Source organism: Flavobacterium sp. (assembly GCF_031422135.1).
In the GTDB taxonomy this organism is placed as follows: domain Bacteria; phylum Bacteroidota; class Bacteroidia; order Flavobacteriales; family Flavobacteriaceae; genus Flavobacterium.
Genome location: NZ_JANOQD010000096.1, coordinates 1 through 56992 on the forward strand (window position 1 = coordinate 1; position 56992 = coordinate 56992).

Consider the following 56992-nt stretch of genomic DNA (forward strand, 5'->3'; position numbering starts at 1 on the left):
ATCAAGTCCTGTAAATGAACTTGATAGAGCATTTTTGGCGTGAGTTCTTTTCTTCGTTGCATAGAATAAAAATACAATTTTATATGCTTTTTTGCAAGTTTTTTTTGATATATTTGATGTTGTGCAACAAGCACAGCGGTTACACGAGATTTGGGTTTTAGTCATTAACTGAAAGTCGGTTTTGTGTTTGAAAGCTCAGTCATTAATCGACAGTTAAGGTGTGCTTTTTCCCAAACCTCGTGTAGCTGCGAAACGTTAGCGGTAATGCCCTTGAAGCAATAATTAAATTTAAATGATTGCCAGAGGGTCACAACATATTGCAAAGGATTTTGAAGCGCCACAATAACAATTCATAAATTTGATATTTTTTACGATTATAAGTCTTTGATTTGAATTGCGAAAATTATACTAACTTTGCACAAAAATAAGAATATTATATTATCATGAAATCACTAGAAAAAAAAGGTTTATTTACAGGAATTATTGAGCAAGACGACAAAGGAAACTTCTTTTGCGGAGAATACTTATTAGATTATAAAACGGTAACTTCCAACTTTAAAATTGGGGACAAAATTACCTTAAAAACAGCTATTGAAAACCCAAGTGATATTTCGTATGATGCGTATCCTAAAAAATCAAAGAATTTTGCTATGTTTAATTTGAAGCCGGATCATAATTAGTCCAGAGTTTCAAAGTCAAAAATTTTCATACTTTGAAACTCTGAAACTAAAAGTTACAATTTCCCAATATAACTTCCATAAATATCTTTAAATTGGTAGCCATTCTCAAAACGGTCTTTACTCAATTTGTCATATTCAACAAGAGCCCAAAGGATAAATTCCTTCATAAAATAGCTATCGTCTTTAGGTAGATCGGATTGGTATTTTTGAATTAAATTCTCAAGAGGTTTTATATCATCCAAAACCGCTTTGTATTCTTCATCTGAACAATCATCCAATAATTTAAAACCACTTTCGGTAAAAAACCACTCAACTAATTCAGAATATTCTGTTATAGCATCTGCACGTTCTAACTTCTCAATTTTAGGAAAATAGGCTGGAAAAAAAGTATGAATGGCATCGCCAATTAAATGTTGTGCTACGATGGCTGCTCCCTCCTGCTCTCCTTCGTAAACCAATTCAACTTTTCCTGTGATAGAAGGAATAATTCCCATAAAATCTGACAATCGCAACACGGTTTTATCAACGCCAGATTTTAAAGCACGACGCTCAGCGGTGCTTAATAAATTTTCGTAAGCCGTAATGCTTAATCGAGCAGAAACACCACTTTTGTTGTCAATGTATTCGCTTTCACGAGCCTCAAAACTAATTTGTTCTAATAAATCTTTGGCTAGATTAGGTACATAAACCAAATCTGATTGGGCTTTGTCTAGTTTTGATTCTTGGTGTGTTATCGTTCTTGCAATTTCAATTGTATCTGGATAATGCGTTAAAATTTGAGATCCAATTCTGTCTTTTAACGGAGTTACAATACTTCCACGATTGGTATAATCTTCTGGATTTGCTGTAAACACAAATTGCATATCAAGTGGCATTCTCAATTTGAAACCACGAATTTGAATATCGCCTTCTTGCAAAATATTGAATAATGATACTTGAATTCTTGCTTGTAAATCAGGTAATTCATTAATCACAAATATGCAACGATTGGCACGTGGAATCATTCCGAAGTGAATTACACGTTCGTCCGCATAAGATAATTTTAGGTTCGATGCTTTTATAGGATCAACATCACCAATCAAATCGGCAACCGTAACATCTGGCGTGGCTAGTTTTTCAAAAAAACGTTCGCTTCTGTGCATCCAAGAAATTGGTGTGGCATCGGCTTTTTCGGCAATTAAATCTTTGGCAAAACGAGAAATCGGATTCAGTGGATCATCATTTATTTCTGAACCTGCTACAACTGGGATATATTCATCTAACAATTCAATCATTTTGCGCGCCAACCTTGTTTTGGCTTGACCACGAAGTCCTAACAAATTGATATTGTGACGCGAAAGAATCGCGCGTTCCAATTCAGGAATAACGGTATTTTCAAACCCGTGAACACCTTCAAAAACTGGTTGTCCCGATTTTATTTTTTCACGCAAATTATTTCGTAATTCATCTTTAATGGGTTGGCTTTTATATCCTGATGCTTTTAATTCGCCTAATGTTTTTATGTTATTCATTTTTTTTAATCTATTATCTATTTGTCAATTATCTATTTTATCTTTTTCTTTCTATTGGTTTCATAATCTTCAAAAATCATTTCACCTAAACCTTTCAATCCAGTATAAAATGCTTTTCCTTGATTGGCTTCGGTAAACCGATTGACAAATTTCTGCAAATAAGGATCGTTGGCAATCATAAAAGTGGTAATCGGAATATGCAATTTTCGAGCCTGTTGCGCTTGGTTGTAGCATTTATCCACAATATATTCGTCGAGACCATTGCTATTCATATAATAATCACCATTTTTCTCACGAACGCAACTTGGTTTCCCATCGGTAATCATAAAAATTTGCTTGTTGGTATTGCGTTTTCTGCGAAGTAAGTCCATCGCCAATTGTAAACCAGCAACAGTATTCGTGTGATACGGACCCACTTTTAAATAAGGCAGATCTCGAATGGGAATGGTCCAAGCATCGTTACCAAAAACCAAAATATCTAGAGTGTCTTTCGGATAACGAGTGGTAATTAATTCTGCCAATGCCATCGCTACTTTTTTGGCAGGCGTAATGCGGTCTTCTCCATAAAGAATCATACTATGAGAAATATCAATCATTAAAACGGTACTCATTTGTGCTTTGAACTGGGTTTCTTCGACCACTAAATCTTGTTCGGTAAGCATAAAATCATCAACTCCATTATTAATTTGGGCATTTTTAAGACTTTCGGTTAATGAAATTCTTTCCAAACCATCACCAAACTGAAATTCACGAAGTTCACCAGTATGCTCGTCTCCATTTCCAGCGTGTTTGGTTTTGTGATTTCCAGTGGCTGATTTTTTGATATTACCAAAAATTTGATCTAAAGCACTCTGCCGAATGGCTCTTTCGGTTTTGGCTGTAATTCCAATACCGCCAGAAGTGCCATCTTCTTTAAATTCTTCTCGGATATATCCTTTTTTCTTTAAATCTTCAATAAAATCATCAATGGTGTATTCTGGAGTGGTCAATTTATATTCTACATCCAGCTCGCGCAACCAGCTAATCGCTTCATCAAAATCGCCTGAGGTATGTGTGATTAACTCTTTAAAAATGCCAAAAAGTTTCTCAAAAGGCGATTGAAATGGTGCTTCATATTGCTTAAAATAAAATCCTTTTTTGTGTTCGTTATTCATAAAAATAAAAGTACTATTATTTCATCTTTAAAAATAAAAACGATTATTAATTTTTAGTTAAAAGAATTACTCGTCTTTAGACTCGTTGTGCTTTTTTATAATAGCTTTAAGTTGAGAAGCTCTTTCAATTTTGGCTTGTTTCACTTTGTCTTGCGCTTTGTGTAGCTTGTCGTTGTGTTTTTTGATGTTTTTTTCTGTATTTCTACTCATTAGATGTATTCTTTTTTAATTTCTTCCAATGTTTTATTGGTTGAGATTAGTTGATTGATAATTTTAAATCGTAAATCGTCTATATCACTATCAAAATATTTTGCCCAATTGGTCAATTCAAATAAATTTCTAATTTGTTTAATTCTTTTTGTAGTTTCTATTGATGTTCTCACAATAGTTTCAGTATTAAAATTAGGATTATTTTTGTGTTGGTACGTTACCGTTTTATCCTCAAAATTTGCTTCTATATAATACAACATATCAAAATTATTATCGGGATAAAAACTGTCCCATTTTGCAAAGCCTAATTTATATTTGCTACTAGTTTCTGGTTTCATTGCAATTAATCTCCATTTGCTATTGGCTAGTCGTCCCCAATGATTTGACAATCGATACATTCCCATTTCTGTATAATAATATTGACTTCCCGATTCGCTTTTATAACTTAATGTTAGGTTTTCTATTTCTTTTACGTCAAGTTCATTAAAAACACAAAACGTGTTTTTAAATGATTTGGCACTAGGCTTAAATTGATTTATTTTCAAATTCATTAGTAATATGATACAAATTTAGTTTAAAATAACATTTTTATACTTTTAATTAGTTACAAATTTATGATATAATTATAATCTAATGACTTTGAATAACTGATAAAAAAAACTAAGTTTGCAAAAAATAATTAATTTTAAAAAATGAAAAAAATAATTTTAATTGCTCTTACTGGATTGTTTATTTCTTGTAATAGCACATCTTACGAAGTAACAGGAGAAATAAAAGGAATTGCAGATGGAACAAAAGTTTTTCTTGAAAAACAAGATCCAAAAACAGGTGTCGTTGCTATTGATACAGTAAAAGTACTTAAAGGTAAATTTACTTTTGAAGGAGAAAGCAAAGAACCTGAAATTCACTTGATTCAAGTAGAAAACACTCAAGGTAAAATCCCTTTTGTACTTGAAAACGGTAACATTACTGTTGTAATTAATAAAGATAGTATCACTAAAGCTAAATTATCTGGAACTTACAACAACGATGAGTTGAATGTTTACAATACTGGAATGATGAAAATTCAAAAGAAAATGATGGCTTTTCAAAATGCTAATATGGCAGTAATGCAAGCAGCTAGTCAAAAGCAAGATACAGTAACTATGAATAAGCTTAGAAAAGAATATTCTAAGTTTCAAGAAGAATTTTCAGAAGGAAATTACAAGTATATTGAGAAAAGTCCAAAATCATTTATTTCTGTTTTATTAATTCAAGCTATGTTTGGAGAAATGGAACCTAAATTTGATAAAATCAAAAAGTATTATGATGCTTTAGATTCTAGTGTAAAAGAAACTAAGCCAGGAAAAGAGATTAAAACAAATCTTGACAAAATAAATACAGTAGCTGTTGGACAAAAAGCTCCAGAATTTTCAGCTAAAAATCCAGAAGGAAAAATGGTTTCGCTTAAAGAGTCTTTAGGCAAAGTAACTATTATTGACTTTTGGGCATCTTGGTGTGCTCCATGTAGAAAAGAAAACCCAAATGTAGTTGCTTTATACAACGAGTTTCACGCTAAAGGTTTAAACATTATTGGTGTTTCACTTGACAGAGCTGGTGAAGAAGCAAAATGGAAAGAGGCCATTGCTAAAGACCAATTAACTTGGACACAAGTTTCCAACTTAAAATTTTGGGAAGAGCCTATTGCTATACAATATAGTGTAAAAAGTATTCCTGCATTATTTGTTCTTGATGCTTCAGGAAAAATTGTAGCAAAAGACCTTCGTGGTGCAGAATTAAAAGCTAAAATAGCGGAGTTATTAGCTAAATAGTTGCTTTAAAAGTACTTTAAAAAAATCTCCTATAAATAGGGAGATTTTTTTATTTAGTTAAAGAACAAAGACTTACAAAAAATAGCTAAATATTCTTTATTTTTTGTTTGAAAACAGAAAAAACAATTTTATATTTGCAACCGCTTTCGGGGAGATACTCAAGCGGCCAACGAGGGCAGACTGTAAATCTGCTGTGTAAACTTCGCAGGTTCGAATCCTGCTCTCCCCACAAAAAAAACCATTCTATAAAAAGAATGGTTTTTTTTTGAATATACTATTTTGGTTTTAGTCTAAAGAAAAACTAACAGTAACATTTGCCACAATAGCAATTTCTCCTACGGCTAGGGTTTCTCTTGGGGCACTTTCTGCCATATCCATCGATTTCATTTGTGCATACATAGGTTGTGGATAAAATGTTTGAGAATTATCTGAAATCAGAATCGCTTTTCCCACTTTTTGACCTAAAACCGAAACATAATCCTCGGCTTTAAGTTTGGCTTCTTTCATAGCTAGTTTTCTTGCTTCAGACTGTAACGCAACCATTTTACTAGATTTAAATTCTACAGAATTAATTTGATTGACTCCTGCATTGACCATTCCTTCCATAAGTGCATCATATTTAGACAGATCTTTAAGATTTATTTCAATAGATTGCGTTGCAATAAAACTATGTTTTTTAGTTTCATAATCGTATTGTGTATTCAAGGATACACGATGGGTTTTGAAATCGGTAGTTGGAATCTTAGATTTTTTGATAAAATTTAAAACAGCTTCGATTTTTTCATCGTTTAACTTTTTTACTTCAGTAGAATTTTTACCTTTAGTTTCTACAGAAACAGTAATACACGATAAATCAGGTGCTGTAAAAACTTTTCCCTCACCTGATACATTAATCATAGGTGTAACTACTTTACTTTCTTGAGCTTCTGACATCATTGTGATTAAACTGATTAAAATTAATACTAGATTTTTCATATTTTTAGATTTAATATTTAAATACATATTACAAATGATATGCCAATTATAATTTTCCAGTTTTAGCTAATCCAAACAACAATACAATAGGAATGGCAAGCAAAACGACCATAAGGGTATTTTCGGTTAACATTTCAGGTTCTTTAATTAATGTGATTAAATAACCTCCTATTGCGCCACCAAAATGAGCGGTATGACCAATGTTGTCACTCTTGGATTTCATTCCATAAATGGAATACAACAAATAACCTATACCGAAAACATAAGCAGGAATTGGGATTGGAATAAAATAAAGATACAAACTCATATCAGGATCTAATAATATTGCCGCATATAAAATACCTGTTACTGCTCCAGATGCTCCAATGGCTCGATAATTATAATCGTCTTTATGAAAAATTAATGTGAGCAAACTACCGCAAACTAAACTCCCAAAATAGATTAATAAAAATGATACGTCTCCTAAATATGAAAGTACAACTGGAGCAAATGCAAAAAGTGTAAACATATTAAAAAACAAATGTCCAATATCAGCATGCAAAAAACCTGAAGTAAGCATTCGCAATTGTTCACCTGCACGAATACTGCCAATATGAAATTCGTATTTTCTAAAAAAAGAAGTGTCGTTAAACCCCGTAAAACTAAAAATTACATTGGCAGCAATAATGGAAATCAGAAAAGTATTCATAAATAATAATTAAAAAAGTAAATATACTAAAATCAACTTGATTAAAAATGGCAAAATAAAGTATATTTGTTCAAAATTTAGTAAATGCAGTTTCTAATATATCTTATCATCTATCCTATTCTCTGGATAATTTCTATACTTCCATTCCGAGTATTGTATGTTTTTTCAGATTTTGTTTATTTTATGACATACCATATTATCAGGTATCGTAAAAAAACGGTTCGTGAAAATCTAAAATTAGCATTACCAAATCTTTCCGAAAAAGAACATCTTGTTATAGAAAAAAAATTCTATAGTCATATGTGTGATATGTTTTTAGAAATGATTAAAACAATGAGCATTTCTGAAGAAGAAATGGACAAACGATTTGAATTTACCAATCTAGGATTATTCAAAGAATTAGAATCGCAACAGAAAAGCATTTCCATAATGTGTGGTCACTACGCCAGTTATGAATGGGTTCTTTCCTTAAACAAGTACATTAATTTTGAAGGATTTGCCATATACAAAAGATTGGCAAATCCCTATTTTGACAAATTAGTTCGGGACATTAGATCCAAATTTAAAGCTACATTAATTACCACCAAAGAAACCATTCCTACTATTGAATCTAATTACAAAATTGGGAAATTAGGCGCCTTTGGTTTTGCTAGCGATCAATCACCAAAAGTTTTCCCAAGTACCTATTGGAGTAAATTTATGGGAATTGAAACGCCAATTCATACAGGTGCAGAAAGTTTAGCAAAGAAATTTGATATGAATATAATATTCCTGCGAACCAAAAAGATAAAAAGAGGGTATTATCAAGCTAGTTTTGAATTACTAGCTGAAGACCCAAAAAATGTTCCAGATTTTGAAATTACAGAAACGTTTTTAAGACTTTTAGAAAAACAAATTTACGAGCAACCAGAATATTATTTGTGGACACACAAACGGTGGAAACACAAAAAATAAGCATCACATTTTTTCAATCCAAAATATATAATGGCACGATTTAAAGAAAATGATTTACCAAAATCAAAAATAAATACCAGTACACTCCGAAAATCAATTTTAATATTCAAATATGCTGGGCATCACAAATGGAAATTTTATGTAGGATTGCTATTTCTTTTACTTACAGGTGGAACTGCGCTTGCTTTTCCTAAATTAATGGGAATGCTCATAGATTGTGTCAAAAACAATAATGCAACTGATGCAAATACTATAGCATTGGGTTTGGGAGCAATTCTATTTTTGCAATCTATATTCTCGTTTTTTAGAATATCCTTGTTTGTAAATTATACCGAAAACACTTTGGCTAATTTACGATTGTCGTTGTATACGAATTTAATCAAATTACCAATGGATTTTTTTGCACAAAAAAGCGTTGGAGAACTCAACAGTAGAATAAGTACTGATATTACACAAATTCAAGACACTCTAACAACGACCATTGCTGAATTTCTACGTCAATTTATCCTGATAATAGGGAGTTTCATATTGCTAGCAATGATCAATATAAAACTAACTTTAATGATGCTTGCCGTTGTACCACTAGTTGGAGTTGCAGCAGTAGTTTTTGGTAAATTTATCAGAAAATATGCCAAAAAAGTTCAAGATCAAGTGGCTGAAAGTCAAAGCGTTGTAGTGGAGTCTATTCAAGGAATAAGCAATGTAAAAGCTTTTGCTAACGAATGGTACGAAATTGCTCGATATAAAAACAAAATCCAAGAAGTGGCAAAAGTGGCTATCAAAGGCGGAAATTTTCGAGGTTATTTTGCCTCCTTCATTATTTTTTGTTTGTTTGGCACCATCGTTTTAGTAGTTTGGTATGGAGTAACATTGAGTATTGCTGGTGAAATGACCGTTGGAGACTTAATTTCCTTTGTTTTATACTCGACTTATGTAGGTGCTTCATCAGGCGGAATTGCCGAATTATATACTCAAATTCAAAAAGCTGTGGGTGCCACAGAACGTGTTTTTGAATTGCTTCGGGAAACACCAGAAAAAATAAGCGACCATCAAAATACTACTATTGAAAAAGTACAAGGTATTGTCGAATTCAATAATGTAGCATTTACTTACCCATCTCGAAAGGAAATTCAAGTTTTAAAAAATGTGAATTTTAAAGCTAATTTTGGTCAAAAAATAGCTATTGTGGGACCAAGTGGTGCAGGAAAATCGACAATATCCTCTTTACTACTTCGTTTTTATGATATTGAAAGTGGCACCATTCTTATTGACAATAAAAACATTTACGACTATGATTTAGAAAAACTTCGGGGCAATATGAGTATTGTGCCACAAGATGTCATTCTGTTTGGTGGAAGTATCAGAGAAAACATCGCTTACGGAAAACCTGATGCGACATTTGAGGAAATTTTTAACGCTGCTAAGCAAGCTAATGCTTTTAACTTTATTGATGGTTTTCCAGAAAAATTTGAAACAATGGTTGGAGAGCGAGGCATCAAATTATCAGGTGGTCAACGACAACGAATTGCTATTGCTAGAGCATTACTCAAAAACCCAAGTATTTTGATTCTTGACGAGGCAACCTCATCCTTAGATAGCGAAAGCGAAAAACTAGTTCAAGAAGCTTTAGAAACACTTATGGAAGGCAGAACGAGTATTATTATAGCCCACAGATTATCGACTATTAGAAATGCAGATCAAATATTGGTTCTTGACAAGGGCATAATTGCAGAACAAGGAACCCATCAAGAATTACTTGAAGTTGACAACGGAATTTATAAAAATTTAAGTAATTTACAGTTTGTAGATTTTTAGAAACTACTATTTGAGTGAGAAGTACAATGATAAAATAAAGTTCTTTTTAGAATACATTCTTAAAAATACAATTTATGAAACTACCTAAAAACAAATAACTCCAGATTTCTCTGGAGTTATTTGTTTTAAATATAAAATAATCTTATCTATTTTATATATTCTATTTTTTGAGCTTCTTCAGCATTAATACTATCAAAAAAACCTTGTGCATTCATCCATTCGTCACTAAAAACTTTACTCATATAACGAGAACCGTGATCTGGAAAAATAGCAATTACATTACTGTTTTCATCAAACTCTCCTTCTTCCGCATATTGTTTTATGGCTTGCATTACAGCTCCAGAGGTATATCCTACGAAAAGACCTTCCGTTTTAGCAATACTTCTAGTCATGTGTGCGCTTTCCTCATCGGTTACTTTCACATACTTGTCAATCAAATCAAAATCAGTTGCTGATGGAATTAAGTTCTTACCTAAACCTTCTATTCTGTATGGATAAATTTCATTATTGTCAAATTCTTTGGTTTCATGGTATTTTTTTAATACCGAACCATAAGCATCCACCGCTAAAATTCTAATATTTGGATTTTTCTCTTTTAAAAATTTTGCAGTACCTGATAATGTTCCACCCGTTCCAGTACAAGCCACTAAATGTGTAATTTTTCCTGAAGTTTGCTCCCATATTTCAGGACCTGTGGTTTTGTAATGCGCTTCGATATTCAAATAATTGAAATATTGATTGATATATACTGAACCTTTGGTTTCTTCGTGCAAGCGTTTGGCTACGTTATAATAGGAACGTTCATCATCCGCAGAAACGTGGGCTGGACAAACATATACTTTGGCACCCATTGTGCGTAACATATCAATTTTATCAGCTGATGATTTAGAACTAACGGCGAGTATGCAATCGTATCCTTTAATAATACTAACCATTGCTAAACTAAATCCTGTATTTCCAGATGTAGTTTCAATAATGGTATCGCCAGGCTTTAAAATCCCACGCTTTTCTGCTTCTTCAATAATGTATAATGCAATTCTGTCTTTGGTAGAATGTCCTGGATTGAACGCTTCTACTTTTGCATAAAAATTACCGACTAAATCTTCGGTAATTTTATTGATTTTAATAAGTGGTGTATTACCTATTAACTCTAAAACATTATTGTAAGCTTTTATATCTTCTTTCATATAATTTTTTAATCGAGGCGTTGTATTTAATCTATGCAATCAAAAACCTTGCAAATCTATAAAAAATTTTTTAATTATTTTTTGATTCCTTCTAAATCTAGTAAAAAAGAAAATTCCTTAGCTACTTCTTTTAGTGCTTCAAATCGCCCTGAAGCCCCGCCGTGTCCAGCGTCCATATTAGTATGAAGGTATAATAAATTAGTGTCTTTTTTTAACGTTCTTAGTTTGGCAACCCATTTTGCAGGCTCCCAATATTGCACTTGTGAATCGTGAAGCCCAGTGGTTACTAGCATATTTGGATATTTTTGAGCTACAACATTATCATAAGGCGAATACGATTTCATATAATCATACGATTCTTTTTCATTAGGATTCCCCCATTCGTCGTATTCTCCTGTGGTTAACGGAATAGAATCGTCAAGCATTGTTGTAATCACATCTACAAAAGGCACTTGTGCAATTACACCATGGTATAATTCTGGTGCCATATTTATAATAGCACCCATTAGCAATCCGCCAGCAGAACCACCTTCAGCATACAAATGTTTGGCTGATGTATATTTCTCTGCTATTAAAAACTTGGAACAATCTACAAAATCGGTAAATGTATTTTTCTTTTTTAATAATTTTCCATTTTCATACCAAGGTCTTCCTAAATCTTCGCCTCCACGAATGTGAGCAATTGCGAAGATAAATCCACGATCCAACAAACTCAATCGAGTGGATGAAAACGTACAATCCATAGAATAACCATAGGAACCATAAGCATATTGCAATAATGGGTTTTCCCCATCAAGCTTTACTCCTATTTTATATACTAGTGAAATTGGTACTTTTGTTCCGTCTTGAGCCGTTGCCCAAATTCTTTTTTCTTGATAATTTTTTTTATCAAATTTCCCACCTAGAACCTGTTGTTCTTTTTTGACTTCTTTGGTTTTGGTTTTCATATTAAAATCAATTACCGAAGAAGGCGTTGTAAGAGACTGATAACCATAACGAAGAACATCAGTGTCAAAATCAACATTAGTAGATGTAAAGGCAGAGTAGGTTTCGCTCTCGAATGGCAAATAATATTCGTCCGTTCCAGACCAAGGCATAATACGAAGTTTTGTCAAACCGTTTTCACGTTCTTCTATTACCAAAAAATCTTTAAAAATCTCGATATCTTCTAACAAAACGGCTTCGCGATGTGCAATTACATCTTTCCAGTTTTCTTTTAATGTCGCTGTTTCAGAAGTTTTCATTAATTTGAAATTGGTTGCTTTGTCTATATTAGTCATCACATAAAAGCTATCGCCAAAATGTGAAATACTATACTCCAAACCACGAACACGAGGCTGAAAAATTTTAAAATCTTCGTCAGGAGTATCCGCATTTAGTATTTGATATTCTGTAGTTAAAGTACTTCCTGAACCAATAACCAAATATTTTTTTGATTTTTCTTTATAAACCGATGTGTTGAAAGTATCGTCTTTTTCGTGATAAACCAAAACATCTTTGGAAGCATCCGAGCCTAGTTTGTGTTTGTATATTTTATCAGAACGCAATGTTTTAGCATCTTGGTGTGTGTAAAAAATAGTTTTATTATCGTTGGCCCAAGTGGAACCACCACTTGTATTTTCAATTTTATCAGAAAGAATTTCTCCAGTTTCTAAATTTTTAATTTGAATAGTATAAATTCTTCTACTTACTAGATCTACAGCGAAAGTGACATATTTATTATCTGGACTTACACTCAAACCAGTCAATTGAAAATAAGAATGTCCTTTTGCCATTTCATTGCAATTAAACATTATTTCTTCTTTTGCTTCCAAGGTCCCTTTTTTTCGAGAATAAATAGGGTAATCCTGTCCTTTTTCAAAACGTGTGATGTAGTAATATCCATTATACAAATAAGGAACTGACTGATCGTCTTCTTTAATTCTGGATTTCATTTCTTCAAACAATGACTTTTGAAAATCTTTAGTTTCAGACGTCATTTCATTATAATATGTATTCTCTTTGTTTAGATAATCAATAACTTCAGGATTTTCACGATCATTCAACCAGTAGTAATTATCAGTTCGAATGTCTTTATGTTTTTCTAATGTATGCGGTTTTATAGTTGCCACAGGAGGCATAATTTTGTTAACCATTTTTTGAGCTTGAATTTTGTTGTTAGGAAGTGCAAAAATAACACAAACAATAAGTATTTTAAAAAAATATTTCATTTTAATTGATAATGATTTATAAATGGCAATTTAGTAATTTTGCAACTTAAATAAAATATAAATTATGGATTTAATGGCAATGATGGGTAAAATGAAAGAAACCCAACAAAAAATAGAAGATACAAAAAAACGTTTAGAAACTGTTTTAATTGATGAACAAAGCGCTGATGGATTATTTAAAGTTACCATAACGGCAAACAATACTTTTAAAAATATTACTGTTGATAATGCCTTACTAGAAGATAAAGAACAACTCGAAGATTATATTGTTACAATTATAAACAAAGCAATCGAAAAAGCTACTAGAGTGAACCAAACCGAATTAGATGCTGTCGCAAAAGTAGATATGCCTATGATTCCTGGTATGGAAGATATGTTTAAGTAAAAAATTACGAATTACGAATTATTGTTTTTATAATTCGTAATTTAAATTTGTAATTTCAAAAGTGCCTCCAAAACATAATCGTGCATTACTTCACGATAATCCAAATGAGTTACAATACGAAGTTTTCCGTGTCCCATATTACTGATAGAAATTCCTTTTTCGCTTAGTTTGTCAGTGATACTTTTTTCGTTTAAATACGGTTGTACCGAAAATATCAAAATATTAGTTTCCACAGGTTCTACAGAAGCAATCCAAGGTAAATTTTGTAAAACTTGACCTAGTTCTTTAGCGCGACGATGGTCGTCACCCAAACGAACCATATGATTGTCTAATGCATAAATTCCTGCGGCAGCAAGATAACCTGCTTGTCGCATTCCACCACCAAAAATCTTACGGATGCGTAAAGCTCTGTGAATCGTTTTTGCATCAGAAACTAAAACGGAACCTATTGGCGCTCCTAATCCTTTGGACAAACAAACCGAAATGGTATCAAACAATTCTCCAAATTGTGTTGGAGATTGCTTTTTTGCAACCAAAGCATTCCATAATCTAGCGCCATCAAGATGGTATTTTAAATTATTCTGGAGACACACTTGCTTTATTTCCTTCAAAGGTTCGATATCATAACAAGCACCACCGCCCTTGTTAGTTGTATTCTCGATACTAACCAAGCTGGTAAGTGGTGCGTGGTAAAATTCGGGGTCATTAATCGCATTTTTAACCAAATCGGCAGTTATCATACCACGAGTTCCATCGACCAAATTGCAAGAAACACCACTGTTGAATGATGCTCCACCACCTTCATAATGATAGATGTGTGAATATTTATCGCAAATTATTTGTTCTCCCGGATTGGTATGCAACTTGATTGCGGTTTGATTTGCCATAGTTCCCGATGGAAAAAACAAGGCGGATTCCATACCAAACATTAAAGCTATTTTCTGCTCCAAGGCATTAACCGTTGGGTCTTGTTTGTATACATCATCGCCTACTTTGGCATCAAACATTGCACTCAACATTTCTTGTGTTGGCTTAGTTACGGTGTCACTTATTAAATTGATTTGCATATATCGTATATAATTCTTACTTTTGATTTCTAATTTTACATTATTATTATTATTTCTAGCCCTGATAGAAGTGGAAATCCTTTAATTTTTTTCTTTAGAAAATTAAAGATTGAAACGGATAGCGGGAAATAGCTTCAAATAATTATCACAAAACTAAACAATTTTATGACAAATACCGAACAAATAAAAGGTATTGTGGAGCGTCTTGGTGCGTTGAGGAGGTATCTTTGACATTGATGCAAAACTTATTGAAATAACAAACGAGGAAGAAAAAACGTTTGCTCCTGATTTTTGGAATAAAGCTAAAGAGGCTGAAATACTGGTAAAAAACCTTCGCTCAAAGAAAAAATGGGTCGAAGATTATGAGAAAGCAGTCAATTTAAGTGACGAATTGCAACTGGCATACGAATTTTATCGGGAAGGGGAACTTTCTGTTGAGGAATTAGATGATTTGTATGACACAACTAACTTGCATATCGAAAACATTGAATTCAAAAATATGCTTTCAGACGAAGGTGATTCGTTGAGTGCAGTATTGCAAATTACAGCAGGAGCTGGCGGAACTGAAAGTTGTGACTGGGCGAGTATGCTGATGCGAATGTATATGATGTGGGCCGAAAAAAATGGCTACAAGCTCAAAGAACTCAACTATCAAGAAGGCGATGCGGCAGGAATCAAAACGGTGACACTTGAAATTGAAGGAGATTATTCGTTTGGGTACTTGAAAGGCGAAAATGGTGTACACAGATTGGTGCGGATTTCCCCTTTTGACAGCAATGCCAAGCGACATACTTCCTTTGCATCGGTTTATGTATATCCGTTAGTAGATGACACCATTGAGATAGAAATAAATCCTGCTGATATCGAAATTACAACAGCTAGATCAAGTGGTGCTGGTGGACAAAATGTAAATAAAGTAGAAACAAAAGTACAACTAGTACACAAACCAAGTGGCATCCAAATTCAATGTTCGGAAACCCGTTCTCAACATGACAATAGGAATCGTGCTATGCAAATGTTGCGTTCACAACTATACGAAATTGAACTAAAAAAGAAACTTGCACAGCGGGCTGATATTGAAGCTGGAAAAATGAAAATCGAATGGGGTTCGCAAATACGCAATTATGTAATGCAACCTTATAAACTGGTTAAAGATGTCCGAACAAGCTATGAAACTAGTGATGTGGATAGTGTTATGAACGGAAATATTGATGAATTTCTAAAAGCATTTTTGATGATGATGGGACAAAAAGAACAATAATTTATTTCCAATAGTGTGTTTGAATTCGCTATAAAAAATTAAACCTATATATCATGACAAATTATATTAAAAGATTTTATGACAAGGAAGTATGGAAGCAAGTAATACTACAAACTCCTTTTGTAGAAAAATATGAAATGTATGTATCTAATTATGGTAATGTAAAAAAAATAACAAAAAGTAACGGACAGACGGTAAATATGTTGCAAAACTTTACCGAAGGATATCCCTCAGTAAATATTGGAACAATGCTACCAATATCGGAAGCAGATCAGGTTTATTTTACAAAAATTAGAGAAAGTATCTTAAATTTAAAGAATGAGATTGTTTCACTAAACAATCAACTTTCAATTCTGACAGTTAAAGATGAGCTTCTAGAGGCTAGAATTGCTGAAAATGAAGCGTTACTAATAACCATTACTGAAAAATACAAAAAAACATACAAAAAACGAGAAACCAAACGCAGAAGAACTTTTGGATGTTTGGTACATCGAATAGTTGCCATTTATTTTTTAGAGAAACCTTCAGAAACGCATAATCTCGTTGCTCATTTAGATTATGATAAATTAAACAACCATCATTCCAATCTGAAATGGATGACAAGAGCAGAAAATACTGAACATCAGAAAAAAAGTCCGTATGTAATTAAAGCGAAAGCGAAAGTTTTAGTAAGTCCAACCCGAAGAACCAATACTAAACTAACTGAAAGTCAAGTGATGATTCTAAAAAAGCGAATGAATGAAGAAGTACCACTAAGCAAACTTGCCAAACGCTACAAAGTTACTGAAACGCAATTATTAAGAATAAAACGCGGAATAAACTGGGGCAAAGTTCCTGCTGCTTTATAAATTAAAAATTCATTCGTGATTTAACATTTTTTTTATATAAATACTTAGAATACAGTCTCTTACATTTTTAAGAGGCGGTATTTTAAGTATGAATAATCTGATAGCAAATGTTAAAGTTCTAAAAATTAAGCAATATTATTTATTTTATGATTTTTGCTGTTAAGTCAATGAAAATGGGAATTAATAATTTTTTAAAATTAAAATAATCGATTAAATACAATTATTAATCGATTAAATGCAAAATAAATTTGGTTTGTAATCTTTTTTACATAATATTTGCAGTGTTGAAATTATTTAACCAATAAAACTAAACCAATGATTACCAAATTTTTGCCATTACTTTTATTAGTCTTTATGTCTTTTACACCAAAAGCTGAAAGAAACGCTGTCTCATCTTCCTTTTTGAATACCGAAAGTGAAAATTTGTCTACTAAAATTGAGATTATTTATAATTCATTGAATGCAAATAAGTTTTCATTACCTCAAATAAATTGTTTTACAAAAGCAATGATTGGTTTTTACAATCTGAAAGAAAAAGGAGTTATCCTTAAAGACATTCTGACAGTTATTGATTTTAGTATGTCCTCCACTAAAAAGAGATTGTGGGTAATTGATTTGTCAACAAATACAATATTATACAATACTTTAGTTTCACACGGAATGAATTCTGGTGTTGAATATGCTACTAATTTCTCAAACACACAAAGTTCTAACAAAAGTAGTTTAGGATTCTATGCCACAGGAGAAACATATAATGGAAAACACGGATTGTCATTAAAACTTGATGGATTAGAAAGAGGTATTAATCATAATGCAAGAGCTAGAGCCGTTGTTATGCACGGTGCAGCATATTCGAATCCATCTATTATAAAATCACAAGGATATTTAGGCAGAAGCCAAGGATGTCCTGCAATTCCTGAAGCTTTCAAAAAAGAAATAATTAAAGTAATAAAAAATAAGTCTTGCTTGTTTATATTTCATCCTACAAAAACGTATGAAATAGCATCAAGAATAGTAAGCTAACAAATCTAAAATCTAAAAAAATGATTCACAATTTTATATTGTGAATCATTTTTTTTATATAATATCTATTGTTGCATTTTAAAATAATAATCCGCTGAATGTTTTCCGCTACCATAGAAAAGGAAGAATATACAAACTATTAAAAGTAATAAGGATAAAATTAAATTGCCAACATTCATTTCTCCAATAAAATTGATGGAAAAAGCGGCTAATAATATAGGTAATTGTGCCAAAATAGCCCAACGAGTTAACAAACCAAAAACAATCATTATGCCACCAACCATATGTCCCGCTACGATGTAATGCACAAAAATCATTCCGCCACCTAAACCTTTAATTGGTGCAATTAATTCGGTATAATACTGAGTATTAGTAATAAACGAAACACCTTTGGTAAATAAAAAAACACCTACAACAACACGAAGAATATCAAGCCATTGATAGGTATGAGCGTTTGCCCATTTATTCAAACTTTTTACTGTTTCCATAAATTTTGTTTTTTAAATTATACTACTAATTTACAAAAAAAATAAAAACAAAATATTCAATATCAATATTTTATAAAAAATTGATTCTTTAAAACTTTAATTTCATTGATAGATTTTATTTTCTCTTTTATTATATTCCAAGAATTGGTAGCATCTAATCGAAATTCTTTATCATTAATAAGAACATCAACAGGCATTTCGAAGTTTTTTTCATTGGTTTTCCAACGGTATTCAAAACATTTTTTACTTTTTCTAATTTCTAATTCAGGAATGTCTGCATATCGCAAATACTGATTGAAAACTGGAATCAAATTAATTCCTGATTCTTGACTAAAAAAAGCGGCAACGGTTTCTGTATCAATAATTTTATGACGATATGTTTCGGAATACTTCAATACTATTTTCCACCATTTTTCATCATCGTTAACAATGTGACGTATTGTGTTTAATAGCAATGCCCCTTTTGGGTACATATCACCACTCCCCTCTTTGTTCACATTATAAATTCCAATTATAGGTTTATCATTACTTACATTTGCTTGTAATCCATATGCATATTGCATTGCTTTTTCATAACCAAACTGACATTCAATAAAAACAATTTCAGTGTATTGTGTAAACCCTTCGTGAATCCACATATCTGCTATGTCTTTACTTGTAATGCTGTTTCCAAACCATTCGTGACCACTTTCGTGAATGGTAATATAGTCAAACAACATTCCAACTCCAGTTCCAGACAAATCGTTACCCAAATATCCTTTCAAATAATGGTTTCCATAAGCCACCGCACTTTGATGTTCCATACCCAAATAGGGTGTTTCAACTAGTTTATATCCATCTTCCGCAAATGGATACTTTCCAAATTTCGCTTGGAAGCAATCCATCATAGGTTTCACTTCTTCGAAATGTATTCTTGCTTTGGCTTCGTTGTCTCGTAGCACATAATAGTCCAAATCCAACCCTTTATGATTGTCGTGAATATGAGCATAATCAGCAATATTAATGGTAATATCGTAGTTATTAATTGGATTTATAACTTCCCAATCCCAACGTGTATAACCATTTTTTAGGTCTTCACTCCCTGTAAATCTTCCGTTGGATACATTCATTAAGCCATTAGGAACAGCTACTTTAATGGTGGCACCAAAATCAGGTTCGTCTGTTTGAGAATCTTTTACAGGATACCATAAACTGGATCCTGTTCCTTGCACAGCAACACCAATCCAAGGTTTTCCGTTTTTATCTTTATTGAAAACAAAACCGCCATCCCAAGGTGCTCGTTTGGCAATTATGGGTTTTCCTGAATAATAAAAATGAAGTTTTTGTTCCGAATTTATAACCAATACTTTTGGAAATGTGACAAAAACTGCCAAGGCATCGCGTTTATACGTAAGCTTTTTAGACTGGAAAACAATACTGTCAATTTGCATGTTTTCAAATAAATCCAGTTGTATTTTAGTTGTGTTTTCGACTACCTTAAAAGAAATTTCGTTGTAGCCTACAATTGTTTTTTCGTCAGGATTAATTTTGATATTCAAATCGTAACGTAATACATCAAAACACGTTCGCTCTGGTCGCAAGCCTCCTTGAAGAGAGTCACGATGGGTAACATTTTGAGCAGAAAGTAAACTTGTAAAGAATAAAAGGGAAAGGATTTTTTTCATAAAAAATTATTTTTTTGAATATTGCTTTTTAAAAATTACACCTGAATTACCCCCATATTAAACTTTTTCTCAATTGGAGCTTGGTTCGCTGCTTCAATTCCCATTGAAATCCAAGTTCTTGTTTCTAGTGGATCAATAATGGCATCAGTCCACAATCGAGCTGCTGCGTAATAAGGAGAAACTTGGTCATCATATCTGGCTTTTATCTTATCAAACAATTCCTTTTCTTTAACCTCATCTACAATTTCCCCTTTTGCTTTAAGCGAAGAAGCCTCAATTTGCGCTAGTACTTTGGCAGCTTGTGTTCCTCCCATTACTGCAAGTTCTGCACTTGGCCAAGCGAATATTAATCTTGGATCGTAAGCTTTTCCGCACATCGCATAATTTCCTGCTCCATAAGAATTACCAACAATAACGGTTAATTTTGGCACTACTGAATTGGAAACGGCGTTGACCATTTTGGCACCATCTTTTATAATTCCACCATGTTCGGATTTTGAACCGACCATAAAACCAGTTACATCTTGCACGAAAACCAGTGGAATTTTCTTCTGATTGCAATTGGCTATAAATCGTGTTGCTTTATCCGCAGAATCTGAATAAATGGCGCCTCCAAATTGCATTTCGCCTTTGGCATTTTTTACTACTTTTCGTTGATTGGCAACAATTCCTACTGCCCAACCATCAATTCTAGCATAAGCGGTAATGAGGGTTTTTCCATAATCGCCTTTGTATTCGTCTAATTCTGAATTATCAACCAACCGTTTTATAATATCATACATATCGTATTGATCTGCTCTTGACTTTGGGATAATTCCATATATATCTTGCTCCTTTAGTGCTGGTTTTACAGACTTTATTCTGTTGAAACCCGCTTTTTCAAAATCGCCAATTTTTCCCACGATACTTTTAATTCTATCTAAAGCGTCTTTATCATCCTTGGCTTTATAATCTGTCACACCCGAAATTTCGCAATGTGTTGTGGCTCCTCCAAGAGTTTCATTATCAATAGTTTCTCCAATTGCGGCTTTTACCAAATAACTTCCTGCAAGAAAAATACTTCCAGTTTTGTCCACTATCATCGCTTCGTCACTCATAATAGGCAAATAGGCACCACCAGCCACACAGCTTCCCATAACGGCAGAAATCTGAGTAATTCCCATACTAGACATAATGGCATTGTTGCGAAAAATACGTCCGAAATGTTCTTTGTCTGGAAAAATCTCATCTTGCATAGGCAAATAAACACCAGCAGAATCTACAAGATATATAATAGGTAATCTATTTTCCATAGCAATTTCTTGCGCTCGAAGGTTTTTCTTTCCAGTTATTGGAAACCAAGCTCCAGCTTTCACAGTGGCATCATTCGCTACAACAATACACTGTTTTCCAGAGATATACCCTATTTTTACAACTACACCACCTGAAGGGCATCCGCCGTGTTCTGCATACATTCCATCGCCTACAAAGGCACCTATTTCGATGCTCTTTTCTTTATCATCAAGTAAATAATCCATTCGTTCTCGAGCGGTCATTTTGCCTTCGGCATGTAGTTTTTCGATACGTTTTTCACCACCGCCTAATTTGACTTTGGCAAAGCGTTGTTTTAAATCGGAAAGTAAAAGTTTATTGTGATCTTCGTTTTTATTGAAGTTTAAATCCATTTGATTGAAAATAATAAAGTAAATATCTATTTTGAGTGGCTAAATTACGAAAACGATTGAAATAATTAGAAGGTATTTTTGTTTGTTGCTGTTTTTTTGAAATCCATTGACATTTAATGTTAACTTAACATTGAAATAGTACATTTGCATAATTAAAATGTAAAATATGTCGTTAAATAACATCTTCCAATTTTTTGTACCAAAAGATAAAAAATTTTTTCCTTTATTTGAATTAGCCACTTCAAAATTAGTTTTAATTGCAGAAACACTTCACGAAGCCATTCAACAACCTAAAGAAAGTAGAGAAGAATATTTGAATAAAATAGATGAGTTGGAAGCTCAAATTGAAGATATCAATCACAAAACCCATCTTGAATTAAGCAGAAATTTTATCACTCCTTTTGATAGAGAAGATATTCACGTTTTGATAAAATCTATTGATGCTGTGGCAGATAATATGCACGGTGCTGGAAGTAGAATGCGTTTATATCAAGTAGAAAAAATCACAAAATCGATTCGAAAATTAACCGAAATTAATTTAGAAGCTTGTCAATTAATTCATTTGGCGGTTTCTGAATTAGATGGATTAAAAAATCATAAAGTAATTATTGATGCTTGCAAGAAAATCAATAAATTAGAAAGTAAAGCAGATGTTGTTTTTGATAAAGCAGTAGCCGAGTTGTTTGAAAACGAATCGGATGTGAAAAATATAATCAAATACAAAGAAGTTTTATCTGCTCTGGAATTGGCTTCTGACAAATGTAAAAATGTGGCCAATATTTTAGAACAAATTTCAGTAAAACATTCTTAATTTTTTTAAGCTTTTAGAAAGCAAATCAGTATGGATTTTACTTTACTCCTCTTAATTATAATACTTGCTCTAATTTTTGATTACATCAACGGTTTTCATGATGCGGCAAATGCAATTGCAACTATTGTAGCTACAAAGGTTTTGACTCCTTTTCAAGCAGTACTTTGGGCAGCGTTTTTTAACTTTTTAGCCTACTGGGTTTTTGGTTTTGGTGTAGCAGATACGGTTGCAAAGACGGCAAACACTATGGATATAAACCTCGTAGTTATTCTTGCTGGAGTTATTGCGGCAATCTTCTGGAATTTACTAACTTGGTGGTTTGGAATTCCTTCGAGTTCTTCACACACTTTGATTGGTGGTTTTGCAGGAGCAGCGATAGCTCACGCTGGTTTTGATGTAGTAAACTGGTACTCGGCTGGAAAAAATGGCGGTATGCCATCAGGAGTTTTAATTATTGCAGCATTTATTGTATTAGCACCGCTTTTGGGTGCATTGGTCTCTTACACTATTTCGATTTGGTTATTGTACTCTTCCAAGAAAACCATATTGCCAAAACTTTTTACATTGGCATTAATGACACTTACTGTTTGGTTTGTTTACAGTCAAATGCAGTTTTATGCCGATATTAAAAATCCTCGTTTTGAATCTCATTTTTGGAGCATAGCACTAGAGCCACATAATATTAAGTGGTTTTTGGTTGCGTTTATTATATTATCCATTAGTATTTTTTGCTTGGTTTTTAGCAGTATGAGTTTAAATACTTCTGATAATTGGCTGCGAAAAATGCAATTATTATCTTCCGCCTCTTTTAGTTTAGGTCATGGTGGAAACGACTCCCAAAAAGTAATGGGAATTATTGCGGCAGCTGTTACAGTATATATTCATACTAGTGGCGTTACTCAAGAAAGTATGCCCGATTGGTTAGATGTTATGTTGCCAAATGGTGAAAGTGCTGGAAAAATGCCAGGTTGGATTCCTTTAGCTTGTTACACAGCAATTGCTGCTGGAACATTGAGTGGTGGATGGAAAATTGTAAAAACAATGGGGTCAAAAATAACAAAAGTAACTTCATTTGAAGGTGTAACTGCTGAAACTGCTGGTGCACTAACTCTATATTTTACAGAACACTTAAAAATCCCAGTAAGTACAACACACACCATTACAGGCTCTATTATAGGTGTTGGAATGACTAAGCGTGTTTCTGCGGTTCGTTGGGGCGTGACAGTAAGCTTGGTTTGGGCTTGGATATTGACGATACCTGTTTCAGCATTGTTAGCAGCATTGGTATATTGGACTTTATCTATTTTTATTTAAAAAAAATTAGTTATAACAAAAAAGGCTGAAAAATTTCAGCCTTTTTTGTTAAATTTACTGTATTATTCGTTATATTATTTATAAATTAGGTAACTGATAAACCTATTTATTTATTTGAATCTCTAACAAGTCGCTTAAGAATAGCCCATTGTTTGAGTGCTTCACGAGCTTCCACAGCTGGATAACCTAACATAGTTTTACCCGCTTCAATATCGCCTGTTACTCCTGAACCAGCTCCTACAATAGCGCCGTCACCAATAGTAGTGTGATCCTTTATAGAAGCACTTCCACCAATAATGACCCCATTTCCTAAAGTTACAGATCCAGCCAAACCGGAATTTCCAGCCATAATACAGAATTTCCCTAATTTAGAGTTGTGCCCTATTTGAACTAAATTATCAATTTTACAGCCATCACCAAGAACGGTAGAGCTAAATTTTCCTCTATCCACACACGAATTCGCTCCTATTTCGACATTATTACCTATAACTACATTTCCAATTTGAGGAATTTTTACCAAACCACGATCTGGATCAGGTCTAAAACCAAAACCATCGGCGCCAATTGTACAATTAGGGTGAAAAATACAATCGGTACCAATTATAGTTCGTTCTCGGATTACGGTTCCTGACCAAATTACTGTATTTTTTCCAATAGAAGAATCATCCATAATGGTCACATTAGGATAAATGGTCACATTTTCAGAAATCGTTACGTTTGGACCTACATAACAACCAGCTCCTACACGACTTCCATTTCCAATTTTTGCAGATATATCAATTGTAGCTGTCGGGTGAATATCCGTTGAAAATGATGGCATTGGTGGAGCAAATAATTCCAATACTTGAGACATTGCCAAATCAGCATTTTTAACTTTTATAAAAGCCCGATTTTCACCAGGTTCAATTGAAATGTCTTCATTGACAACTGCTAGGCAAGCTAGTGATGTTGCCCAATATTTTTCGTATTTTTTATTTCCAATAAACGAAATCTCTGTGTTTGATGCTGCCTCAAGTTGTTCTGGAGCCGTTATTAAGTTGGAAGTGTTTCCAACAATTTCTCCCTTTAGAATTTTGTTTATGTTTTGTATTGTGAATGATTTCATCTAAAATTTTGTATTGTATAATTTATAATAAAGAGCTGACAATTTCATTTCTTTTTACTTTTCCAGTTTCAGTTTCTGGAAAGTTTGAAATAAATTTAATCTCTTTCGGTTTTTCATATTTGTCTAATTCATCAAAAATTGAGGCTTCTAACACATATTTGTTTCCTTCTATAAAAAGGACTAATTTTTCTCCTAAAGTATCATCTGGAACACCCGCAACAAAAAATCTTTTATTAATTTTACTAGATAATTTAGTTTCAATTTGTTCTGGAATCAATTTGATACCGCCACTATTAATAATATTATCTTGTCGACCCAACCAAATGAATTGATTTGCTGAAACCATTTCTACCACATCATTTGTGACTATTTTATCTACATTTAAATTTGGAGCTGATATCACTAAACAGTTTCTATTATCTTGTGAAACTTCAATATTTGGAAAAACAGAAAATGCCTTTTCACCTATTTTTTTGGCAGCAATATGCGTAACTGTTTCAGTCATACTGTAGGTTTCATATACTTCTGTTTTGGATTTTTTTAAATTGTTTATTAAAGCGGAGCTCATTCTAACTCCACCAACAATTAACTTTTTAATTTGATTCATTTGTGATAATGAATTTTCTGCTTGAAGCGGAACCATCGCTACAAAGTCGTAATTCTTATCATTCCTTTTTAATGGTGTAGATTTTGGAGCTATAAAGTCCATATCAAGACCCAAAATAAAGGCACGAACAAACATCATTTTTCCTGCAATATATTTTACTGGCAAACAGTTTAAAGCACTGTTTCCGGGCATTAAATCAAAAAAATTACCTGTTGCAATAGCGGAATTAACCATAGCTTGCTTTTCGACCTTTATTATTTTGGGATTACCTGTTGTGCCTGAAGTTGCTATTTCTATATAAGATTTCTCGTTAAACCAGTCGAGTATAAAATCTCCAACATGTTTTTCAAAATCCTCGCCTTCTTTGATAAAACTATAGGCAACACGACACAAATCCTCAGCATTAAAATGAAAACCATTGAGTTTAAATTTATTGTGAACGGATAAATAATTTGGATTTAGCATAATTAAATAGTTATATTATTTTCTTCTGATATTTGAAGCTTTCCTGTTAGCTTTTCTTTCCAATTGGTCCAATTGTATTTTTTACTAAAAATAAACAAAAGAATTGGATAAATTAGAATCACAGGTAAAACAATATCAAAACCAGCAGTTGGTTCGGAAATATCTTTCAATATAGAATTGGTTTGAAACACCGTCCAATCAGATGTAACTAATAAAGCTCCTATCAAATTATTCGCTGCGTGAAACCCCAACGACAATTCAAGACCATCATCCATAAGAGTCAAAATACCTAGAAAAAATCCAGTTCCAATATAATATACCATTGTAATGTATCCCATTTTCTCAACTTCTGGATTGGCAAAATGCATCGCTCCAAATAATATAGACGTTGTCAGAAAAGGAACCAATCGACTGTTTGAAACCACTCCTAAGTATTGCATCATATATCCTCTGAAAAAATATTCCTCAAAACTAGTTTGAAGCGGTACTAGAACTATTGCTAAACCTAAAAATATAAAAAATGGCACTGGTTTAAAATTGATGACAAAACTTTCAGGTTCTGTAAAATAACTAATTAATGTAATTAATATGGTAAAAATTGCCCAAATTCCAAATGAAAAAAATACACGACTCCAGTCCATTTTTGATCTCGCAGTTGTGAGTGACAAAAGACTTTGTCGGTGTACAATTTTGACCCAAAACAATAAACCCAAACACATCATTGATAAAGGCATAATTATAATTACAAAAGTTGCATTGATTCCAACTTGTGTAATCATTAGGTCAATCATATCATTAGTGTTTACATCTAACGATAAGATATAATTTAAGACCATAAATCCTAGAAACCCAACAATTACGAGTAAATATAATATATGATTAAAATTTTTATTTTTAATTTGTTCTATAAACATATTCTTAATTTTAGTTTAATTAGTATTAATTTTACAATTCCAAATATATTAAAAAATGATTACAATATACCATAATTCGCGCTGTTCAAAATCAAGAGATGGAGTTTGTTTTCTTGAAAATTCTAATATTGAATTTGAAATAGTTAATTACATCAAAAATATTCCAACAGCAGACGAATTGAAAACAATACTTCAAAAATTGAACATCCCTGCTATTGAATTGGTTAGGAAAAAAGAAGCGATTTGGATCGAAAAATACAAAACCAAAAAGCTATCCGAAAATGAAATTATTCAGGCAATGATAGAACACCCAAATTTAATCGAAAGACCAATTATTATTAGCGGAAACAAGGCAATTATTGCTAGACCAACCGAAAAAATAAATGAAATTTTATAATTTATGCTTATTTAACAATACTTTGGGAGGGATGGGGTTTTCTAAATAGTATTTTTGAATTTTAAAATTCTATTTATGTTTTCAGTAAAAAAAGTCGTTTCAGTATTTGCCTTATTATGTTTTACAACACTATCTGCTCAAGAAAAAAAAGAAAATACAAAGGTTAAAGTCTCAGGTAAAATCATAGAAAAATCGAGTGCTTTACCATTAGAATACGCAACTATTTCATTTATTGGATTCAATTCAAATCAAGTGGTTTCAGGAGGTGTTACTGATGCTAAAGGAAATTTCTCTATTGAAGTACAGCCAGGGAAATACAATGTGAAATTTGAATTCATATCATTCAAAACAACTGAAATTAAAGAAAAAAGCATAACAGCAGAAACCAATCTAGGTACTATTTATCTTGAAGATGATTCTCAACAACTTGATGCAGTCGAAATTCGAGTCGAAAAAACAGCAATCGATATAAAACTTGATAAAAAAGTATACAGTGTAGGTAAGGATATTATTGTAAAAGGAGGAACTGTTAGTGATGTTCTAGACAATATTCCATCAGTCGCAGTAGATTCAGAAGGTGCTATTACTCTTCGTGGTAATGAAAATGTTCGTGTTTTAATCGACGGAAAACCATCAAATGCCATAAACGTAAACGATGCCTTACGACTCATTCCTGCTGATGCCATAGACAAGGTAGAGGTAGTAACCAATCCATCTGCTAGATACGATGCCGAAGGTGGTGGTGGAATTTTAAACATCATACTAAAAAAAGGAAAAAATCAAGGACTCAACGGAACATTTATTGTTTCAGCTGGGGAACCAGAAAACTCCGGAATATCTGGAAACTTGAATCTTAAAAGTGAACAATTTAATCTTTTTACCACAATAGGATTAAACAAACGCCTCAACCCAGGTAGAACACTCATCAATCAAGAAGAATTTGATACTAACGGACTTTTAAATTCCGCATTAAAAGAAAGAAGATTGAACAACCGTCGCAGTGAGGTTGCAAATATAAATTTTGGAATAGAATTATTTATAGACAAATCGACTACTTGGACAAATGCAATAAACTACAGACAAAATAATGGAAGCAGTCTTGAAGATGTAAATGTTTTCAATTTCAACCAAAATAATGAATTTACAAATTCAAGAAACCGATTTAACAACTTACAATCGTTTGGAGAAAATGTCGAGTTTACTACCAATTTTATTAAAAAATTTAAAAAAGATGGTCATAAACTAACCATCGATGGTGCCTTTGGATTAAATAAAGACAAAGAAAATTCTGAAATTGATGGAAAGTATAGAGAATCTGGAGCGCCAATATCGTTTGAAACAACACGTAAAAAAGACAAACAAAATCGAAATTTAATTCAACTCGACTATGTGCTACCACTGAGCGAAAAATCACAAATTGAAGCAGGATTTAGAGGGAATTATATCAACCTTTTCGCGGATTATCAAGTGCAACGAAAAGACTTAAACACTAACGTTTTGTCAGACATTTCAGCCTTCACAGGAACATTAGAATACGTCGAAAATGTAAATGCAGCATACGCTCAATTTGGTTCAAAAATAAATAAATTCTCCTACCTGTTTGGACTTCGTTACGAAAATTCATATATTGAAGTCAACCAAGCCAAAATCAATAAGTTCAACACCAAAAAATACGATAACTTTTTTCCAAGTGCATTTCTAACCTACGAAATAGCAAAAAACACCAGTATATCGCTCAATTATAGCAAACGAATCACCAGACCAAGAGATCGTTTTATAAATCCATTCAATTCGTATTCTAGTGATACTAACATTTTTGAAGGAAATCCAGACTTAAATCCACCACTAAGTGATGCTTATGATATTGGTTTCTTAAAGAAATGGGAAAAATTAACGGTAAGTTCCTCACTATATATCAATCACACCGAAAATGCGTTTCAAGTAGTACGATTTAGAAACGACCAAATTATAGTCAACAAACCATTCAATATATCCACAGACGATAAATTAGGATTTGAATTAAACTTAAACTACAATTTCAAAAAATGGTGGAAACTCAATACCAATCTAAATGTATTTAAAAACACAACTGATGGTGAATTCACCTATACAAACAACTTGAATCAAGTAGTGACCCAGAATTTTGATAACAATACCACTTCATGGACCTCACGATTGTCCTCAAAAATCTCATTGCCATACAAAATCGATTGGCAAACTAATATTAACTACAATGCACCGTTGCGATATGCTCAAGGATTAAATGTAGGAGTAGCCAGCGCAAACATAGCCTTTAGCAAAGATGTTCTAAAAGATATGGGAACCATCGCATTTAATATCTCTGATGTATTCAATACCCGAAAAATGATACGCGATTTAAACCTCCCGAGCTTAAATTCCTACAGCGAAATGCAACGAAGCGTTCGCCAATTCACACTATCATTCACTTATAGATTCAACAAAAAGAAAACTGATAGAGAACAAAAACCACGTCCAGAAAACGGAGACGAATTTATGGGATAACAAAAAAGGCTTCAATTACGAAGCCTTTTCTTATTTATTTCAAATCCAATTATCCGTTAGATTCAGCAAGTTTTTTTGCTCTCCATTCTTTAAACATTTCCCATAGCGCGCCTCCAATCCAGTACTGAACAAAAGCAACCAAGAAAAATAACAACCAAAAACCAATAGTTAAAACGGTTAAGAAAAGTATAAAGCCTAAATATTGTGGAAATTCTACCATAATGTTTCGTAATTATTAAATATACAACAAAAGTAAATGTAAATTTCTTCTTAACCAATAATTTTTAAAATTTATTTTAATAGATTTTTTTAAACTCCATAGAATGATTATTTTTGGAGCTATTTCCAGCTGTACACTCTATCTTTTTGTTTTTAAAGAAAAAACAAAAAGGATGCCGTTTACATCTGGGCTAGAAAGCAAATAAACACATAACCTAATCAATAAATAAACAGCATCAAAAATGGAATTCAGAATTGAAAAAGACACAATGGGTGAAGTACAAGTCCCTGCAAACAAATATTGGGGTGCGCAAACAGAGCGTTCTCGAAACAATTTTAAAATAGGTCCATCAGCCTCAATGCCCAAAGAAATTATCGAAGGATTTGCCTATCTCAAAAAAGCAGCCGCTTTTGCTAATTGCGATTTAGGAGCACTCCCAATCGAAAAACGTGATGCCATAGCAGCCGTTTGCGACGAAATATTAGCAGGGAAACTAGACGATGAGTTTCCACTTGTAATTTGGCAAACAGGTTCAGGAACACAAAGTAATATGAATGTCAACGAAGTAGTTGCTAACAGAGCGCAAGTTCTTGCAGGATACAAAATTGGCGAAGGCGAACAATTCATCAAAGCCAATGATGATGTCAACAAATCGCAATCTTCAAATGATACTTATCCAACAGGAATGCACATTGCAGCCTACAAAGCCGTTGTCGAAATCACCATTCCAGGTGTCGAAAAACTTCGTGATACATTGCACGCAAAAGCTTTAGAATACAATAAGGTTGTAAAAATTGGTCGTACTCACCTTATGGATGCCACACCATTAACATTAGGACAAGAAATTTCAGGTTATGTAGCTCAATTAAACTACGGAATCAAAGCCATTAAAAATACACTTTCACACTTATCCGAAGTAGCACTTGGTGGAACGGCGGTAGGTACTGGACTCAACACACCAGCAGGATATGATATAAAAGTTGCTGAATATATTGCAAAATTTACAGGTCACCCATTTGTAACAGCACCAAACAAGTTTGAAGCTTTAGCAGCTCACGATGCTATTGTGGAAACCCACGGCGCTTTGAAACAGCTTGCGGTTTCTTTAAATAAAATTGCAAACGATGTTCGTATGTTAGCTTCTGGCCCACGCTCAGGAATTGGAGAAATTTTAATTCCTGAAAACGAACCTGGTTCGTCCATAATGCCTGGAAAAGTAAACCCAACACAATGCGAAGCGCTAACAATGGTTTGCGCACAAGTAATGGGCAACGATGTAGCCATTTCAGTTGGTGGAATGCAAGGACATTACGAATTGAATGTTTTCAAACCACTTATGGCGGCAAATTTCTTGCAATCGGCTCGATTATTAGGTGATGCATGTATGTCGTTTGACGAACATTGCGCACAAGGTATTGAACCTAACTACAAACGCATTGAAGAATTGGTAAACAATTCGTTGATGTTGGTAACGGCTTTGAACACAAAAATTGGCTATTACAAAGCAGCCGAAATTGCACAAACAGCTCACAAAAACGGAACCACTTTAAAAGAAGAATCTATTCGTTTGGGGTATGTTACTGCCGAAGATTTTGATGCTTGGGTAAAACCAGAGGAAATGGTAGGAAGCTTAAAATAATTTAAAACTGCATAAAAAAGTGAAACCTCTAACAAATTGTTAGAGGTTTTTTTGTGTAATACTATTTAATGTAGTACATTTGTTTAACTTTATTTTAATTAACTTAAACAAAATAAATAATTTGAAATCTCCAATTGCTCCGCCTCAAAATACCGAACTATCAGAAATAGCAATTGATCGAATTATTGAAATGGCGTGGGAAGATCGCACACCTTTTGATGCCATAAAATTTCAGTTTGGCTTGGCTGAAGCTGATGTCAAAGCCTTAATGAAAAAAGAACTCAAGTTCAGCAGCTACAAACTCTGGAGAAAAAGAGTTGAAAATTGCAAAACCAAACATAGTGCAAAACGAACGGAAGGCATCGACCGATTCAAATGCAAACTGCAACGTGCTATTTCTAATAATAAAATATCGAAACGATAATACAATTTATTTAAGTTAAAAAATGGAAAAAGAGAAACCTGACAATATAGTTTTTTCTGAAGTAAAAGGATATAACGCAAGTATGTTGCCCTACGCAACGAGTGTTGGCGCACCAGTAATTAAAATTGACGATCTAGTTTCTTGGAAATCAAGAGGTATTCATAATGTCAATAAAGAATTTGAGAACAAGTTCAACGAACTCAAAATTCAATACCAAAATTTAATGAACGAATACGAGTGGAACGAATTAGTTTATAGTGCGAAATTTTCATTTGAACCTGTTATTGGTGAAATTTATCATTTGTATACTGGTGATGATGGAATCAATTTTCTATCCTTGATTTCTCCCCAGGAATGGAATAAAGAACACATCGGCACTTTTAAACTAAATAGTGATAAAAAGTGGATAGTATTAAACCAAAAAGACAACTCTTTTTTTTAAAATAATACCTTTAAAATAAAAAAAATACCAATCCTATATAATATTAAAATTATAATGAAAAAGCACATTTCTTTTGAAGCGATAATGAATATGGAAAAGCAAGAAAGGGTTCATTTTGCTAATAGTTTGAGTGGATTCAAAAGCGTTTGCCTTATTGGAACACAAAATAAATTAAATCAAACTAACTTGGCAATTATCGATTCTCTAGTTCATATTGGGAGTAATCCGCCATTGTTTGGGATGCTTTTTCGGCCAGGAGTTGTGGAGCGTCATACATTAGAAAACATACTAGAAACTGGGTTTTATACCATAAATCACATTAACGAAAATATATACAAACAAGCACACCAAACCTCAGCTCGATACGACCGAGAAATATCAGAATTTGATGTAACAGGTTTAAATCCTGAATATAAATCTTCATTTTTTGCACCTTTTGTATCTGAAAGCCATGTGCAATTGGCTATGAAATTTAAAGAAAAAATAGACATTACTATTAATAATACTGTGCTTATTATTGGCGAAGTAAAAGACGTATATTTTCCCGAAAATTGCTTTCGTGAAGATGGCTTTCTAGATTTAGAAAAAGCGCAAACCATCACTTGTTCTGGACTAGATAGTTATCACAAAACTGTACAACTTGATCGTTTAAGTTATGCAAAACCTAATAAAACAATCACTTCATTACTATAAAATTGACTAAAGAAGCTATAAATATTGTTTGGTTCAAACGTGATTTGCGTTTTACAGATCATGAGCCACTTTTTTATGCTTCACAACAAAATTTACCTGTTTTATTGCTTTATTGTTTTGAACCATCCGTTATGAATTATGATGATTCTGATGTTCGACATTGGCGATTTATTTACGAATCGATTCAAGATTTACAGCAAAAATTAGAAGTTTCAAACTCAAAATTATTTTTTTTTCATAACGAAGTACAACCTGTTTTTTCAGAAATAGTAAAAAATTTCGAGGTGAAAAATGTTTTTTCACATCAAGAAATTGGAAACAAAGTTACCTTCGATAGAGATATAGAAATTCATAAATTTTTTAATAAAAATAATATTATTTGGAAAGAATTTCAAATGCACGGCGTAATTCGAAAATTAAAATCAAGAACCGATTGGGACAAACGATGGGAAAATGTAATGCGAGCAAATCCGAAACAGATCGACATCAAAATATTAAATATTCAAAGCTTAGATGCTGAATTTTATGATGCTATAAAAGGAGAGTCCTTAAACATAGAAATTACCACTCCTAACAAAAATTTCCAGCAAGGTGGCGAAAATCTAGCTTGGCGCTATCTGGATAGTTTTGTCAAAACTCGCTATGTTAATTACAGCAAACACATTTCAAAACCAGCTTTGAGTCGAAAAGGTTGTAGCCGATTGTCTCCTTATTTAACCTACGGAAACATCAGTATGCGAGCAATTTATCAATATACCAATCAGCATTATGAAGCGTCGAAGAATAAACGAGCCATCCTCAATTTTGTTTCTCGATTGCATTGGCATTGTCATTTTATTCAAAAATTTGAAGACGAATGTCGAATGGAATTTGAAAATGTGAATCGTGCTTATGATGTTTTGGTTAAACCAAAAAACGAAGCCTACATCAAAGCGTGGCAAGAAGGAAAAACAGGAATTCCTATAGTCGATGCGTGTATGCGATGTGTAGTAGCAACTGGTTATATCAATTTCAGAATGCGAGCTATGGTCGTTTCTTTTTTCACTTTTAATTTATGGCAGGATTGGCGCGAATTGCATTTTTTGGCTCGGCAGTTTCTAGATTATGAACCCGGAATTCATTATCCGCAACTGCAAATGCAATCGGGAACAACAGGTATTAACACGATACGGATTTATAGTCCAATTAAAAACTCCGAAGAGCACGATTCGGAAGGGGTCTTTATCAAACAATGGTTGCCTGAGTTGTCTGAAATTCCAATTTCATTACTACACGAACCTTGGAAAATGAATCCTATTGAACAACAATTTTATAATTGCGAAATAGGAAAAGATTATCCAGCACCCATTGTAAATATTGAAGAAACTCGAAAATATGCCAGCGATATTGTATGGAGTTTCCGTAAGAAAGAGGAAGTAAAGGAAGAAGGAAAACGAATTTTAAACAAACACATAACGAATCCAAATAAACCATTAAATGCGAGGAATAAAAAAACAAAACTTACCTAGCAAAGTTTGCATTGTTTGCAAAAAACCTTTCACTTGGCGCAAAAAATGGGAAAAAGTTTGGGACGAAGTAAAATATTGTAGTGATAAATGTAGAATAAATAAGTCGAATGTATAAAGTCAAAAAGCTTTTGCTTTATAGACTTTAAGAGCTTAATAACATTAAGACTAAACAAAAAAATGAAAACTCTAAAATTAATTCTCGGCGATCAATTAAATATAAATCACTCTTGGTTTCAAACCAGAGATGATTCGGTTACTTATGTGATGATGGAAATTCGCTCCGAAACGGATTATGCCACACATCACATTCAGAAAATTGTAGGTTTCTTCTCGGCAATGCAAGAATTTGCTAACGATTTGAAATTGAAAAATCACAATGTTATTTATTTTCATTTGAATGATGAAAACAATTTGCAATCTTTCGATAAAAACTGTCAACATTTAATTGACAACCATAAGTTTACTAATTTTGAATATCAATTGCCTGACGAATACCGACTAGACGAACTGTTGAAAAATTTTTGCCAAACGCTTACCATTTCAACTTCAGTTGTCGATTCGGAACATTTTATGAGTACTAGAAATGAATTGGGTGATTTTTTTAAAGGTAAAAAAACATTTCTGATGGAAAGTTTCTATCACATGATGCGAAAAAAACATACTATTTTGATGCAAGGCGACAAACCTTTAACTGGAAAATGGAATTATGATGGCGAAAATAGAAAAAAATTGCCAAAAAATCATAAACCAACACCACCATTGGTTTTTAATAATGATGTTTCCCAAATTGTTGCCGAAATTCAGAAAACCAATATCAAAACTATTGGAACTATTGAGGCTAAAAATTTTGTTTGGCCCATCAACAGAAAACAATCTCTCGAATTGCTAGATTTTTTTGCTACAGAATGTTTGGCTCTTTTTGGAAGTTATCAAGATGCTATGACGCCCAACGAATGGTCATTATATCATGCTCGTCTTTCCTTCTCAATGAATTGCAAATTAATTTCACCTTTGGAAGTTATCAATCGAGTAATTCAAGAATGGGAAAATCGTCAACAAGAAATAGAATACAATCAGCTAGAAGGATTTGTACGTCAAATAATTGGCTGGCGTGAATACATGCGAGGCATTTATTGGAATAAAATGCCTGACTATGCCACGATGAATTATTTTAACCATAAAGAAATGTTACCTGATTGGTTTTGGACAGGAAAAACCAAAATGAATTGCCTGAAAGATGCCATCAATCAATCATTAGATTACGCTTATGCACATCATATTCAGCGGTTGATGATTACAGGGAATTTTGCACTTTTGGCAGGAATCCATCCCGATGAAGTAGATGCTTGGTATCTCGGAATTTATATTGATGCCATTGAATGGGTTGAAATTACTAATACTCGTGGTATGAGCCAGTTTGCAGATGGTGGTATTGTGGGTACAAAACCGTATGTAAGTTCGGCTTCGTATATTGATAAAATGAGTCATTATTGTGGTTCGTGTTTTTACAAAAAAGCAATTAAAACTGGAGATAAAGCGTGTCCTTTTAATAGTTTATACTGGAATTTTTATGACAAAAATGAAGATAAGTTAGGTAAAAATCCACGAATTGGAATGATGTACAATGTTTGGCGCAGAATGCAACCCGAACATAAAGCCGAACTGTTGTTACAAGCCGAATATTATTTGAAAAATATAAATGAATTATGATGTCGAATGTCAGAAAGTCAAACGTATAAAGCCCGAAACGAAAAAGAGATTTTATTCATTACTTTCCAACTGACATTAAGACTTTCGCCTTTATGACTTTAAGACAAATTAAAAAATGAAAACATCCATTGTTTGGTTCAAAACAGATTTGCGATTGCACGATAACGAAACCATTGTAAAAGCCATTGCACAAAGCGAAAAAGTTATATTCGTATATTGTTTTGATGATTCGCATTACAAAACTACCAAATACGGATTTAAAAAAACGGGAAGTTTCAGAACGCAGTTTTTATTAGAATCTCTACAAGATTTAGATGCCTCTTTGAGAAAATTAGGTTCCGGATTAGTAGTTGTAAAAGGGAAACCTGAAATTGAAATCCCAAAAATTGTACAAGAGTATAAAGCCCAAAAAGTATTTGCAAAAAGAGAAGTTACATTTGAGGAAAAACAAACAGAGAAATTAGTTTTAGAAGAACTATATAAATTGCGTTGTGAACTAGAAACTTTCAGCACAAGCACTTTGTATCACGCTCAAGATTTGCCGTTTTCAATAAAAGACATTCCAGATGTGTTTACGAATTTCAGAAAGAAAACTGAACAAGATGCTACTATTAGAGCCGTTTTTAAAAAACCAACAAAAGTAAATTCGCCAGTAATTGTCGAAATGAAATTACCCACATTGCAAGAGCTTGGTTTAAAATTTACAGAAATTGATTCTCGAGCTGCTATACAATTTAAAGGTGGAGAAACATTAGCTTTAGAACGATTGAATCATTATTTTTTTGAAACTAAATGTCTTTCCATTTATAAAGAAACAAGAAACGGAATGGTTGGTGCAGATTATTCCTCAAAATTTTCTGCTTGGTTGGCTTTGGGTTGTATTTCACCACGATTTATTTATAGCGAAATAAAAAAATATGAATCACAATTTAGCGCTAATGATTCCACTTATTGGTTAATTTTTGAATTGTTGTGGCGTGATTTTTTTCGGTTTATGTTCAAAAAACACCAAACCAAGTTTTTCTTGTATTCTGGAATTAAATCGGAAAAGAAAAACTCAAAATCATTGAATGAAAAATTACTCTCACAATGGATAAATGGAAAAACGCCTTCTGATTTTATCAATGCCAATATGCTCGAATTGAAACTAACTGGTTTTATGAGTAATCGAGGAAGACAAAATGTAGCCAGTTATTTTTGCAATGAACTCAATATGGATTGGCGATTGGGTGCTGCCTATTTTGAAGAACAATTAATTGATTATGATGTTTGCAGTAATTGGGGAAATTGGGCTTATTTAGCTGGTGTTGGCAACGATCCAAGAGGACATCGATATTTTAATATTGAAAAACAGGCTAGTGATTATGATAAAAGTAAGGTTTATAGAGATTTGTGGTTGAAGTAACAAAAAATCAAATTTCTATATCACTTTTCTCAGTATTTTTTTCTCTAACACCCACAATCAAAAGCCATAAACAAATCCCTATTTCTCCTATAGAAGCTGGTATACCTACAAAATCTGAAATTATATTTTTACTGTAATCATTAAAAAGTAAACTTCCAAAAAATTCGATTAAGTAGCCAAAACAGCCAATCATTAAAAAAATGCCAAAAAATTTAGGTAAAAAATTAGACTTAAAAACGAGATATCCAAAAGGAAGTAACCAAAGTCCCCAGAATATTTGTGCAATTTGAACACCATCAAAAAAGTAACTAAGATGTAACATAATTTCAGTTTGCAATTGAACCTTATCTAAGCCCTCTAAGAAAGGTTCATTACCTATTAAAGTCAATACAGAAAAATGATGAAGCATTGTTACGAAAGAAATAGGCACGCTAACTACAGCAAACAAAACCATAAGCATTGCATAAGTTTTATTTATATGATGAAGCAATTTATATAAAATCAATGGCAATATTAAAAAACAACTAAAACAAATTATACCGCTTAAAATACCAAATCGAAATAACTGCTCAGATTGAGTTATATTTTCAATTGTTTTTACTGCATTATTCCAAACAATTAGCTTTGAAGGAATGTACATAAGGTTAAATATTCCACTTATTATAAGAATAAAATAAATTAACCCTGCTAGTCTTGCTGTTTTTTTTAGTTTCATTTTGATTTGATAATGATTGATACGTATTGTCTCAATGTGTTTTTGATTTCAAAACCACTATTTATATGATGAACCCAATTGGATCCAAATAAACATTTTTTTTTCTAAAAAAACTAGGTATTGATAAAAAACACAAACTCATTTAGTATGACGATTCATACTCTAATTTGTTACAAAAGAATGAATTAAAAAAAAACTACACTTATTATTAGGTTAACTCTTGATAACAAATACGCCTAGTATATTTGTATATTGAAATCATTATTTAAATCTAATACCACTTTTTCTTCTTAAAATAAATAATCATTCCAAGCAATAACGTAACCATACAACCTAGAATGATAAAATAACCATATTTCCAGTGCAATTCGGGCATATTATCAAAGTTCATTCCGTAAACACCTACAATAAAAGTAAGCGGCATAAAAAAAACGGAAACTACGGTAAGGGTTTTCATTACCTCATTCATTTTATGACTTTGTGCCGAAAAATAGAAACTAGAAGCACTATCAAGAGTGGTCATATCGTATTCAATTTGTTCCAAAAGTTCTAATGATTTTTGATGCAATCGATCAAAAAAACTATAATTTTCCATTTCAATAGCATTAAAAACGTTGTCTTCTTTCATTGATTTTATGGAGTACAACGAATCTCGAAGTGGTATTATAGAACGCTTGAGAAAATTAAAATTATCTCTGTGTTTTTCAATTTGCTCTAAAGTAGTAGGTTTAGCATTTGTCTTAGATAAATTAATCAAAAACTCTACTTTATCTTCTTCGTTTTCAATGGTGATATAAAAATTTTCCATTATGGCATCTAATAAAAGATACAATAAATAATCGGCTTTTTTGGTGCGAACAATACCGGAATGGGTTCTAATTCGCTCCCGTATGTGGGTAAAGAAATCACTCTTTTTTTCTTGAAAAGATACTAAAATTCCTTTTTTTAAGATAAAACTAATTTGCTCTACATGAATATTGTCTGTATTCTCGACAGGTAACAGTGATTTGATATTAAAAAAGAAAACGTCGTGGTATTCGTCAATTTTGGTTCTTTTGGTAGTGTTTAAAATATCACCAAGCATAAAATTATCAATTTCAAGAAAATCTCCAATCTCTTTGATGACAATAGTGTTATTTAATCCGTGTAGATTTAGCCAATTGATTTTATTAAAATCAATATTATTTTTTAATTCTTTATGATTAAAATCTTGACATTCAACCAAATTTTCATTATCATAAACAAAAAGTTGTATATCGGTTTGAATGTTTTTGTGTATTCCAGTGTATTCCAGATAGGTTGGTTGTACTTTCTTACCTGCTTTGTATTTTATTTTTCTCAAAACTGTATCTTTATTTTAGATATTCGTTTATTTTTCAATAATTTTAAGAGCTACCCTTCTATTTTCGGCACGCCCTTCTTCTGTATCATTGGAAGCAATTGAAAATTGATTTCCAAATCCTTCTGCTGTCATTCTATTGGCTTGAACGCCCAATTTTATTAATGCACTTCTAACGGATTGTGCTCTAGCTTCGGAAAGGACTAGATTACTTTCTGGTTTTCCAAGATTATCCGTATAGCTACTAATTTTAATTTTAACTTTAGGAAACGAATTGAGTATACCCGCTAAATTTTTAATTTGATTTTCTGAATCAATTTTAAAATCTGTTTCACGATTGTCAAAATAAACACCATCAAAAATCAACCACCAGCTTGAACCATCCAATGAATTTGAATTGTCTAAAATTAAATCCAACATCTTTTTTTCAAATCCTTTTTCGGGTATGTGTAATATAGCATCACTTGGCAATGTAAAATCTAGAAAATCACCTAATTTTGTAGCATCTTGACCTGTGATTACCTGCGATTGGGTTTCGCTATCTACTACAATTGGTTTATCAATACTACTATTCGTTCCTGAATCTTTTGTTGATGTAACATATTTGAATAGTAATCCAAATACTAAAACAATACTTACTATAATGAATAGTGTTTTGTTTTTGTTAAAAAAAGAATCCGAGTTTATGGCACTTTTAACTTTATTAGTAGTTTCAACTTTAGACTCTATTTCAATTGGTAAAACTATCGAATCTAATTCTTGAACTGGAGCAAAAGTGGTTTCTTCGTTCTTAATTTCTTCAATAATTGTGTTTTCGTTATCGACTTTGTATTTTTGAATGTCTTTTTTAGATATTTCTTTTTTTGAAAAATAAGATAATACTACTAATGAAGTCATTATTAATATTTTATTTGTTGATTGCCGTTTTATAAAGGCTGTACTAGAAATTTCATTTGAAATTATATTTGAGTTTTTATCAAAAAGAAGATCTAATAAATTGATACCTAGATTTGTTGATTCATTACTTTCTACTAATGAATTTGAAGGATTAAATAATATTCCCTCCGAGGAATTCGAAATTTTATCAACTAAAATGTAGATGCTATTAATTATCAAATCATTGCTGGATTTATCAATAATAGCGTTTACCACACATAGAATTGAAAAATCTATGGCTTTTATGACCGAACTCTCAAATTCATCTAGAATTTTACTTGAAGAAGCAGTTACTTCGTGATTAATATATGCTTGTATAGATTTTATTAAAACTGATGGCATTTTGTTTTATTTTTTATAAAATTAAATAATCTTGAGACACGTTTTTCTTAAAAATTTATTTTACAACCTAAAATTTAAAAATAAAATTATATTTTGTAAGATTTAAAATCATAATTGCACCTCAATAACACAAACTTAATAAAATTAAGCTCATTTCTGTTATTTTTTGGTGCATTTTTATGTGCTAATAGCCAAAAAAGTTACTTTTGAATTATGAGAACATTAATTACGAATATCAAGGAATTACTTCAAATTAGAGATTATGAAACTGTAAAGGTTTCGGGAAAAGAAATGAGCATCTTACCTAAAATTGAAAATGCCTTTTTAGTTATTGAAAACAATTTGATTGCAGCATTTGGCAGTATGAGTGATTGTCCAAAAACAATACATGATGTTGAAATTGATGCTAAAGGAAAAACCGTATTACCTACTTGGTGCGACAGTCATACACACATAGTATATGCAGGAAATCGGGAAAAAGAGTTTGTTGATCGAATCAACGGTTTGACTTATGAACAAATTGCAAATCGTGGTGGAGGCATTCTAAATTCAGCCAAAAAGCTAAACGAAACTACTGAAGATAATTTATATCTAGAATCAAAAAAACGTTTGGACGAAGTAATCGCTACTGGAACAGGTGCTATCGAAATAAAATCAGGATATGGCCTCACCGTTGATGGGGAACTAAAAATGCTACGTGTTATCAAGAAACTTAAGGAAAATAACGCTATTACAATTAAATCTACTTTTCTTGGTGCGCATAGTTTTCCTACGGAATTCAAAAATAATCATTCTGGCTATATTGATTTAATTATAAACAAAATGCTACCTACTATAGTTACAGAGGAACTTGCAGATTTTGTTGATGTATTTTTGGAAACTGGTTATTTCTCGATTGAGGAATCTGAGAAAATTATAATAGAAGCAAAAAAAATAGGGTTAATTCCAAAAGTACACGTAAATCAGTTTACCGCAATTAATGGCATTTCATCTTGTGTGAGAATGAATGCCTTATCTGTAGATCATCTTGAAATTGTTACTGATGATGATATTACAGCTTTAAAAAATTCTGAAACTATGCCCGTTGCATTACCGAGTTGTTCCTTTTTCATTGGAATTCCGTATACACCCGCCAGAAAAATTATTGATTCAGGATTACCATTAGCAATCGCTACAGATTACAATCCTGGCACTACCCCATCTGGAAATATGAATTTTGTAGTTTCACTTGCTTGTATCAAAATGAAAATGACGCCCGAAGAGGCCATAAACGCTGCAACTATAAATGGTGCGTTTGCAATGGGATTGTCTAAAACTCACGGAAGTATAACCGTTGGTAAAGTGGCTAATTTAATACTTACCAAACCCCTAAACTCCTATTATGAATTACCCTATTCCTTTGGCAGTAATTTGATTGATTCTGTAATTATTAATGGTCAAATAACATAATTAAATTGAGTATAAAACTGGTTTTAATACCTACTTATCCTTGCTAGACGCATTAATAACATAGGTTTAAAGCATGCGGAAAGTTTATAATAAACCCAAGCTGTTTAACTATTAATTTTTAATTAATTTTTCTGTCTTAACTATGTTATCTGATTTAATTTCAATTAAATATTCTCCTTTAGATAAATCACTACTATCAATTTGAGTTATTTTATTTTGAGGCAAAATAGTTTTTAATAATTTACCCGTTATATCATATATTTTAACAAGCTCGATGTTTTTATCACTTTTAATAGTAAAAGAATTATTGGTTGGATTAGGATATAAAGTCACTCCCGTTTTATTTTCAAAATCATCAACACCCAAAGCATTGAATTGAAAGGTTTTTAAGGACACCCAACCGTTTTTGTGCGCATTTTGTTCTGAATTGGCAAAACTCAATTGTTTTGCGTTGGGTTTCAGTGCGGTTAACGGATTCACAAATCGCATCACAATAGTATAAGTTCCTGTTTGCAGGGTTTGGCTCACCGTAAAATTTTTGACAACAGTTGCGTTGGGTTGTATGGCAGGAATATTCCAGTTGGTCGTACCTAAACTAGTCAATACATTGTCTTTTACCAAGCCCAATTCTACAGCCCAATTGTAGTAAAAAGGTGCCACACCTCTGTTTTCAAGCCTAACATCAATATTAATTTCTCCATTTTGGTACGCATTTAGTTTGATACCATTCACATGAAATGTATAACCAAAACGTTTGTTTTGTATCAATGCATTAGTGTACGTTGTAGAACCTATGGGATCGTCAAAAACACTATGATTGAGCATATAAGTAGCATGCGTGGTATTGACACAGGTTTGAAAATCTTGACCCGAAGGATTGGGTATCGCTTGCCAAATTGCGTTTTGCAAATCTGGAAAAATCTCGCCACCTATGGGGTGATTTTGCCATACTGTACTCACACCAGCACTGATTACTTGTGGCCAAAAATGCCACCCTTCAGGACCTAAAGTCGATTGCATAAAAGAATCATCGTGGTAGCCTACTTGGAGTTCTGAACTGGTGGGAACAGCCGTTTGAGGAGTTCTAATATTGACCTTTGTAGTTGGGAATGCGCTAATAAAATTTTCGAAAATTATTTTCTTGTTGGCATCATTCATTCCCAATTCATTGGATAGTGGATAATTGTGCCATTCGCCCCAAAAGCCAACCAATCCGCCTTGTACAATGCTTATTCTAGGATCGCCATTATAAGTTGCTCCAAAATTTTCTATAAAATTAACCAAAGCATTCATAGTTCGTGGGTCATTATAGTCAGGTGATTTACTCTCATTAGGATCGTTACCATAAATAGTATAATCATTCATCGTGATGCCAGCATCAATTAAAAATTGTGGCGTCGCTATGTTTCTTCCTGGATAATCTACATAAAACCGAACTACTGCTGTATTGCCTCTATTTGCCACTTCTTCTAGCTTGGCTTCAAACGCTGTCCAGTTAAAACTATTGATATTGTTCATCGTATTGCGCAACGGCAAGTAAAAAAACTCCATACTATACGGAAAATTTCGAGTGCCATCATAGCCTGGAATAAGACCTCGAACGGGATTACTGTTTAACCCTGAAACATCATCATTGAATGTTAAATTTTCCCATGTTTGAGCGTTACCAATATTATAAATAAAAATGCAAAATAGTAGTGTAAATTTCAGTCTTTTCATTTGTTGCTTTTTTTATTAAGAATTATATATTAAAAAAATTCAATTATATTTTGTGCTTCTTTGTTTACTAATTTTTGATTTTGTGCCTTTTTTTATTGAGTTTTAGCTTATACAAGCAATGATATTATTACGTTTTTGAAACAAATATAAGAAGCCAAAATGAAATACACCTATCTAAAACAGCTATAATATATTGATTCTTGCCATTATTTTTATAAAATAACATATTGAGAATATTTATTGATGCTATTGTCGTTACTCCTTCGTCGAATTGACAAACATTGTGCTTGTTTTATTCCTGTAAATTCAACAATTAAAGAGTATAACCACTATAAAAAAATTTAAAATTATAGCAAGAGTAAATACCTTATTGCTATAACCGAAAAAAAAAACTTTCCCAAAACCCCAGTAAACAAAAGGTGTTAAATATATCTTAAAAAATAATGGCAGGAATCAATATACGATGACCGTTTTAGATAGACACACTTTGTTTTACTGTTTTAATTTTGGCTTAACAATAACAACCAGATAAGCTTACAAGTTATGCAAACACAAACTACCCACAAACTGCTTTATTACATTTTAGTATGTATTGTAGCCACTTATTTTGTTTTAGCAATAGTATCAATACTAACCTTTTTATAGAAAAGTTTAAAAACAATTTCTAACCATAAAAACTCATAATGACAAAACAAAAAATTCCCCAACCCACCGCTAGTTTTTAAAACCTAAAAACTAGCAAACGAGAAGCCCACAGCGTAACCCGAAAAGCTATAAAAGAGTAGGAAAAAAATTAAATCTAATAATATGAAAATTTTTAAATTAAAATATGTTGTGTTGTCGCTAGTACTCACGACACTAGTATCGTGTTCTAAAGACAGTGTTATAGAAGCCGCAGATAAAGTGGCAATTGCTGAAACAGACGCTTTTGTTTTTGAAGATGGAATAAACAATTATGTTGTTGATGGAGAATTAACCTATGACAGAAAGGTAATTGCTGAAGCTGCAAAAGATGCTTGGAATGTTCATTATGATTATCCTCATAACAAGGTTGTAATTTCAACAAACAAGATTGAACTTGACAAGTATATGAAGTCTAACGTTGAACTTAAAAATGCTTTGTTAGAGAATGACAAAAATGATAAAGCTGAAATTGCAAAAATAAATACTCCACAAGTAATGGCCTCTACATTTTTACCAACAACAGGATTACCATCAGATATTTTATCAGGTTTTGAAGATAAAAACTTAATTGTTAGTTCATACAGACTAGATAATACAAAGTTTTTTAACCAATTTGTAGCTACATCTGATGATGATTTGACTAATAGAAATGTTTATATAAGCGGAGTTGATGTAGTTAATAATATACAATATCCTTTTGAACTTTCTGAAAACGCAAATTATTCATACCTTTTTACTGGTCCATTTAGTTATATAAGAGTAGTAATGATTAATGAAAACTCAACTTCAACACTTACTAAAACATTTTATAAATACAAATATTACGTAGGTCAAAGTATAATTTTTACTGCTCCCGCGCATGGTTATGCTAACCTGACAAATTTAGTGTCATTTGACCCAAAATCATATAAATAATTAATTTAACAATTTAAATCTGCTTATTATGAAAACAAATAAAATCATTATATTTTTTACTTTATTTTTATTTATCAATATATCTACTTTTGCAAATAAAAATATGGAAATATTGGTTAACAAAATGGTAAATAACACAACTGTTATTCAATTGTTTAAAAATAAAATTATTCTATCTTATATGAAAGGTATTGAAATAGATAGCCAAGATGAGAACCAAGATATTTTAAAATACATTTCATCCAAAACTGATGAAGTCAAAAAAGAGAATATATTTTTAAAAGCTAATATTAATAAAGAGTTTCCCGAATATATGAATTTATCAATGTCTGAAAAATCGGAAGTTATTGAGGGTATTTTAAATTCTTCTGTTATAAATGAACATTGGGATTGTATTAAAAGAGAGACTGAACTTTTTGCAATTTTAATGTTACCTAATGCTTTACCTCCAATATTAGTATATTTTGAGAAATGTGTTTTTTCTGCATTATTAGCTGATTTTTTTGGTGATGCTGCTACTGATGGATTCGGTACTCCCCTTGTTCCAGCAGCAGCAACAGCAGAAATGGTTGCTTGTAAATATTTAGCTACTGGTATTTTAACGTATGATGCATTTGTTATTAAAGAATATATTTCTTCACTTTTTAAATGTGCTGGAAATTAATAATCTACTACATCCACTCCTCAAAGTCTCCTGATAGCGCGGATTTGCAATCCGTGCCCACAAAGAGAATAAATTAATTATGCTTACTATGGCACTCGATATAACCGAGTGCCATTTTTAATAATGTGAATAAAAAAATTGTACTTTAGCTCATATTAATAGACGGTATGAAGTATACATTGTTAGTCTTGGGTTTGTTTTTAAAAACCACTTTTATCTTCTCACAAAACGAGTACAAAAAAAGTGTAGATAGTTTGTATGTGATAATAAACGATACAGACAATAATGAAGTTAAAATAAACCATTATAAAGCTCTTTGCGATATTTATAAAGATTATGATTTAGCAGCCTTTAGAACAAGTAATGCGGTGTTGTTTAGTATTGCAAAAAAAGCAAACTCAGCGCAAGGATATGGTTTTTATTATTGTAACCAAAGCAAATTGATTGCTTATACTAATTTACAAGAGGCTATTAACTATGCAGAAAAAGGAAAACAGCAGTTTTATAAAAGTAAAGACTGGAACAATTATATTTATGCCTGTTCACTTATAGGAAACCATTTAAATGCCAATGGAGAGTATGATAAGGGCATACATCTGTTACAAAAAACCCTACCGCTTGCTATAAAAATAGACAGTGACTATTTATCTAATTTATACCATGAATTATCTAAATTATATAGATCTAGCAGAGATGATGTACACGCTATATATTTTGCAAAAAAAGGATTAACGTGCAAAAAACCTTTAAAAAACAAGTATTTGATTTATCATGGCATTGCGGTTATTTATCTAAAAACAGGGCGCTATGACAAAGCTTTAGAATACAATGAGCTGGCTACGAGATTTGCAAAATCGGCAGAGGCAAAATATTCTGCAATGTATAGAAGAGCGGAAATTTTGATTGAAATGAGTCGTTCTAAAGAAGGGTTACCTTTGCTAATAAAATGTTTACGATATTATGAAAAACAAAAAGCTACATTAGATATTCTGGATACCCAATATATGATTGCATCGAGCCATTATAAGCTTGGCAACTATAAAAAAGCAAATTATTATATTGATGAGGTTTTAAAATTTCCTACTTTATTAATTAGAGATAAAATTTATACCTTTTGTCTTAAAGCAAACATTTGTTTAGCCTTAGATGACATTGCAAATGCAAAATTATTTACAGATAAAGCACTGTATTTACTAGACAAAAATGTCACTATTGGTTTAAAAATAGATTTGTTTAATGCTAAAATTGATGTGGAAAAAAGAATAGGGAATTACAAGTTAGCTCTAGAGTATAATGAAAAAATACTAGCAATAAAGGAAATCAATTACAGCAATAATAGTAAAAACAAAATGCATCAACTCGAAGTAGATCTTGGTTTTACAGAAAAAAACAACAGAATAAAAAATTTACAAATTGCACAATTAAAAAAGCAAATGGAAATTACAGAAAAAAATAATTATTTAATTTATATTTCTATTACGCTAGTCATGGCAATATTGTCGTTGCTTTTTTATATAAAAAATTATAGAACTATCAAGAAAAAAAACTTTATTATTGAAAAGGAAAAGTTAGTTACAAAAAAATCACTCGCTGAAAAAGAAACCCTACTCAAAGAAATTCACCATCGTGTTAAAAATAATTTACAACTGGTAATGAGCTTGTTGTATATTCAATCTAAAAGCAAGAAGGATAATATGGAAGACTTTATAGAGGTGAGTAATTCCAGAATTATGGCGATGTCGCTGATACATGAAAATTTATATCAAGTAAACGATTTGAGTAGTGTTGATTTTAAAGAATACATTGCTACACTTGTTCAATCGCTAGCCCAAACCTATCATAAACCAGATCAATTAGTAGCACTGCGTCAAGAAGTGACTAGCCTCTATATTGATATTCAAACCGCTGTACCGCTCGGGCTTATTATTAATGAACTTGTTAGTAATGCCTACAAACATGCATTTAGAAATACAAACAACGGTATTATTACGTTACAATTGTTTGAAAGTGGTGATGCTTATGAGCTTATTATCAAAGACAATGGTATTGGCATACCAGAGAATAAAGAAACAACAAAATCACTAGGATTAGTCCTCGTTGCACAACTTGTTCAACAAATTAGTGGTGTATTGGAAATTCAAAATAAGAACGGAATGCAATTTAAAATCAAATTTCAAAATTTAAAAGCATGAATAGTAAAATACTCATAGTCGAAGATGAAGTTATCATTGCAATGCATATTCAATCCATACTGGAAGAGGCAAATTACGAAGTAATTTCGAACATAAGTTCGGTAGAAGTAGCAATAAGTGCTATTGAAACCGCTTCGCCAGATTTAGTCCTTATTGATATTAACTTAAATAAAAATAAAGATGGTGTAGATTTAGGCCGTTATTTACTCGAAAAAAATAGCATTCCATATATTTATATTACTTCCTATTCAGACAAAACAACACTAGATAGAGTAAACGAAACACGCCCTTTTGGTTATATTGTTAAACCCTTTAGACCTTTAGATTTGATTACAACTATTTCTGTGGTGTTAAACAATTACAAACATCGCAAAATAGACCCTTTGCGAGAAGAAAATGAAACTCCAGATAGCATACCTTTTAAAATGAGAACGATTATTAATTATATTAATGACAATCTGGACAGAAAAATAGAAATTGAGGAATTGATTAAACTATCAAATTGGAAAGCACGTCATTTTTCAAGACTTTTTCAAGACTACCTGAAAGTTTCACCTTACCAATATATTTTGTCAAGAAAAATAAGTAAAGCAAAATCACTTATAGAAGAAACCACAATTCCTATTAATGAAATTGCATTCGATTTAGGTTTTAAAAGTTACAGTAATTTTTGCAATGCTTTCAAGAAAGCTATTGACGACACTCCCGAAAATTGCAGAAAAAAGAAATAAACCACTAAGGACAGGAAGTCTATGATTTGGTTTTGCAGACTGAAAGTATGCTAGGTGAAAAGCGTATTTAACAATAATTTCAATGATTTACACAAATCAATTCGTGAAAATTCGTGAAATTCGTGGCAAAGTTTTTAAAACCTGTAAGGGAAATGCACTAAAAGTGCATAGTTTTACCTATTTTTGAGACCAATAAAAAAATATTTTCAATAGAATTTTTCTTGTTCTATAGTCTTGGATGAAGCTAAAGGAATTTTTTTTTATGGGATAGTCTCCATTTTTTATTAGGCAATACTAATTTTATAAAATATAAAAAAATCTTTCAAAAACTAGTCTCAAAAGATTTTTACCAAACCAAACAAACCCAATATTATCTTAGAACAAAACTTGTTTTTAAAGCAAGGTTTTCTTTATCAAAAATATTAACAAAATACATTCCTTTTTCAGGATTTTGAATTTCAAGATCAGAAGATACTTCCAGATTTTCATTTTCGAACTCAAATGTAGAAGAGTAGCTGTAGTCTAAAATCATTGGACCAAATTTCACAGATCGCTTCTCGCCTATTACATTATTATTACTATCAATTATTTGAACGTAATATTGCTTTTGGCACGATTTTGCTAATTTATTTCCAACCACCATAAAGCTAACCTTTAAGGCATTCACCTTACTGGCTTTGTCGGTTGCAAAAGAGCCAGATAGTCCGTTTTTTAGTGTTTCCGTTTTTAAGTTTACTAAGGATATTTTAGAACTCTTAATAATTTTTCTGCTCATATCATTATTTTGAGCTTTTAATTCATCAAATGACTTTTTAGAATTTTCAAGCACATAAGTTGTACTATCCTGTTTCCGTTTTAATGAATGATAATTACTTGCAATTTCAAGTTTCTCTTTTTTTAGAACGGACACTTGTTTTCTTAATTTAACAACTTCATTTCTATAGATAGCCAATTGTTCTATTGATGTACTAGAACTATTTACTTCATTTATCAAATTAACAATTTTTTGTTGCTCTACTAATAAATCTGTTTTAATAGATGTATTTTCATTAATAACTATACTTAAAGAATCTTTAGATTTTGTAAGACTTAAAATCAAAACTTGTTTTTCAAGTTTAAGTTTCTTTTCAGTATCTTTTATATTTTTAAAAATCACTAATGATAATCCTAATATACTTACTAAAGATATACCTAGTATCAAATTCGATATTTTGTATGTTTTGATGTGAGTAAAATTTTTCATAATTTTTAAATTAATTGTTTTGACATTTCAAACTTATAATTAAGTTTCTAAATAAAAAACGAAAAATCGTTTTTTTTTCACGCAAAGCATTGATTTCATTATATTTGTGACTTACTAATAACTAATTTTAATGAGTTAATCATCTTACTATTTTTTGTTATATGTAAGAAAAAACTTTCTTATAGAAAAGACTTATAAATTCAAAAATGAGAAAGAAAGTATTATTATTTTAATACAAAACTTGTTTTTAACGTTAGATTATCCTTGTCAAAAATATTTACAAAATAAGTTCCTTTTTCAACATTCGATAATTCGACATCAGTAGTCACCTCTAAATTTTCTTTTTCATACTTAAAGGTAGAAGAATAACTGTAGTCTAAAATCATTGGTCCAAATTTTATAGAACGCCTTTCGCCTATTACATTATTATTATTATCAATTATTTGAACATAATATTCTTTGTCACAGGGCTTGGCTAGCTTATTTCCTAATACCATAAAACTAATTTTCAGAACATTAACGCGAGCCGCTTTATTTGTAGCAAATGAACCTGACAAACCTTGTCGCAAAGTTTCGGTTTTGAGTCCAACCATTGATATTTTAGAACTTTTTAAAATCATTCTATTCATATCATTATTTTTGGCCTCTAAGTTTTCATTCTTTTTTACAGAATTCTCAAGCACATAGGAAGTGCTGTCTTGTTTCGCTTTTAGTGCTTGGTATTTTTGAGCTAATTGATATTTTTCTTTTTTAAGAACAACTATTTGACGTCTCAAGTTTGTAACTTCAACTTTAAATTTGTTCAGTTCTTCAAGATCAAGATTTGCATTGCTTACTTCTTCGATAAGATTCATAACTCTTTGTTGTTCTACCAACAGTTCCCTTTTTATAGAAGAGTTTTCAGTAATTACTTTACTCAAAGAATCTCGTGATTTAACAAGATTATCGATCATAAGTTGCTTTTCGGTCTTCAGATTGTTTTCATTTTGCCTTATACTTTTAAAATACAGTAGTGAAAATCCTAAAGTTACAATTAATGAAATTCCAAAAAACAGAGTTCCGATTTTGAATATTGAGTTATTTTTGCTTGTTGCCATAGTAAATAAATTAATGGTTTAACAATCTTAATATCACTAAATTATACACTATAAATGTAAATTTGACTGAAAAATCACTATATTTTAGTAATAATGCATCAATTTAGCTGTATTTAGTTATAATCTCTTAACTAATTTTAATGAGAAGTCATAAAAAAAAGCACCTCAATTGAAGTGCTTTTTTATAAATGAAAAAGTTAATTATTTCAATACAAAGCTTGTTTTTGAAACTAATTCCGTTTTATCATATATGTTTACATAATAATTGCCTTGCTTAATATCGTTTACCATTAAGTCTTGGCTTATTCGAAGTGTTTTATTTTCATACTTAATATTTTTAACAAAACTATATATCAAGTTTTTACCACCAAAAATTTCAGTTTTTTTGTCACCCAAAACATTATTTTTACTGTCAATAATCTGAATGTAGTAATTTTTATCTCCAGATTTTGCAATAGTATTTTCGGCTATCATAAAACTTACTTTTAATATATCAGCGCGACTAGCCTTTTCCGTAACGGTTTGTTTTCCGGAACTACTTTGTTTTATTGCAAAGGCTTCCAGATTAAGAAGGGAGAGTTTTGATGCTTTTTCAATTTTTTTTGTAAGATTGTTATTTTGCATAACTAAAGTATCATTTTTAGTTTTAAACTTAACAATAACTACGCTAGCACTATCTCTTTCTACTTTCAAAAGTTGATTCTGTTTTTTAAGAATAGCAACTTCTTTCATCAAAACAGCAACATTATTTTTTAATTTATAGGAATCGCCTTTAAATTTAGTAATTTCAGAAATATCGTTTTTGGCTTTTTTAACTTCTTGAATTAGTTTTTCAACTCTATTTCTTTCAACAACCAGTTCTTTTGATAACGAAGTATTGGAATATATGGCACTATTTAATGAATCTCTTGCAACAAATAAGTCTTTTAGAGTAGCATCTTTCTCACTTATTAAGATTTTCTCGACATATTGTGCATCATTTATTAAATTATAAATATACCCAAGACTCCCTAAAAGCAATAATGTCATAACAACAATTATTGCTTTAAAGCCTGAATTTGTATTTTCTTTTTCCATCAATTATAAATTTAACTAATTTTATTTGTAGAGTTTTGGGAAACTAGTCCCGCAAGTTAATATAAAAATACTATTTTTGGATATCATAATTTAAAAAATGGAAAATTTAATCCGATTTAAACAATCAAATTTAGCTAAAATCACAAATTTTAGGAACGGTGAAGTCAAGTTTGGTGAAAAAATGATAACCATTCCAAATGATGCAAATGTTATTGATTTTATATCAAATTCTGAGGCCAAATATGTTGTATTAGGCATTCCTGAAGACATAGGTATTCGAGCAAATTTAGGTCGATCTGGAGCAAATACAGCTTGGGAAAGTGCTATTGAAAGTATAGCAAACATTCAGCATAATCGCTTTTGCAAAGGAAGTACAATACTCGTTTTAGGTCAAGTTGATGTTTCTCAAGAAATGGAAAAAGCATTACTTCTTGACCAAAACAATACTGACGATCGAAAAGCACTTTTCAAAATTGTTGAACAAATAGATAAGGAAGTTTCTCATATAATATTCTCTGTAGTCAAGGCTGGTAAAATTCCCATCATAATTGGAGGAGGACATAATAATGCTTACGGAAATATCAAAGGAACTGCTTTAGCAAAAGGAAAAGCTATAAACGCTATAAATTTTGACGCACATTCTGATTTTAGAATTCTTGAAGGCAGACATAGTGGAAATGGTTTTTCGTATGCTTTTGAAGAAGGATTTCTCAAAAATTATTTTATTTATGGATTACATGAGAGTTATACCTCAAAGAGTGTTTTGGATACTTTAAAGAAAATTGAAGATCGAGTTCGATACAATACCTATGATGAAATAAAAATTAGATATCAAAAAAATTTTAATCAAGAAATGTTTCAAGCATTAGAATTTATAAAAAATGAATTTTATGGAATTGAAATTGATTTAGATGCTATTCCTAATATTGCATCAAGTGCAATGACTTTAAGTGGTTTCTCTGTTGAAGAATTAAGACAATTTGTTAATTATTTTAGCCAAAATCAAAACGCAGCCTATTTACACATTTGTGAGGGTGCACCATCTCTAGGTGAAGAAAAAAACAATCATTTAATTGGGAAACTTATTGGATATTTAATAACCGATTTTATAAAAGGAAATTCTTTGGTTTAACCAAACAAGGTTTGCAAGAAAAACCATTTCTTAATTGACAAATAAGCTATCTTTGTACAAATTATAAAATATGTTATTCGAAGATTTATCATTATCAAAAAGTATACAAAGAGCTGTTTTTGAAGAAGGTTACACTAGCCCAACTCCAATTCAAGAGCAAGCAATTCCAATTATATTAGCAGGACAAGATTTAATAGGTTGTGCGCAAACAGGCACAGGAAAAACTGCAGCATTTGCAATTCCAATTATCCATCAATTGCATCGTATTATTGGGTCTTCAAAAAAAGAAAAATTAATACGAACACTCGTTGTAACACCCACCAGAGAACTAGCCGTTCAAATTGGAGAAAGTTTTGATACTTACGGAAAATATACCAATTTGAAACAGCTAACCATATTTGGAGGGGTTTCACAAAACCCACAAGTAGACCAATTAAAAAGTGGTGTTGATATTCTAATTGCAACACCAGGAAGATTATTAGATTTGCACAAACAAGGTTTTTTAAATTTAGATCATTTACATCATTTGGTTCTTGATGAAGCAGATCAAATGCTAGATATGGGCTTTATAAATGATGTCAAAAAAATTGTCAAATTGACACCAAATAATCGCCAAACCCTACTTTTTTCTGCAACAATGCCCATCACCATTCGAGAACTCGCAGAAATGTTCCTTACAGATCCAGCAACAGTTCAAGTTTCGCCAGTATCATCAACTATCGACACCGTTGATCAACGATTGTATTATGTAGATAAAGCCGATAAACGACAACTATTATATCATATTATTAAAGAAGAAAATTTAAGTAATATATTGGTTTTTTCGAGAACAAAACATGGAGCTGACAATGTAGCAAAAGCGTTAAAAAAACAAGGGTTAAATGCCGAAGCTATTCACGGAGACAAATCTCAAAATGCAAGACAAAGAGCATTAGATAACTTTAAAAATAAAGCTTGTGATATACTTGTAGCAACTGATATAGCTGCGAGAGGAATTGATATTGAACTATTACCATTCGTGATTAATTTTGACTTGCCGAATATTCCAGAAACATACGTGCATCGCATTGGACGGACAGGGCGTGCAGGAAATGGTGGTATTGCAATTTCTTTTTGCGGAAAAGATGAGGAAGGGTATTGGAAAGATATAATAAAGCTAACTAAAGCTAAAGTTACAACCATTGACAATCATCCTTTTCCTTGGAAAAGTAGTTCATCCGAAACTTTAAAACCAGAAAATAGTTCAAATCGTGGTGGAGAAAGACAAAAATCATCTAGAAAGTCTGACAATTCTAAGAAGAATAAAAAACGTTGGTATTAAAAAAAAAAAAAAAATGCTTTAGTTGGGGAACTAAAGCATTTTTTAACAATTAAATAAACAACTAAAAAAACTATCTCAATAAACGAATACGTATCGTTTCTTATTTAGAACATACTATTGAATTTATCTTTTTATAATTTCAACACTGTAAATATGACTCTAATTCGATTAACCACAAAATAAAATCGATAAAACACATTTATTTTTATTTATTATAAATAATAACCTACAATTAAGGCGATAATCTTTGAAGAATCCAAACTGATTCGAGGTTCAATTTGTATCGCATTCGATCATGTAATCTATTAGGTCTACCTTGCCAAAATTCAATTTCTTGAGGCACAACAATATAACCACCCCAATTTTCAGGTCTTGATATTTCAGAATTAGCTAATTGAAGTTCTAATTCAGCCAATTTTTGTTCTAAAATGTCTCTTGATTCAATAACCTCACTTTGGTTAGAAACTATAGCACCTAGTTGACTTCCTTTAGGTCTTGAAGAAAAATAATTGTCTGAAATTTCTGAATCAATTTTTGATGCCCTTCCTTTAATAATTACTTGCCGCTCAAGAGAATTCCAAAAAAAAGACAAACAAACATTTGGATTGTTTTCAATTGCCTTGCCCTTCTCGGAACTATAATTTGTAAAAAAAGTAAAACCCTCCTCATTGTATTCCTTCAACAAGACGACACGTGATTTTGGAAAACCATCAAGACCAATCGTTGCAATTGTCATTGCATTTACTTCATCAATAGATTCTGAAGCTTCTGCTTCTTTAAACCAAGTAGCGAACAATTCATAAGGGTTATTAGAAATATAAATTTCTAATAACTCACTCCTATCATATGATTTTCTGTAATTACTTAAATCAGCCATTTTTTAGTTCTTAAAATTATGTATACTATATAACATTGAGCTTCCTAATTATTTAAAATTTATTAAGATACAAAGTTAAGCACTTAATCTATTTATATGAAACGAAATTTAAAAATTCCATATTATATAAATACTTCTTAAAATTTATCATCCTAAAATTTAAATAAAGAATTGATAACTATATTTTTTAAATATTGGCGTGCCTCTCACTCGTTCCTCGTTCAAGTCGGGCTATGCGCTTCTAGTCCTCGCACTTCGTTCCTCAGGCTGTGGGCTATCGCTTCTATCCCTCACGCGAACTGGCGAAACAATCCTACTCAAGAGAAAACGCCAACCCTAAAACACCTTAATTTTACATAACAAAAAACCTATCCAACTAAACCACTCTATAGACTGAAAGTCCATAGATTTGATTTTGCAGACTGAAAGTCTGCCATAGTGTGATTTGGTTTAACACAAATTTCACGAATTCATACAAATTAATTCGTGAAAATTAGTGAAATTCGTGTTTAAATTTTTAGAACCTGAAAGGTAAATGCACTAAGGTGCATAGTTTTAAACTATACATAAGACCAATAAAGGAATAGGGTACTTCAAAACAAAGGTAACAAACCGAGCTGTTAGGCGAACACGTCGATCCTAATAAAAACAAAAAAGCCCTATCCGTTTGGATAGGGTTTTTCAAAAGAAAGGCGACGACATACTCTCCCACAAAATTGCAGTACCATCTGCGCAGGCGGGCTTAACTTCTCTGTTCGAGATGGGAAGAGGTGAGCCCCGCCGCAAT

The 56992-nt window shown here is 31.8% G+C and carries 51 protein-coding genes, 1 tRNA gene and 1 rRNA gene; 28 read left to right on the forward strand and 25 right to left on the reverse strand.

All coding sequences use genetic code 11. The annotated features are described in order from the left end of the window. Positions 1 to 443: 443 nt before the first annotated feature. Positions 444 to 680: a hypothetical protein gene (locus tag RMO70_RS12230; RefSeq protein ID WP_310556721.1), complete on the forward strand. Its 237-nt coding sequence runs from the start codon at positions 444 to 446 to the stop codon at positions 678 to 680. 53 nt (positions 681 to 733) lie between these two features. On the opposite strand, the gene RMO70_RS12235 is transcribed toward RMO70_RS12230, so the two are convergent. The 4 genes from RMO70_RS12235 to RMO70_RS12250 all read right to left on the reverse strand — a co-directional run bounded on the left by RMO70_RS12235 (position 734) and on the right by RMO70_RS12250 (position 4106). Continuing rightward, positions 734 to 2191 carry an AAA family ATPase gene (locus RMO70_RS12235; RefSeq protein ID WP_310556722.1) on the reverse strand — a complete coding sequence of 486 codons (1458 nt, stop codon included), beginning with the start codon at positions 2189 to 2191 and terminating at the stop codon, positions 734 to 736. Between the two features lie 32 nt (positions 2192 to 2223). Further along, positions 2224 to 3345: a VWA domain-containing protein gene (locus RMO70_RS12240; protein ID WP_310556723.1), complete on the reverse strand. Its 1122-nt coding sequence runs from the start codon at positions 3343 to 3345 to the stop codon at positions 2224 to 2226. A gap of 66 nt (positions 3346 to 3411) precedes the next feature. Beyond that, complete coding sequence (locus tag RMO70_RS12245; RefSeq protein WP_310556724.1) at positions 3412 to 3555, reverse strand: hypothetical protein; 144 nt, start codon at positions 3553 to 3555, stop codon at positions 3412 to 3414. Further along, positions 3555 to 4106, reverse strand: a complete 552-nt coding sequence (locus RMO70_RS12250) for a hypothetical protein (RefSeq protein WP_310556725.1) — start codon at positions 4104 to 4106, stop codon at positions 3555 to 3557. Before RMO70_RS12250 ends, RMO70_RS12245 begins: the two co-directional genes overlap by 1 nt. A gap of 141 nt (positions 4107 to 4247) precedes the next feature. Between RMO70_RS12250 and RMO70_RS12255 the strand changes: the two genes are divergently transcribed. Further along, entirely contained in the window at positions 4248 to 5366 is a 1119-nt protein-coding gene (locus RMO70_RS12255; protein ID WP_310556726.1) for a TlpA disulfide reductase family protein, read from the forward strand. Positions 5367 to 5514: 148 nt separating this feature from the next. Then, positions 5515 to 5595 (forward strand) — tRNA-Tyr (locus RMO70_RS12260). A gap of 56 nt (positions 5596 to 5651) precedes the next feature. Here the strand turns inward: RMO70_RS12260 and RMO70_RS12265 are convergent. Further along, a complete protein-coding gene (locus RMO70_RS12265; RefSeq protein WP_310556727.1) occupies positions 5652 to 6341 on the reverse strand; it encodes an SIMPL domain-containing protein in 690 nt (229 codons plus the stop codon). Between the two features lie 46 nt (positions 6342 to 6387). Further along, a complete protein-coding gene (locus RMO70_RS12270; protein ID WP_310556728.1) occupies positions 6388 to 7029 on the reverse strand; it encodes a rhomboid family intramembrane serine protease in 642 nt (213 codons plus the stop codon). A gap of 84 nt (positions 7030 to 7113) precedes the next feature. On the opposite strand from RMO70_RS12270, the gene RMO70_RS12275 reads away from it, so the two are divergent. Then, complete coding sequence (locus RMO70_RS12275) at positions 7114 to 7983, forward strand: lysophospholipid acyltransferase family protein (RefSeq protein WP_310556729.1); 870 nt, start codon at positions 7114 to 7116, stop codon at positions 7981 to 7983. Between the two features lie 30 nt (positions 7984 to 8013). After that, positions 8014 to 9798, forward strand: coding sequence for an ABC transporter transmembrane domain-containing protein (locus RMO70_RS12280; protein ID WP_310556730.1), 1785 nt, complete (start codon positions 8014 to 8016; stop codon positions 9796 to 9798). A gap of 146 nt (positions 9799 to 9944) precedes the next feature. On the opposite strand, the gene RMO70_RS12285 is transcribed toward RMO70_RS12280, so the two are convergent. Together RMO70_RS12285 and RMO70_RS12290 are read right to left on the reverse strand one after the other, a co-directional pair. Further along, complete coding sequence (locus RMO70_RS12285) at positions 9945 to 10985, reverse strand: pyridoxal-phosphate dependent enzyme (RefSeq protein WP_310556731.1); 1041 nt, start codon at positions 10983 to 10985, stop codon at positions 9945 to 9947. A 74-nt stretch (positions 10986 to 11059) separates the two neighbouring features. Then, the gene (locus tag RMO70_RS12290) at positions 11060 to 13195 is read right to left on the reverse strand and encodes a S9 family peptidase (protein ID WP_409025085.1); all 2136 of its coding nucleotides are present in this window, start codon (positions 13193 to 13195) and stop codon (positions 11060 to 11062) included. A gap of 64 nt (positions 13196 to 13259) precedes the next feature. On the opposite strand from RMO70_RS12290, the gene RMO70_RS12295 reads away from it, so the two are divergent. Then, positions 13260 to 13580: a YbaB/EbfC family nucleoid-associated protein gene (locus RMO70_RS12295; RefSeq protein WP_310556732.1), complete on the forward strand. Its 321-nt coding sequence runs from the start codon at positions 13260 to 13262 to the stop codon at positions 13578 to 13580. Between the two features lie 41 nt (positions 13581 to 13621). Here the strand turns inward: RMO70_RS12295 and RMO70_RS12300 are convergent, their stop codons facing one another. Further along, a complete protein-coding gene (locus RMO70_RS12300; RefSeq protein WP_310556733.1) occupies positions 13622 to 14647 on the reverse strand; it encodes a GntG family PLP-dependent aldolase in 1026 nt (341 codons plus the stop codon). Positions 14648 to 14812: 165 nt separating this feature from the next. Here RMO70_RS12300 and prfB point away from each other — a divergent pair. From prfB to RMO70_RS12315, 3 genes are all read left to right on the forward strand, one after another. Next, a protein-coding gene (gene prfB / locus RMO70_RS12305; protein WP_310556734.1) for a peptide chain release factor 2 occupies positions 14813 to 15908 on the forward strand; the annotation gives its coding sequence in 2 pieces (ribosomal slippage) (positions 14813 to 14875 and positions 14877 to 15908; 1095 coding nt in all). Between the two features lie 53 nt (positions 15909 to 15961). Continuing rightward, positions 15962 to 16756 (forward strand): HNH endonuclease, encoded by a 795-nt coding sequence (locus RMO70_RS12310; protein ID WP_310556735.1) that lies wholly within the window; start codon positions 15962 to 15964, stop codon positions 16754 to 16756. Between the two features lie 315 nt (positions 16757 to 17071). Then, complete coding sequence (locus RMO70_RS12315) at positions 17072 to 17779, forward strand: murein L,D-transpeptidase catalytic domain family protein (RefSeq protein ID WP_310556736.1); 708 nt, start codon at positions 17072 to 17074, stop codon at positions 17777 to 17779. 65 nt (positions 17780 to 17844) lie between these two features. On the opposite strand, the gene RMO70_RS12320 is transcribed toward RMO70_RS12315, so the two are convergent. The 3 genes from RMO70_RS12320 to RMO70_RS12330 all read right to left on the reverse strand — a co-directional run bounded on the left by RMO70_RS12320 (position 17845) and on the right by RMO70_RS12330 (position 21595). Further along, positions 17845 to 18267 carry a DoxX family protein gene (locus RMO70_RS12320; protein ID WP_310556737.1) on the reverse strand — a complete coding sequence of 141 codons (423 nt, stop codon included), beginning with the start codon at positions 18265 to 18267 and terminating at the stop codon, positions 17845 to 17847. Between the two features lie 62 nt (positions 18268 to 18329). After that, positions 18330 to 19931 (reverse strand): M1 family metallopeptidase, encoded by a 1602-nt coding sequence (locus tag RMO70_RS12325; RefSeq protein ID WP_310556738.1) that lies wholly within the window; start codon positions 19929 to 19931, stop codon positions 18330 to 18332. 35 nt (positions 19932 to 19966) lie between these two features. Continuing rightward, entirely contained in the window at positions 19967 to 21595 is a 1629-nt protein-coding gene (locus tag RMO70_RS12330) for a carboxyl transferase domain-containing protein (protein ID WP_310556739.1), read from the reverse strand. Between the two features lie 166 nt (positions 21596 to 21761). On the opposite strand from RMO70_RS12330, the gene RMO70_RS12335 reads away from it, so the two are divergent. Continuing rightward, positions 21762 to 22406 carry a DUF47 family protein gene (locus RMO70_RS12335; RefSeq protein WP_310556740.1) on the forward strand — a complete coding sequence of 215 codons (645 nt, stop codon included), beginning with the start codon at positions 21762 to 21764 and terminating at the stop codon, positions 22404 to 22406. A 30-nt stretch (positions 22407 to 22436) separates the two neighbouring features. Continuing rightward, entirely contained in the window at positions 22437 to 23720 is a 1284-nt protein-coding gene (locus RMO70_RS12340) for an inorganic phosphate transporter (RefSeq protein ID WP_310556741.1), read from the forward strand. Positions 23721 to 23826: 106 nt separating this feature from the next. On the opposite strand, the gene lpxD is transcribed toward RMO70_RS12340, so the two are convergent. The 3 genes from lpxD to RMO70_RS12355 are packed head-to-tail and all read right to left on the reverse strand — an operon-like array spanning position 23827 to position 26811. Continuing rightward, entirely contained in the window at positions 23827 to 24825 is a 999-nt protein-coding gene (gene lpxD / locus RMO70_RS12345; protein WP_310556742.1) for a UDP-3-O-(3-hydroxymyristoyl)glucosamine N-acyltransferase, read from the reverse strand. A gap of 22 nt (positions 24826 to 24847) precedes the next feature. Continuing rightward, positions 24848 to 25897 carry an AMP-binding protein gene (locus RMO70_RS12350; protein ID WP_310556743.1) on the reverse strand — a complete coding sequence of 350 codons (1050 nt, stop codon included), beginning with the start codon at positions 25895 to 25897 and terminating at the stop codon, positions 24848 to 24850. 2 nt (positions 25898 to 25899) lie between these two features. Further along, complete coding sequence (locus tag RMO70_RS12355) at positions 25900 to 26811, reverse strand: type II CAAX endopeptidase family protein (protein ID WP_310556744.1); 912 nt, start codon at positions 26809 to 26811, stop codon at positions 25900 to 25902. Between the two features lie 55 nt (positions 26812 to 26866). On the opposite strand from RMO70_RS12355, the gene arsC reads away from it, so the two are divergent. Next, positions 26867 to 27208: an arsenate reductase (glutaredoxin) gene (arsC, locus tag RMO70_RS12360; protein ID WP_310556745.1), complete on the forward strand. Its 342-nt coding sequence runs from the start codon at positions 26867 to 26869 to the stop codon at positions 27206 to 27208. 75 nt (positions 27209 to 27283) lie between these two features. Next, positions 27284 to 29731, forward strand: coding sequence for an outer membrane beta-barrel family protein (locus RMO70_RS12365; RefSeq protein ID WP_310556746.1), 2448 nt, complete (start codon positions 27284 to 27286; stop codon positions 29729 to 29731). A gap of 49 nt (positions 29732 to 29780) precedes the next feature. Here RMO70_RS12365 and RMO70_RS12370 read toward each other — a convergent pair whose 3' ends face one another. Further along, positions 29781 to 29951 (reverse strand): hypothetical protein, encoded by a 171-nt coding sequence (locus RMO70_RS12370; RefSeq protein ID WP_310556747.1) that lies wholly within the window; start codon positions 29949 to 29951, stop codon positions 29781 to 29783. A 241-nt stretch (positions 29952 to 30192) separates the two neighbouring features. Here RMO70_RS12370 and fumC point away from each other — a divergent pair, with 241 nt between their 5' ends. The 8 genes from fumC to RMO70_RS12410 all read left to right on the forward strand — a co-directional run bounded on the left by fumC (position 30193) and on the right by RMO70_RS12410 (position 37772). Next, positions 30193 to 31590 (forward strand): class II fumarate hydratase, encoded by a 1398-nt coding sequence (gene fumC / locus RMO70_RS12375; protein WP_310556748.1) that lies wholly within the window; start codon positions 30193 to 30195, stop codon positions 31588 to 31590. Between the two features lie 121 nt (positions 31591 to 31711). After that, the gene (locus RMO70_RS12380) at positions 31712 to 32014 is read left to right on the forward strand and encodes a TIGR03643 family protein (RefSeq protein WP_310556749.1); all 303 of its coding nucleotides are present in this window, start codon (positions 31712 to 31714) and stop codon (positions 32012 to 32014) included. A gap of 22 nt (positions 32015 to 32036) precedes the next feature. After that, positions 32037 to 32456 carry a DUF2452 domain-containing protein gene (locus RMO70_RS12385; protein WP_310556750.1) on the forward strand — a complete coding sequence of 140 codons (420 nt, stop codon included), beginning with the start codon at positions 32037 to 32039 and terminating at the stop codon, positions 32454 to 32456. A 54-nt stretch (positions 32457 to 32510) separates the two neighbouring features. Continuing rightward, entirely contained in the window at positions 32511 to 33149 is a 639-nt protein-coding gene (locus tag RMO70_RS12390; protein WP_310556751.1) for a flavin reductase, read from the forward strand. Positions 33150 to 33151: 2 nt separating this feature from the next. Further along, positions 33152 to 34657, forward strand: a complete 1506-nt coding sequence (locus RMO70_RS12395; RefSeq protein ID WP_310556752.1) for a deoxyribodipyrimidine photo-lyase — start codon at positions 33152 to 33154, stop codon at positions 34655 to 34657. Continuing rightward, positions 34626 to 34772, forward strand: coding sequence for a DUF2256 domain-containing protein (locus RMO70_RS12400; RefSeq protein ID WP_409025086.1), 147 nt, complete (start codon positions 34626 to 34628; stop codon positions 34770 to 34772). Before RMO70_RS12395 ends, RMO70_RS12400 begins: the two co-directional genes overlap by 32 nt. 62 nt (positions 34773 to 34834) lie before the next feature. Then, positions 34835 to 36367, forward strand: a complete 1533-nt coding sequence (locus RMO70_RS12405; RefSeq protein ID WP_310556753.1) for a cryptochrome/photolyase family protein — start codon at positions 34835 to 34837, stop codon at positions 36365 to 36367. 115 nt (positions 36368 to 36482) lie between these two features. Next, complete coding sequence (locus RMO70_RS12410) at positions 36483 to 37772, forward strand: DASH family cryptochrome (protein ID WP_310556754.1); 1290 nt, start codon at positions 36483 to 36485, stop codon at positions 37770 to 37772. A 7-nt stretch (positions 37773 to 37779) separates the two neighbouring features. Here RMO70_RS12410 and RMO70_RS12415 read toward each other — a convergent pair whose 3' ends face one another. The 3 genes from RMO70_RS12415 to RMO70_RS12425 form a co-directional block, all read right to left on the reverse strand. Next, a complete protein-coding gene (locus tag RMO70_RS12415; RefSeq protein WP_310556755.1) occupies positions 37780 to 38487 on the reverse strand; it encodes a DUF4386 domain-containing protein in 708 nt (235 codons plus the stop codon). 271 nt (positions 38488 to 38758) lie between these two features. Continuing rightward, a complete protein-coding gene (gene corA / locus RMO70_RS12420; RefSeq protein ID WP_310556756.1) occupies positions 38759 to 39829 on the reverse strand; it encodes a magnesium/cobalt transporter CorA in 1071 nt (356 codons plus the stop codon). A 27-nt stretch (positions 39830 to 39856) separates the two neighbouring features. Then, positions 39857 to 41104, reverse strand: a complete 1248-nt coding sequence (locus RMO70_RS12425) for an OmpA family protein (protein ID WP_310556757.1) — start codon at positions 41102 to 41104, stop codon at positions 39857 to 39859. A 213-nt stretch (positions 41105 to 41317) separates the two neighbouring features. Here RMO70_RS12425 and hutI point away from each other — a divergent pair, with 213 nt between their 5' ends. Beyond that, a complete protein-coding gene (gene hutI, locus RMO70_RS12430; RefSeq protein WP_310556758.1) occupies positions 41318 to 42553 on the forward strand; it encodes an imidazolonepropionase in 1236 nt (411 codons plus the stop codon). 111 nt (positions 42554 to 42664) lie between these two features. On the opposite strand, the gene RMO70_RS12435 is transcribed toward hutI, so the two are convergent. Beyond that, positions 42665 to 44272, reverse strand: a complete 1608-nt coding sequence (locus tag RMO70_RS12435) for a T9SS type A sorting domain-containing protein (protein ID WP_310556759.1) — start codon at positions 44270 to 44272, stop codon at positions 42665 to 42667. A gap of 807 nt (positions 44273 to 45079) precedes the next feature. On the opposite strand from RMO70_RS12435, the gene RMO70_RS12440 reads away from it, so the two are divergent. The 4 genes from RMO70_RS12440 (at position 45080) to RMO70_RS12455 (ending at position 49458) form a co-directional block, all read left to right on the forward strand. Then, positions 45080 to 45871 (forward strand): hypothetical protein, encoded by a 792-nt coding sequence (locus RMO70_RS12440; protein WP_310556760.1) that lies wholly within the window; start codon positions 45080 to 45082, stop codon positions 45869 to 45871. Positions 45872 to 45899: 28 nt separating this feature from the next. Next, positions 45900 to 46535, forward strand: coding sequence for a hypothetical protein (locus tag RMO70_RS12445; protein WP_310556761.1), 636 nt, complete (start codon positions 45900 to 45902; stop codon positions 46533 to 46535). Positions 46536 to 46702: 167 nt separating this feature from the next. Beyond that, complete coding sequence (locus RMO70_RS12450; protein WP_310556762.1) at positions 46703 to 48727, forward strand: sensor histidine kinase; 2025 nt, start codon at positions 46703 to 46705, stop codon at positions 48725 to 48727. Continuing rightward, the gene (locus tag RMO70_RS12455; RefSeq protein ID WP_310556763.1) at positions 48724 to 49458 is read left to right on the forward strand and encodes a response regulator transcription factor; all 735 of its coding nucleotides are present in this window, start codon (positions 48724 to 48726) and stop codon (positions 49456 to 49458) included. The genes RMO70_RS12450 and RMO70_RS12455 overlap by 4 nt, the downstream gene beginning before the upstream one ends. Before the next feature lie 370 nt (positions 49459 to 49828). On the opposite strand, the gene RMO70_RS12460 is transcribed toward RMO70_RS12455, so the two are convergent. From RMO70_RS12460 to RMO70_RS12470, 3 genes are all read right to left on the reverse strand, one after another. Then, on the reverse strand, positions 49829 to 50701 hold the full coding sequence (locus RMO70_RS12460) for a hypothetical protein (protein ID WP_310556764.1): 873 nt from the start codon (positions 50699 to 50701) through the stop codon (positions 49829 to 49831). A 224-nt stretch (positions 50702 to 50925) separates the two neighbouring features. After that, complete coding sequence (locus RMO70_RS12465) at positions 50926 to 51798, reverse strand: hypothetical protein (protein WP_310556765.1); 873 nt, start codon at positions 51796 to 51798, stop codon at positions 50926 to 50928. A 201-nt stretch (positions 51799 to 51999) separates the two neighbouring features. Next, positions 52000 to 52875: a hypothetical protein gene (locus RMO70_RS12470; RefSeq protein WP_310556766.1), complete on the reverse strand. Its 876-nt coding sequence runs from the start codon at positions 52873 to 52875 to the stop codon at positions 52000 to 52002. A gap of 97 nt (positions 52876 to 52972) precedes the next feature. On the opposite strand from RMO70_RS12470, the gene RMO70_RS12475 reads away from it, so the two are divergent. Both RMO70_RS12475 and RMO70_RS12480 read left to right on the forward strand, forming a co-directional pair. After that, positions 52973 to 54007 carry a formimidoylglutamase gene (locus RMO70_RS12475; RefSeq protein WP_310556767.1) on the forward strand — a complete coding sequence of 345 codons (1035 nt, stop codon included), beginning with the start codon at positions 52973 to 52975 and terminating at the stop codon, positions 54005 to 54007. Positions 54008 to 54077: 70 nt separating this feature from the next. Continuing rightward, positions 54078 to 55328 carry a DEAD/DEAH box helicase gene (locus tag RMO70_RS12480; protein WP_310556768.1) on the forward strand — a complete coding sequence of 417 codons (1251 nt, stop codon included), beginning with the start codon at positions 54078 to 54080 and terminating at the stop codon, positions 55326 to 55328. 232 nt (positions 55329 to 55560) lie between these two features. Here the strand turns inward: RMO70_RS12480 and pdxH are convergent, their stop codons facing one another. Together pdxH and rrf are read right to left on the reverse strand one after the other, a co-directional pair. Beyond that, positions 55561 to 56205 (reverse strand): pyridoxamine 5'-phosphate oxidase, encoded by a 645-nt coding sequence (pdxH, locus tag RMO70_RS12485; protein ID WP_310556769.1) that lies wholly within the window; start codon positions 56203 to 56205, stop codon positions 55561 to 55563. 687 nt (positions 56206 to 56892) lie between these two features. After that, positions 56893 to 56992 (reverse strand): 5S ribosomal RNA (gene rrf / locus RMO70_RS12490); the annotation flags it as partial.

What these genes read in the sequence shown, in the direction of transcription:
- RMO70_RS12240 (WP_310556723.1), bottom strand. Translation starts at nt 3,345, where the DNA reads ATGAATAACGAACACAAAAAAGGATTTTATTTTAAGCAATATGAAGCA.
- RMO70_RS12445 (WP_310556761.1), top strand. Translation starts at nt 45,900, where the DNA reads ATGAAAACAAATAAAATCATTATATTTTTTACTTTATTTTTATTTATC.
- RMO70_RS12290 (WP_409025085.1), bottom strand. Translation starts at nt 13,195, where the DNA reads ATGAAATATTTTTTTAAAATACTTATTGTTTGTGTTATTTTTGCACTT.
- RMO70_RS12440 (WP_310556760.1), top strand. Translation starts at nt 45,080, where the DNA reads ATGAAAATTTTTAAATTAAAATATGTTGTGTTGTCGCTAGTACTCACG.
- RMO70_RS12400 (WP_409025086.1), top strand. Translation starts at nt 34,626, where the DNA reads ATGCGAGGAATAAAAAAACAAAACTTACCTAGCAAAGTTTGCATTGTT.
- RMO70_RS12245 (WP_310556724.1), bottom strand. Translation starts at nt 3,555, where the DNA reads ATGAGTAGAAATACAGAAAAAAACATCAAAAAACACAACGACAAGCTA.
- RMO70_RS12475 (WP_310556767.1), top strand. Translation starts at nt 52,973, where the DNA reads ATGGAAAATTTAATCCGATTTAAACAATCAAATTTAGCTAAAATCACA.
- RMO70_RS12450 (WP_310556762.1), top strand. Translation starts at nt 46,703, where the DNA reads ATGAAGTATACATTGTTAGTCTTGGGTTTGTTTTTAAAAACCACTTTT.
- RMO70_RS12470 (WP_310556766.1), bottom strand. Translation starts at nt 52,875, where the DNA reads ATGGAAAAAGAAAATACAAATTCAGGCTTTAAAGCAATAATTGTTGTT.
- lpxD (WP_310556742.1), bottom strand. Translation starts at nt 24,825, where the DNA reads ATGAAATCATTCACAATACAAAACATAAACAAAATTCTAAAGGGAGAA.
- RMO70_RS12295 (WP_310556732.1), top strand. Translation starts at nt 13,260, where the DNA reads ATGGATTTAATGGCAATGATGGGTAAAATGAAAGAAACCCAACAAAAA.
- RMO70_RS12340 (WP_310556741.1), top strand. Translation starts at nt 22,437, where the DNA reads ATGGATTTTACTTTACTCCTCTTAATTATAATACTTGCTCTAATTTTT.
- RMO70_RS12335 (WP_310556740.1), top strand. Translation starts at nt 21,762, where the DNA reads ATGTCGTTAAATAACATCTTCCAATTTTTTGTACCAAAAGATAAAAAA.
- RMO70_RS12285 (WP_310556731.1), bottom strand. Translation starts at nt 10,985, where the DNA reads ATGAAAGAAGATATAAAAGCTTACAATAATGTTTTAGAGTTAATAGGT.
- RMO70_RS12280 (WP_310556730.1), top strand. Translation starts at nt 8,014, where the DNA reads ATGGCACGATTTAAAGAAAATGATTTACCAAAATCAAAAATAAATACC.
- RMO70_RS12320 (WP_310556737.1), bottom strand. Translation starts at nt 18,267, where the DNA reads ATGGAAACAGTAAAAAGTTTGAATAAATGGGCAAACGCTCATACCTAT.
- RMO70_RS12455 (WP_310556763.1), top strand. Translation starts at nt 48,724, where the DNA reads ATGAATAGTAAAATACTCATAGTCGAAGATGAAGTTATCATTGCAATG.
- RMO70_RS12270 (WP_310556728.1), bottom strand. Translation starts at nt 7,029, where the DNA reads ATGAATACTTTTCTGATTTCCATTATTGCTGCCAATGTAATTTTTAGT.
- RMO70_RS12460 (WP_310556764.1), bottom strand. Translation starts at nt 50,701, where the DNA reads ATGAAAAATTTTACTCACATCAAAACATACAAAATATCGAATTTGATA.
- RMO70_RS12325 (WP_310556738.1), bottom strand. Translation starts at nt 19,931, where the DNA reads ATGAAAAAAATCCTTTCCCTTTTATTCTTTACAAGTTTACTTTCTGCT.
- RMO70_RS12250 (WP_310556725.1), bottom strand. Translation starts at nt 4,106, where the DNA reads ATGAATTTGAAAATAAATCAATTTAAGCCTAGTGCCAAATCATTTAAA.
- RMO70_RS12410 (WP_310556754.1), top strand. Translation starts at nt 36,483, where the DNA reads ATGAAAACATCCATTGTTTGGTTCAAAACAGATTTGCGATTGCACGAT.
- pdxH (WP_310556769.1), bottom strand. Translation starts at nt 56,205, where the DNA reads ATGGCTGATTTAAGTAATTACAGAAAATCATATGATAGGAGTGAGTTA.
- fumC (WP_310556748.1), top strand. Translation starts at nt 30,193, where the DNA reads ATGGAATTCAGAATTGAAAAAGACACAATGGGTGAAGTACAAGTCCCT.
- RMO70_RS12230 (WP_310556721.1), top strand. Translation starts at nt 444, where the DNA reads ATGAAATCACTAGAAAAAAAAGGTTTATTTACAGGAATTATTGAGCAA.
- RMO70_RS12365 (WP_310556746.1), top strand. Translation starts at nt 27,284, where the DNA reads ATGTTTTCAGTAAAAAAAGTCGTTTCAGTATTTGCCTTATTATGTTTT.
- RMO70_RS12265 (WP_310556727.1), bottom strand. Translation starts at nt 6,341, where the DNA reads ATGAAAAATCTAGTATTAATTTTAATCAGTTTAATCACAATGATGTCA.
- RMO70_RS12355 (WP_310556744.1), bottom strand. Translation starts at nt 26,811, where the DNA reads ATGTTTATAGAACAAATTAAAAATAAAAATTTTAATCATATATTATAT.
- RMO70_RS12330 (WP_310556739.1), bottom strand. Translation starts at nt 21,595, where the DNA reads ATGGATTTAAACTTCAATAAAAACGAAGATCACAATAAACTTTTACTT.
- RMO70_RS12415 (WP_310556755.1), bottom strand. Translation starts at nt 38,487, where the DNA reads ATGAAACTAAAAAAAACAGCAAGACTAGCAGGGTTAATTTATTTTATT.
- RMO70_RS12255 (WP_310556726.1), top strand. Translation starts at nt 4,248, where the DNA reads ATGAAAAAAATAATTTTAATTGCTCTTACTGGATTGTTTATTTCTTGT.
- RMO70_RS12370 (WP_310556747.1), bottom strand. Translation starts at nt 29,951, where the DNA reads ATGGTAGAATTTCCACAATATTTAGGCTTTATACTTTTCTTAACCGTT.
- RMO70_RS12385 (WP_310556750.1), top strand. Translation starts at nt 32,037, where the DNA reads ATGGAAAAAGAGAAACCTGACAATATAGTTTTTTCTGAAGTAAAAGGA.
- RMO70_RS12390 (WP_310556751.1), top strand. Translation starts at nt 32,511, where the DNA reads ATGAAAAAGCACATTTCTTTTGAAGCGATAATGAATATGGAAAAGCAA.
- RMO70_RS12425 (WP_310556757.1), bottom strand. Translation starts at nt 41,104, where the DNA reads ATGCCATCAGTTTTAATAAAATCTATACAAGCATATATTAATCACGAA.
- RMO70_RS12350 (WP_310556743.1), bottom strand. Translation starts at nt 25,897, where the DNA reads ATGCTAAATCCAAATTATTTATCCGTTCACAATAAATTTAAACTCAAT.
- RMO70_RS12435 (WP_310556759.1), bottom strand. Translation starts at nt 44,272, where the DNA reads ATGAAAAGACTGAAATTTACACTACTATTTTGCATTTTTATTTATAAT.
- RMO70_RS12465 (WP_310556765.1), bottom strand. Translation starts at nt 51,798, where the DNA reads ATGGCAACAAGCAAAAATAACTCAATATTCAAAATCGGAACTCTGTTT.
- RMO70_RS12480 (WP_310556768.1), top strand. Translation starts at nt 54,078, where the DNA reads ATGTTATTCGAAGATTTATCATTATCAAAAAGTATACAAAGAGCTGTT.
- RMO70_RS12315 (WP_310556736.1), top strand. Translation starts at nt 17,072, where the DNA reads ATGATTACCAAATTTTTGCCATTACTTTTATTAGTCTTTATGTCTTTT.
- RMO70_RS12405 (WP_310556753.1), top strand. Translation starts at nt 34,835, where the DNA reads ATGAAAACTCTAAAATTAATTCTCGGCGATCAATTAAATATAAATCAC.
- RMO70_RS12310 (WP_310556735.1), top strand. Translation starts at nt 15,962, where the DNA reads ATGACAAATTATATTAAAAGATTTTATGACAAGGAAGTATGGAAGCAA.
- RMO70_RS12235 (WP_310556722.1), bottom strand. Translation starts at nt 2,191, where the DNA reads ATGAATAACATAAAAACATTAGGCGAATTAAAAGCATCAGGATATAAA.
- arsC (WP_310556745.1), top strand. Translation starts at nt 26,867, where the DNA reads ATGATTACAATATACCATAATTCGCGCTGTTCAAAATCAAGAGATGGA.
- RMO70_RS12275 (WP_310556729.1), top strand. Translation starts at nt 7,114, where the DNA reads ATGCAGTTTCTAATATATCTTATCATCTATCCTATTCTCTGGATAATT.
- RMO70_RS12300 (WP_310556733.1), bottom strand. Translation starts at nt 14,647, where the DNA reads ATGCAAATCAATTTAATAAGTGACACCGTAACTAAGCCAACACAAGAA.
- hutI (WP_310556758.1), top strand. Translation starts at nt 41,318, where the DNA reads ATGAGAACATTAATTACGAATATCAAGGAATTACTTCAAATTAGAGAT.